Source organism: Corynebacterium sp. CCUG 61414, assembly GCF_024453945.1.
Lineage (GTDB): Bacteria > Actinomycetota > Actinomycetes > Mycobacteriales > Mycobacteriaceae > Corynebacterium > Corynebacterium pseudogenitalium.
Map to the genome: position 1 here is coordinate 1 of NZ_JAGPYU010000006.1, position 56,102 is coordinate 56,102.

The window sequence follows — 56,102 nt, forward strand, 5'->3', positions numbered from 1 at the left end:
CAAAAGTCAATGCAATCAAAAAAATAAAAAGTACATTGGCACACTATCGAGTTCTCAAACAACAACCGCACACCCAACAACCAACCCCAACCAGAGCCAGCGTCAAGCAGCTGAAACAAAGTTACACACCCGTAAACACAAAGTCAAATCCAACCAAACCAGCCAGACTCAAAACCGCCCACAAGCAGCAACTTTATTCACTTTGATCATTCCCTCCAAGCGGCCAGGCCGCTCGTCGGCAACGAGGGATAACTTAACCACGAACCAACAAACAACACAAATCGCCTGCGCAACGCATGTTTTAGTGATATGTAGCGAGTGGTCCATCCGGCCCTTCAATCACATGCACTGGCGTATTGAAGATTTGCGTGAGCAACTCGTCGTTCATAATTTCGCGCGGAGTCCCAAACGCGGCGATCTGGCCATCTTTGGTGGCGCAGATGTAATCGGCGTACTTCGCAGCGAAATTGATGTCGTGCAGCACGATGATGATGGTGCGACCGAAGTCCCTCGCCGCGGAATAGAGGTGCTTCATCATCTCGACAGAGTGCGCGATGTCGAGGTTGTTCAGCGGTTCGTCGAGAAGGACGTAGTCGGTTTCCTGACAGAGCACCATTGCCACATAGGCGCGCTGGCGCTGCCCTCCAGAGAGCTGGTCCAGGTAGCGGTTTTCGAGTTCGTGGAGACCAAGGAAGTCGATGTACTTCGAGATGATCTGCTCGTCCTCGGGAGTGAGACGTCCATGGCTGTACGGGAAGCGCCCGAAGCCGACGAGCTGGCGCACCGTCAGGCGCGTCACAAAGTGGTTCTCCTGACGCAAGATCGAGATGATCTTTGCGAGATCTTTTGATTTAGCGCTGGTGACGTCCATACGGCCGATTTCGACGGTGCCGGAGTCGATAGCTAAGAGACGCCCAATCATCGTGAGGAGCGTCGACTTGCCCGCACCGTTCGGTCCAACGAGCGCGGTGATGCCACCAGCGGGAATCTCGATATTGACGGGTCCGATTTTGACGTCGTCGCCGTAGTCTTTGCGGACTTCTTTCAGCGTGATCATAAGCGTCCCTTCTTCAAGATGACTGCCAAAAAGGTGATGCCACCGACGAGCTCAATGATGATTGACACGACGCCCTGCGCATAAAACACGTGGTTCATGATGAAGTAGGCGCCACTGAGTACGCAGAATCCCAGCAGTACTGCCATTGGGAAGATGTAACGGTGGTCGTAGGTATCGCAGAATTGGTACGCGAGCGTCGCTACGAGGAACCCCAGGAACGTCATCGGCCCGACGAGCGCGGTCGAGACCGCCATCAAGATGGAGACCAGCACCAATGTGAAGATCGAGTGGAATCGGTGGCTAACGCCGAGGTTCACGGTGACATCTCTGCCGAGTGCGAGGACGTTGAGGCGGCGTGAATTGAAGACCAGTAGTGCTGTGGCGCCGACCGCGAGTGGGATAGCGACCGGATAGTACTCAGGATCCGCGTTGTTGACGGAGCCAAACAACCGCGCGGTGAGGACGTCGAACTCGCTTGGTGTGAGGAGGCGCTGCATGAACGTCGACACGCTGCCGAGTCCGCCACCGATCACGATGCCGACCAGCAGCATCGCGTGCATATTTGCGTGCTTTCCGGACAACAGCCACGCGTACAGCACAAGGCTCAGGCCAACCATGAGCACTAGCTGCAGCACGAACATCTGGAGCGTATATCCATTGTTCAGGCCAGCGGCACCGAGGAAGAACACGGTCGAGGTGTGAATCGACACGTAGAGGGCTTCAAAACCCATGATGGACGGCGTAATGATGCGGTTGTTCGTCACCGTTTGGAACGAAACGGTCGCCACCGCCTGGCACAGCGCCACAATCGCCATCGCGATAACCGAGTTCAAACGGCGCTTCGCAATCAGCCAGTATCCGGTGGTGCCGAAGTCCATGGGGTTGCCGTACGCCAACAGACCGGCAGTAAACCCTACGGCGGCGATGATAAGGCACGCAAGAATTATCCAGTAGCGGGTTTTGCTCTTGGTGGATTGGAAGGCTCCGACGAAGCGGGCGTCGATAAGCTGTTTAGGCACGGCGACTCTGCCTCACGATCAAGAAGACGAAAACCACCGCACCGATGATGCCCAAGATGACGGACACCGGGATCTCGAACGGGGCGATGATCGTGCGGGCCAGCAAGTCGCACACCGTGACGATGCCTACGCCGAGGAGGCAGACCCACGGAAGGTTGGAGCGGAGGTCGTCGCCACGCATCATGGAAACAATGTTGGGAACAATGAGCCCAAGAAAAGGAAGATTGCCGACGACCACCGTCACGACGCCCGCTGCGACCGCAACGAGGCTCGTTCCGACCAAGATGATGCGGCCGTAGTTAAGGCCAATGTTCGTGGCGACGTCCTCCCCCAGGCCGGCGGCTGTAAGGCGGTCGGCGTAGAAGAACACGGCAATCACGACCGCGACGACGATCCAGAGTACCTCGTACTGCCCGGAAATCACTGAGGTAAACGAGCCAGCGAACCAAATCCCGAGCGACTGAAGCAGGTCAGTTTGAAGCGCCCAAAACGTGGAGAATGCGCTGACAACGGCGCCGAGCATGATGCCGACGATCGGGACGATCAGGCTCGAGCGCAGCGTCACCCTCCGAAGGAACGCAAAGAAGACCATCGTCCCGATGAATGCGAAGGTGACGGAAATGATCATGCGCTGCAGGATCGTGCCGTCGGGCAAAAATACGTACGACGCCAGCAAGCCCAGGCCAGCCCACTCGGTGGTACCCGTCGTGGTGGGCTCGACGAAGCGGTTCTGCGTGAGCATCTGCATGATCAGACCGCTCATCGCCATCGCGGCGCCAGCAAGCACCAGCGCGATAGTGCGCGGAACGCGGGTGGTTTTGAACATGTCCCAGCCGTCGCTTGATCGAAAAACGTCGTACTGGCCAACCAATAAGGACAGGGCCAGCAGCACGATCACAATGACGAGACCCACCCCAAGCTTCCAGTTAAGAAGTTTGGGGTGGGTGCGCGTACCCGGTTGCGCCATTACTTGGCGGCCTCCAGCTGATCAGCAATGCCGTTCAGGATTTCGGTGTAGGTCAGGATGGACTCGTTGATGTAGGTGTCCTGCGGAGCCACATAGATGTGGTTCTCCTTGACTGCGGTGACATTCTGCAGTGCGGCAGAGTCGCTCAGCACGCTCAGAGCAGCCGGGGACTCCCCTTCCTTCTTAATGGCCGCGTCGCGGTCAAGGGCGAAGATCCAATCTGGGTTGGAGTCGGCGATAGCCTCAACAGAAATATCGTCACCCTTGTGGTCGCTCGAGGCGTTTTCTACCTTCAGCGCCGGAGTGAAACCGATGAGGTCAAAGAGGGGGCCAAAGGTGCGGCCGATGCCCGGCGCAACATATCCGATTTCCCCACCAGAAACGTTGACAGCCATCACGGTCTGCGCTGGGTCGTATGCGTCGCGAGCACGCTGTACTGCCTTGGTGAAGTCTTCGACGGTTTTCTCCGCTTCGGCCTGCTTACCGAAGATTTCGCCGAGCTCGAGGGTCTGACGGATCAACTCACGGTCGAAGGGTTCATCGTCACGTGGTTCGAAGTCGACGAGTACTGCGTTTGGAACAAGTTTCTGAATCTCGTCGTCGTACTTTTCAAAACGCTGGCCCGAGATGATTACGTCCGGGTCAGCTGCAACGATGATCTCCAGATTCGGCTCCTTGTGATTGCCGATGTCCGCAATATCGTCATTGTCTCGCAGGCCCGGAACATCTTTCGAAACCAACTTCTTTGGCGCCGCAACCGGCTTCACACCCCAGGAGTCCAGGAGCTCGAAGGTGCGGTTGTCGAGCGCAACGACGCGCTTCGGCGGAGTCGGCACAGTCTTTTCGCCATAGTTGTCGGTCACGGTCACGGTGCCGTTTTCCGCGGCAGTCGTCGTAGCGGAGGCGCTAGCCTGGGTCTCCGAAGTGGACGCGTTGTTCGACTCTGCTTCAGAGCAGGCGGTCAGCGTCATCGCTGCGGCGGCTGCAACAGCCACGATGGTCTTACGTGAAAAACGAATCATGTTGAAAAGTATCCTTGCTACTCATATCCAAGGGTAGGGTTACCTCACTCACCCTAAGCTACTCATGAGAGTTAGGCAAGGCTTAGAGAAGAAAGTGATTATCGACATCCCCCTCCCCTTACCCCCGTGTCATGCATCTACGCAGCTTAGATCGGATCGAACCAGCCATTGACCGCAGGCCCATCTGGTGCAAGCACCCCTTAGCTGTGACAGAATACTCAGAGCACTGGATCTCACCGCGTCAGTACGACAGGAGGACCTCAAATGTCCACAATCGCAGTCTTGGCATTCTTTCTCGCCTACATCGTTGCCCCTAGCAGTCCCATCGTATGGATCCTGCTTGCGGTCGCGGTTGTCGCCCTCACCTGGGACACAGTCGCGCTCGTGCGAAAGGATGCTTCCCGATGAACTCACCACTCAACAACTCAGCCATCTACATCCTCGGTACTGCCCTTGCATATCTGGCGACCGGCTGGGCCTGGACGATTGCCATAGGCGCTGCCGCAGCTCTTTCAGCATTCTCCCGCCACCTGTACACAGACAAGGCGTAACGTCACTGAGGGGAACGGAAGAGATTCTACCGATCGTCAATAAACGTGAGATCCCCTCCAAGCCAAAAGCCGCCACTCACAGTGACGGCTACAACTAGCTATGTGCTTTACTCTTCGGTGAACGAGTCCCACGGAGCACCAACCATATCGGCAAGTTCAATATCCGCTTCATCTTCCGAAACCAGCTTCATATTCTAGGGCCAATACTCACCACGTATTCGAGCAAATCTTCACCCGTGTTCAACTGGCTCGCTCATCACGCTTTACCTTTCACTTGGGGCTCTGGCCTCTAGATGTCTTTGACGCTGCCTTCGCCGTCAATGAACTCCAGCGGCGACGCTGGGAAATGTGCACGACTGACAACCTCGGTAACGACGTCCGCAACAAGCTCGCGGGAAGTCGTCATGCTGCTGGCACGCTCTGCATCATTGTCCAGCACAGTAATGCCCCCAGCAGGCTCTTCGGTGAGCGCCGCTGGGCCGAGGATGAGGTAGTTGAGGTCCGTCGAATTCAGCTTCTTATCGACGGCCTTCTTCGACTCGACATACGCATACCACGACTCATCCGACGGGTCAGTCGTGTTCTCAGTGGCGCCGACATAGGAGATCATCACGTAAGCCGGTGCTCGCTTCCCCTCCGCAGCCAGTTTCTCTAGCCCAGCGATGGAGGCCAGGGCGGCGTCGCGGTCGACTGCCCACGTCACTTCGGCACCAGCGCGTCCACCGTTGCCGGCGCCCCACACGGCGACGTCATACTGGGCAAGGAGCTCAGCCCAGTCCTCAACGGAGATCTCGGTTAGGTCCCGCAAGACAGGGGTAGCTCCGAGCGCTTCAATATCGGCAGCCTGGTCGGGGTTGCGTATGAGGGAATGGACAGTATGGCCAGCGGCGACGAGCTTTGGCGCTGCCAACAGCCCCACCTTGCCATGGCCACCGATGTACAGAACGTTCTTGCGTGCAGTCGTCGTTTCAGTCATGGGCGCCACTGTACGCGTCATCTGCTTTCTCTAACGGTTGGCTGAAATTTGGGTCATACCCAGACCCTCAACTTGTAGTTACTCTCCTTCACAATCGCCCACAATCGAAAACCAAGTCCATGCAACGTATCCGACATATGCGAGCGGAAGAACCAGCGGTAAGAAAATGCCAGCAACCGCGCACATCGTAAGTGCGCCGATGGCCACCCGTGCGAATGACGGTTCAGAACCTGAAGCAACGAGCCTTACCGTCACTACGGCGGTAACGAAGCAGAGGACAACAGTCAGCTCCCACGGGATCCCGCTTCTGGTGGCCAAGATCACCGTCGCAATACCAACACAAATCCACAGGACCTTTGGAAGACTCACACTAGAACCCGATCCATTCCTTAGGGACAGTCACACTGAAGCGTAACAAGCTCGGTCTACCGAGCACCAGGTATGCAACCTGAAGCCGATGGAATAGCCTCGGCAAGATATGAAGAAAATGACCCTCTACCTGCTTAAACAAGTAGAGGGTCAGTGGAGCCGCCGGGAATTGAACCCGGGTCCTTCACCACCGCGCCAGGGCTTCTCCGTGCGCAGTTCGCGCACTGCCTCTGCTCGGCCCTCCGGATCAGGCAAACATGTCCGGATGACGGGCCCAGTCAGTGAAAAATGTCCCTTCCGAGGCCCCACTGACAAGGCCGGAAGGCAAGCCCCCTAAGTCGACGCCAGGTACCGGGTCGGGGGCATCCCCGGCCTGACGGACACGCAGGTCGCTGAACCTTTCTAATTAGGCAGCGAGGGCGTAGTCACGCTGAGAGTTCTTCTCTGCGTTTATTGGTTGCTACGACGCTTACGGTGGTCTCTAGCCTGCACCGGCACGCTTCCCCTGGCTTAGTCGATGAAGTCGAAACCAGAATCGACCCCTCGTACTACGGGAACCGTAGAAGCACCACCCTAGCCGACGAGTATGCTCCCGCGCAAGGGCCCCGACCTAGGCGGTTGGGGTGATGCGCAGGAATTCGACGACGGCATCCGGGCCGGCGTCGACGGCGAGGCGTGCGGCTTTCGCCACGGACTGTGGCGTCATCTTCGGGCCGTTTGTGTCGCCGTGGAGCATGTCGGTGTCGGTGCGCCCTGGGTGTAGGGAGGTCACACGCACGGAACCGGCTTCCTCTAGGCGAAGGGAGTCGGTGAAACCGCGCAGGCCGAATTTGGAGGCGCAGTAGGCGGAGTTGCCGTCGATACCAAAGAAGCCGGCGCCGGAGTTGATGGTCAGGATGAGGCCGTTGCTGCGTCGCAGTGCGGGCAAGAGCGCTTTCGTGAGCAGCATCGGCGCGATCACGTTGACTTCCATGGTGCGGCGCAGGTCGGCCTCGGAAAGGTCGGTGAGGCGGGCGGGCGTCATGACGCCTGCGGCGAGCACGAGCACGTCGAGCTCTTGAATGTTCGACGCCGCCTCCGCCATCGCAGCCCTGTCGGTGAGGTCAACCTCGAAGGGCTCGGCGTTGGGCAGTGCGCTGACGACCTCGGAGGCGTCGCGGGAGGCGCCGACGTAGACGTGGTGGTCGCGGCCGAGTTCCTCCGCGATCGCACGACCGATACCGCGGGAGGCGCCTGTGACGAGTGCTTGCTTCAACCTGAAATCTCCTTAGGCCTTGATGCCTTTGAACTTCCTGCCAAGGTCACGAGCAATTTCGCGATCTTCGGCGCGGCGTTTGATGGCTTGGCGTTTGTCGTAGTCCTGCTTACCTTGCCCCAGGCCGAGCTCCACTTTCGCGCGGCCGTCCTTGAGGTAGAGCGAGAGCGGGATGAGGGTGCGGTTGCCGTCGCGAAGTTTGCCCTGCAGAGAGTCGATTTCGCGGCGGTGCATGAGTAGCTTGCGGGTCCGGCGTGGAGGGTGGTTCGTCCAGTGCCCTTTCGAGTATTCGGGGATGTGCATGTTGCGCAGCCAGACCTCGCCGTTATCGATGGTGGCGAATGCTTCGACCAGCGACACCTTGCCTTCGCGCAGCGACTTAATCTCGGTACCGACAAGCACGATGCCGGCCTCCCAGGTGTCCAGGATGTTGTAGTCGTGCCGCGCTTTGCGGTTGGTCGCAAGTACCCCGGTGTTGCTCAGCTTCTGTTTCTTCTTCTTGCCCATAGGCGTTCCACCCTACTACTTCCGCACGTAGCTGCGCAGTGCCACCTGAGCTGCAAGGGCACCGATGACGACGGCCCCGAGTCCGACAAGCGGCATCACTGTCATGACGGCGGAGTCCGGAACGCGGGCGACGAGTTGGGAGGCGTAGAGGTCACCGAGGATCGGGTCGACGAGCGAGCGCTTCCCCACCCACGCCAACACGGTGGCAAGTACTGCACCGATCAGCACGGAGAGCACCGCTTCCAGCACGAATGGGGCCTGGGTGAACCAGCGGGATGCACCCACCATGCGCATAATGGCGATCTGCTCGCGGCGGTTGTACGCGGCGAGCTGGACCATGTTCACGATCAGGAACAGCGATGCCAGTGCCTGCGCCGCGGCGACGACGAAGGTCACGTTGCGGAAGGTGTCCATGGTGCCGGCGGCCTCGCGTACGGTGTCGGCCTGGTCGCTGACCATGGCAACCTGCGGCATGTCACGGATTGCGTCGATAGGTGCGATGTCGGACGGGTCCTTGAGGCGCACGTGCAGCGCGGCCGGTAGCGCGTCCGGGGAGGTTTCGCGCACGAGGTCCGGCTCGGAATCCTGGAAGAGCTCCACGAAGCGTTCGTAGGACTGCTCGCGGGAGCGGAAGGTCACCTGTTCGACGCGGTCATCGGCTTGCAGGGTGTCGCGGACCTCGCGGCAGGCCTCGGAAGAGCAGTCATTATCCTCGGCGGAGATGGTCTCGTCGAGCTCCACCATGACTTCGACGCGGTCGAGGTAGAGGTCCTTCGTCGCGCTCGTCGCCTGCGAAATCAGGATGCCTGCGCCGACGAGCACGAGCGAAAGCGCGGTGGTGATGATGAGCGCGATGGTCATGGTGAAATTGCGCCCGAGGCCGCGGAGGCCTTCGCGGAAAATGAAGTTCCAGTTCATGCTTATCCCCTCACGGTTCCGTAGACGCCGTTGGCGTCGTCGCGAACAAGTTTGCCCAGGTGCAGTTCCATGACGCGCTGGCGCATCTCGTTGACGGCGCGTGCGTTGTGGGTGGACATCACAACGGTGGTGCCAAGGCGGTTGATGCGCGCGAGTAGCGCCATGATCTCGTCGGAGGTTCCCGGGTCGAGGTTGCCCGTGGGCTCGTCGGCGAGGACGAGTGGGGGCTTATCGACGAACGCTCGCGCGATCGCGACGCGTTGCTGCTCGCCGCCTGATAGTTCGTGTGGCATGCGGTTCGCTTTCGCATCCAGTCCGACCAGCTCGAGGGCCTCTGGTACCAGTTTTGCGATGCGCTGCTTCTTCTTCCCGATCACCTCGAGCGCGAACGCCACGTTGTCGTAGACGCTCAGCTTGGGCAGCAGCCTGAAGTCCTGGAAGACGTAGCCGATGGACTGACGCAGCAGGTTTACGTTGCTGCCCTTTAATGCGTTGACGTGGAAGTCGTCGAAGTAGATATCCCCCGAGGTCAGGTTTTCCTCACGGATCATCAGCTGAAGCAACGTCGACTTGCCGGACCCGGACGGGCCGATGAGGAAGACGAAGTCGCCGTCGGCAATTTCGAATGAGACATCGTCGAGTGCTGGGCGTGTGGACGTCGGGTAGACCTTCGTCACGTTGGAAAAAGTGATCACCCGCTACACACTACTACTTCTTCTGTTACTCCTGTGACTGAAGTTGCTCCATGCGCCAGCGGATACCGGCCTCCAGGAAGCCGTCGATGTCGCCGTCGAGCACCTTCTGCGGGTCCCCCACCTCGTAGTTCGTGCGCAGGTCCTTCACCATCTGGTACGGGTGCAGCACATAGGAGCGCATCTGGTTGCCCCAGCTGGCGTTGCCACCGGCACCGAGGGCGTCCATCTCAGCCTTTTCTTCCATGCGTTTCTTCTCCAGGAGCTTGGACTGCAGCACGTTGAGCGCGGATGCCTTGTTCTGGATCTGGGATTTCTCGTTCTGGCAGGTCACTACGATGCCGGTCGGGATGTGCGTGATGCGCACCGCCGAGTCCGTGGTGTTCACCGACTGCCCGCCGGGGCCGGAGGAGCGGTAGACGTCCACACGGATATCGGAATCCGGGATGTCGATGTGGTCGGTGTGCTCGACCACCGGCAACACCTCCACCTCAGCGAACGAGGTCTGGCGTCGCGCCTGGTTGTCGAACGGCGAGATACGCACCAGCCGGTGCGCGCCCTGCTCGACGGAGAGCTGGCCGTACATATATTCCCCGTGCACCACGAAGGTCGCCGACTTAATCCCGGCCTCTTCCGCATACGAAATGTCGTACACGTCCACCTTGTGACCATGCTTTTCCGCCCAGCGGATGTACATGCGCATGAGCATCTCGGCCCAGTCGGCAGCATCAACACCACCGGCGCCGGAACGGATGTTGACCACGGCTTCGCGTTCGTCGTACTCGCCGGACAACATCGTCTGCACTTCCAGGGAATCGACGTCCGCTTCGACGGCGTCGAGCTCATCGTCGGCGAGCGAAGGATCGCCCTCCTCTTCGGCGAGTTCGTACATGACGGGGAGGTCGTCGATACGCGAGCGCAAGCTCGTGACTTTCTTCAGGCGAGCCTGGACGCCGGAGAGCTCCGAGGTGACCTGCTGCGCGTGGGCGGGGTCGTCCCAGAGGCTCGGGTCGCCGGCCTGCTGCTCGAGTTCTTTGATGCGCAGGGCCATTTCGTCGAGGTCCATGACTTTTTCGATGGTGGTCAACGTGGCGTCAATACGTTTGATTCGAGCGAGCGTCTCCGGTTGCATACCGTCGAAGTCTAGACGACGCTCCACAAATCGCGCGCACAGCCCCATAATGGGTACATGACTTCTTTTTTCATTGAGCAACATCGCGACTCTGATGACGCAACACTGGCCGCCGCGCTAGTTGAGCATGCTGGCTCGCTTGCGCTGCGGATGCGGGAGGAAGGCCTTTCGACGGATTACAAGACCTCAATTTCTGACGTGGTGACGGAAGCGGACCGTGCCGCGGAACGATTCGTCGCAGAAACGCTCGCCGAGCTGCGCCCACACGACGGCGTCCTCGGCGAAGAGGGTGCTTCCAAACATGGCGATTCCTCACGGACGTGGGTGATTGACCCGGTTGATGGCACGTTTAACTTCACGCAGGGATCGGACTACTTCTGCTCGGCGCTCGCGCTGGTAGAGGGCGACCCCTCGGACCCGGCGCGCATCCTGATTGGCGCGGTGCACCGCCCGGCGATGAATACGACGTGGCTTGCCCACGATGGCGTCGCGACGCGCAACGGCGAGCCATTGCCCGACCTCGAGGCGGCGTCGCTGGCCTCGCAGGGCCTGGTGACGTACCTGCACCCGACGTTCATGCGCGATGACGCCATCCGGAACGCGTGGTTGCGCGCGGTGCGCGACGCGGCGACGATCCGCATGTGGGGCGCCGGTTCCGTGGACCTGTCTAATATCGCTAGTGGCCAGCTGGGCGGCTGGCTGCAGCACTCCGTCGCCGACTGGGATTGGCTGCCGGGCAAGGCGCTCATTGAGGCCGTTGGGGGCGTGGCAAAGAAGGTGCCTGCTGGCGGGGTGACCTGGTGTGTTGCCGGAAATCCACAAATTGTGTCGGACATTGAAGCTAGGCTTACTGAGCATGACGAATCTTTATGACGATGACCTCGCACTTGCACTAGAGCTTGCGGATGCTGCCGACGCGATTACGCTCGACCGCTTCGAAGCGTCCGACCTGAAGGTGAAATCGAAGCCGGATATGACCCCGGTTTCCGACGCCGATGTCGCTGTCGAGGAGGTGTTGCGTGAGCGCCTCGCCGAGGCGCGTCCAGGCGACTCGATCGTTGGCGAAGAGTTCGGCGGAGAGACCGTCTTCGAGGGCCGCCAGTGGGTCATCGACCCGATCGACGGCACGAAGAACTTCGTTCGCGGTGTACCCGTGTGGGCGACGTTGATTTCACTTCTTGTCGACGGCCAACCAGTCCTAGGCGTCGTCTCTGCCCCAGCGCTTGCGCGCCGCTGGTACGCGGCCCAAGGCTCGGGCGCGTGGCGGACGTTTAACAAGGGCAGCCTGAAGCGCCTCGAGGTCTCCCATGTGAGCGAGCTTGCGGATGCCTCCCTGGCGATGTCTTCGCTTGAGGGCTGGAAGGCACGTGGCCTGCAGGAGAACTTCATCGCACTCACTGAGCGCACCTGGCGCCTGCGCGGCTACGGGGATTTCTTCGGCTACTGCCTGGTGGCCGAGGGCGCCGTCGACATCGCGGCAGAACCGGAGGTATCTGTGTGGGACCTCGCTGCCCTGTCTGTCCTGGTCACGGAGGCCGGTGGCACGTTTAGCTCACTCAGCGGTGAGCCTGGACCGCACGGCGGCGACGCGATCGCCACGAACGGGCTGCTGCACGACGCCGCCCGAAAGGTAATCGGCGTCTAAGAAACTTCAAGCGCTTGAAGCCTTAGGGCAGGCGGAAGCCGTTGTCCAGCGTGGACAGCACCGCGTCCATCCGGACCGCGCCCGTCGGCGCGTGAATCACGCCCTGCAGCGGGCTGTGGCACGAGACGTCGAACGGCGATGGGAGCACCCCGCCGTTCAGGATGCCGACGAGGCGGTCGCCCACCACTACGGGTGCGCCCGAATCACCCTGCATGGCGCAGGTGTGGGAGATGTTCATGGACTCCCAGTCGTGCAGCGTCACGCCGCACGTCCTGCCGGAGGCCACGCCCTGCTTGCACACCACGTTGCCGGGTTTGATCGGCTTGCTGCCGAGGTGGTTGATGTGGACGCCGTTGTAGGAGCGTGTGACCTCCGCGTTCGAGCCCAGCTCGATCAGTGCGTAGTCGAGGTCCCGGTTGACCTCCACGATGGTGCCGGAAGGCCCGACTTGCCAGGAGTCGGCGGAGGTGACGGCGTCGCCAACTTCACCGCAGTGCCCGGCGGTCAGCGCGTACTTGTGCCCTTTATCGTCGTGGCCCGCCACGGCGACGGTGCACATTGATTCGGTGCCATTGGTGCGCTTCACGTAAATCGGGGTGCTGGGCCCGTAGAGGGAATTTCCCCGAGTGAGCGCTTGGTTCGAGGCCTCCGGAATCCGCGGGGCGTCGTGGAAGGAACCGGGCACGCGGTGCAGCACGTAGTCGGTCCAAGGTTTTCCGGCGAGGAGTTTCGAAGCGGCGTCGCTACGCCAGACATAGTTTGGGTCGACGTTGCCCTCGTACTCCGAGCGCACCTGCGCTATTGCCGGTGGCGCGAGCCCCACCCCTGCGACCGCGATTCCAACCCCAGCAACGAGCGCACACACTCGGCGAAGCAACATAGGCACCCTTCCACTCCAACCACAGACGTTTCTTGAGTACACAATGCCACCTTTTGCCCTAATTTGCCCCATCGGCACGGCAACCAGCACAAAAGGTGTGGGTGCGGAACTATGCTCAAGCCATGCGCCTAGAAGAAAAGTTCACGCCGTTCCTACAAAGCCTGGAAGCTCACCGCGGTGAGCTAGAGAATTTGTACAAGTGGTTCCACCAGAACCCTGAACTATCCATGCAGGAGTTTGCTACCTCCGCTCGCATTCAGGAGGAGCTGGAGGCGCTCGGCGTCGAGGTGGTGCCCGTCGGCAAAACGGGGCTCGTGGGCGTCGTGCGAAACGGCGACGGCCCAACTGTCGGTTTCCGCGCCGACTTCGACGCCCTCCCAATCAAGGAAGAAACGGGGCTTGAGTACTCGGCTTCCTCGGAGCTGGGCATCATGCACGCCTGCGGCCACGACATGCACACGACCGCACTGTTGGGTGCGGTTCGCCTGCTGCAGGAAAATACCGACGCGTGGAGCGGCACCTTCCTTGCCATCTTCCAGCCTGGTGAGGAGACCGGCGCCGGCGCCCAGGACATGGCCGACGCGGGGCTAGCCACGAAGGTACCTACCCCCGAGGTAGTGCTTGGCCAGCACGTGGGACCGATGCTGCCGAACTACGGCCTCGGCGCACTACCAGGGCCAGTGTTTGCTGCGGCCGAACAGACGAAGGTCACCATTTACGGGCAGGGTGCCCACGGCTCGCAACCACACAACGGCATCGACCCGGTTGTGATCGCGGCGAGCATCATCACCCGGCTGCAAACGATCGTTGCACGCGAAGTGGACCCGCAGGACATGGTCGTAGTCACGGTTGGCGCGGTCCACGCAGGCAACTCCGCGAACACGATCGCCGCGACGGCCGAGATTTCCGTTTCCACGCGCGCGTTTACCTCCGAGCTTTCGGAGAAGCTCAACGCCTCCATCAAGCGGATCGTTCGCGCAGAGTGCGAGGCCGCTGGCACGCCAAAGCCGCCCGCGTTCGAGCGCATCGGTGGTGCACCGGAGTTCCACAACGACGAGGCGACGGCCGACACTGTCATGACCGCGTTCCGGAAGAACTTCGACGAGGTGGGCGACTTCGGCAGGCTTTCCGGCTCCGAGGACTTCCCCACGATTGGCAACGCGTTCGGCGCCCCGTACTTCTACTGGTTCTTGGGCAGTGTCAAAGATATCGACGGCGCCCCTTCGAACCACTCGCCGTACTTCGCCCCTGACCTGCAGCCGGTGCTTGACCGCAGTATCCAGGCCATCTTGGTCTCTACGTCTCCGTGGTTGATGCGAGGGTAGGCCTGCCGTACGCTTTCGTTGCATGCGTACCGTAGAGCAACAGCAACGTACACGGCTCGTCGTCCCGGATATCGCGCGGGGTTTGGCGCTGCTCGGCATCGCCGTAGCCAACGCGATTTCGTACTGGCTCACTCCTTTAAGTACTACCGTGACAGGCGAGCACCCAGGCACGGTGGCTGACCAAGCCGCGACGGTCTTCGCGGCGATGTTCGTGCACGTCCGTGGCCTGCCGATGTTCTCAACGCTCCTCGGCTTCGGCTTCGGTCTGGTCGCGGCGAGTTTGGCCCGCAAAGGGTATCCGGCAGGTGCTGCCCGGCGCGTGCTGGCGAAGCGCTACGGGATGCTCGCGCTCTTTGGCCTGGCACACATGTGGCTGCTGTTTAGCGGCGACATCATGTTGACCTACGGGCTTATTGGTGTGCTGATGGCGCTGTTCCTGCGGGTGCGCTCGGGGGTGCTCTACGTCATTGCTGGCATCATTCTGGGGCTGTCGTGCATTGTGTACGCGCTGGTTGCGGTGTTTTTCTATGGAACACCCCTAGACCTTGCTACGCCGGCGCCGGATGCTAGCTCCTTTGCCACGTACTTTGCTGGGAACCAAGAGTTCGCGATCTACATGTTTTTCTCGCAGCCCCTCGTTGTGATCCAGCTGGGCGCGCTTTCCCTGATTGGTTTTGCGTGGGCGCGTGACGGCGTGCTCACTGACGTGAATGAGCACGCGCGGACGCTGTGGATTTGGGTAGCGGTGGCCGTCGCTGTCATTGTTGCGATCGGCATCCCACTTGGGCTTGCACAGCTGGGTATCCTGCCTGCGTCGACAGCGGCATTTTGGTCAATTTTGAACCAGAGCTTCGGGATGCTCACCGGACCGGGCATCTTGGCTGCGTTCGCGCTGGCAACGCAGCACTGGAACCAGCAGCCACCGCGCTGGACGATGCCGTTGATCGCCCTGGGCAAGCGCTCCATGTCCGGCTACCTTCTGCAGACGTTCGTGTTGCTTCCGACCGCAGTGCTGATCGGCTACTCGTGGCTGCCGGGCCTCGGGGAGCTCCGTCCGATATTGCTCGGGACCGCGGTGTGGCTGCTGTCAGTGGCGCTCGCCGCCCTGCTTGAGCGCATGGGCAAGCAGGGCCCGTTCGAGTCGCTGCACCGCCGCCTCTCGTACGGCCCGACGCGCCGCATCGAACCATACTCAGATCCTGCGAGCGGAAAGGCCCTCCCGCAATGAGCACGCACCGAATCCAAGTAGCACCGCTTTCGGAGCTCACCTCGCTCGAGGCGTTCGAACTATTCAAGCTCCGCGTCGACGTCTTCGTCGCCGAGCAGCACTGCCCTTATCGGGAACTCGACGAGCAGGACGCGCACCCTGACACGCTGCACCTGCTCGCGTGGAACGGTGCGGTGTTGGAGGGCTGCGCCCGCGTCTTTCCCACCGCAACGGGTTCCCAGTTTGGCCGTTTCGTCGTCGCCCCGGCCGCTCGCGGCACAGGCCTGGGCGCGCAGATCGCGCGAACGGGCATCCAGCTCACCGAGCGCTGGCCGGGCGACCTGATCGTCGAGGCACAGTCTGGCCTGGTCCCCTACTACGAGCAGTTCGGCCTTGTCGCCGAGGGCGAGGAGTTCCTTGACACTGGAGTTCCGCATCGTGTGATGCGTCTTCGTCGCTCATAAATATTTTTCTAGCTTTTCCTAAGGTTTCGCGCTAGTCTCATTCTGTCAGATCATTGATTATTTGAAAGGAAGCTCCATGCGCGCAATCTCTGCAGCTCTTGGTTCTGTTCTCGTCGCAGGGCTGGCTCTGACCGGCTGCAGCTCCACGGATGAGCAAACCCCACAGGCACAGTCCGACTCCGCCATCACCATCGATAACTGTGGCACCGAGGTCACCGTTCAGGGACCGGTCCAGCGTGCGACCACGCTCGAGCAAGGTGCAACGGACACGCTGCTGCTGCTCGGCGCCAAGGACCAGATTGCAGGCTACGGCCACCAGAAGGACCTGCCACCAGCTGGCTTCTCCCTCGACGGTCTGAAGGAAGTCAGTCCGTCGGTGCCGAACTCGGAGCAGCTGCGTGACGCTGACACGGACTTCATCTTCTCCCCGTTCGAGCTGAACTGGCGCGCTGACGCCGCAGGTACCCGCGAGGAGTGGGCTCGCCTGGGCGTCGCTACCTTCAACCCGAACAGTGAGTGCCCGTCCTACGGCGACAACAAGGGCAAGGATTCCTTCCAGCTGATCGCGAAGGACCTCGAGGACCTGGGCAAGCTCTTCGGCCGCGAAGAAGAGGCGAAGAAGCTCATCGAGAAGCAGAACTCCGAGCTGGAGAACGCGAAGCAGGCGCCTGAGGGCACCACGTTCATGCTGCTCTACTCCTCTGTTGGCGGTTCCCCGTACGTCGCCGGCGGCCCGTCGATCGTGACCACCATGGGCGAGCGCACCGGCATGACGAACGTATTCGCCAACCTGAATGAGGAGTGGCCACAGGTGTCGTGGGAGGCCGTCGCTGAGGCTGACCCGGACGTGATCATCCTGGCGGACCTGCCTGGCCGCGGCGAGCCTGGCGATAAGTGGGAGGAGAAGGTCGCTGACCTCGAAGCCACCCCTGGCACCAAGGAGATGAAGGCAGTCAAGAACAACATGTACATTGTGGTTCCTGGCGTCGCTACCTCGGCTTCCGCTCGTTCCTACGAAGTTGTGCAGAACATCTCGAAGGCGATTGACGACGGCCTCTTCGACGGAGCAACCAAGTAACTGTGAAGAAGACTGTCACTGTTTCAGCCATCGCGTTAGTACTGCTGGTACTCGCGATGGTTTGTTCTATTCCGATTGGCTCAAGCTCTCTGAGCTTTGCTGAGCTGCGTGGCATTTTCGATCCGGCGTTGCCCGCCCCTTCCCCACTGCGCATGTCCATCCTGACGGAACTTCGTATCCCGCGCATCCTGATGGCTGCGATGGTGGGCGGCATCCTCGCGGTCTCCGGTGTGGCGATGCAGGCCATCACGCATAATGACCTCGCCGAGCCGTACCTGCTGGGTATTTCCTCGGGCGCGTCAACAGGTGCCGTGGTGGCGATCCTGTTTTCCACCTGGCAGTACGGCATCATCGCCGGTGCTGCGGTGGGCGCACTCGTGTCCTTCGGCATGTTGATGCTGCTGCTGCGCAACAGCGCTGCCGACGCCGCGCGTGTCGTGCTCACTGGTGTACTGATCGGGTTCCTGTTCCAGTCGCTGACCTCGCTGATTGTCACCGCGTCCGGTAACGCTGAGTCGACCCGCGGCATCATGTTCTGGCTGCTTGGCGTGCTTAGCGCCGCGCGCTGGTACACCGTGATTGCGGTGTTCATCGTCGGCACCATCGGCACGGTGGCACTGTGGATGATGTCGCGCTACTTGGATGCGCTCTCCCTCGGTGATGCGACCGCGTCCACGATGGGTATCCCGGTTGTGGCGCTGCGCTACGCGGTGTTGGTCGCGGTGTCGCTGATGACGGCGGCTACGGTCGCGTCCGTCGGCGCGATCGGGTTTGTGGGCTTGATTGTTCCGCACGCCGTGCGCATGATTTCCGGGCCGCGGCACGCCAGCTTGATCCCGATTTCCGCGGTGGTCGGCGCGATCACCCTCGTAGTTGCCGACGCCATCGCCCGCGCCCTGTTCGCCCCGCAGGAACTGCCTGTCGGCGTGATCACCGCGCTCATCGGCGTCCCTGCGTTCTTCTTGATCCTGCGGAGGAAGCACTGATGTTAGAAGTCAAGAACCTCGAAACGGGCTTCCCCGGCACGACCATCCTGAGCGGCATTTCGTTTGAGCTCGACGCCCCCTCCGTCATCGGACTCGTGGGCCCGAACGGCTGTGGCAAGTCGACGCTGCTCAAATCCATCGCCGGGGTGCACCCATTCACAGGCGATGTGCTGTTCGACGGCAAGCCGCTGCGCGACTACCCTCGCACCGAGCGCGTCCACGTACTGTCCTACGTTGCGCAGCACTCTGGCGACAAGATTCCACTGACCGTGCGCGAGGTGATCCAGCTGGGCCGCAGCGCCGGCCGCGGACCGTTCGCGCAAGCCCAGCCGGAGGACGAGGAGATTATCCTTCACGCCCTGCGTCACGCGGACCTCGAGGGCATCGTGGACCAGAAGATGTCGGAGCTCTCCGGCGGCCAGATCCAACGCGCCATGGTTGCGCGCGCGATGGCGCAGCGTTCAAAGGTGATGCTGCTGGACGAGCCGACAAACCACCTCGACCTGCATCACCAGTACAAGCTCATGAACATGCTTCGCCACCTGTCCCGTGAGCACAACACGGTCATCGTGCTGGCGATTCATGACCTGGCGCTCGCCGCGCGCTACTGCGACCGCCTCCTGCTGCTGCACGATAAGCAGCTCAAGGGCAACGGTGCGCCAGACGACGTTCTTACTCCAGCAGTCCTTGAGAATGTTTTCGGAGTGAGCGGTAACCTAGACCGAGATAGCCAGGACATCCCGGTGCTGCATATTTCCCATCCGGTGTAGTGAATTTTAGGATTCCAGAAAGGTTTCAGTAGTGGCCCAGTCAGTAGATTTCCCCCATTGGACCGGGATTTTCAAGATCCTTGGGGACCAGACCCGGTTGACGCTGCTTGCTGCGATTCACCACGCCGGCCAGCACAAGCTGACCGTGACCGAGCTCGCGGAGGTCACCGAGCTTCGTATCGCAACCGCGTCCGCCGCGCTGCGCGCGATGGAGAACAACGGCACTGTGTCCTCGAAACGAGACGGCCGCAGCATCTATTACGCCATCGCGGACAATGACATCCACGAGCTGTTGCACTGGATAGGTGCGGGCCATGCCCACGAACATGGACATGGCCCGGATTCGGCCGATAGCAAGTAACTAGTACTGGCGCAGGTCGATCGGCACCTGGCCGCGCGTCTCGGCGCGAACGACGTTCGCCGCAGCCTTGATGATGCGCATCAGGTCCTCCGTCCAGTCAGCAACACCGCGAAGCACAAAGCCAGGAACTTCGGTCTCTGTGACCGAAGCGCTCGCAGTGCCCTTGCCCTCCAGGGAGTTGCGCACTGCATCCCGGACCTTCTCCAGCAGCTCCGGCGTCATGTTCGGGTCGATGCAGATCGCCGTTGCGAAGTGGGTGTGCTGCCCCAGGAAGGACTCCTTCACGTCGTTGAAGAGTTCCTTCGTCGGCTCGATGCGCACGTTGTCCACGACGGCCAGCTTGCCGTCGACACGAACGACGTTACGCAGGTGCGCCTGCTCGTACAGGAACTGGCGACCATCCGGCGACCAGCCCGGCGTGACGATGTCCGACATGAACAGCTGCGACTCCGCGTCCATGTTGACGGTAATTTGCTGGCGGAAGTCCGCCTCCCGGTACAGGATCAGCTGATCCGGGATGTACTCCATCACGGCGTTGCCGTGCAGGGTGAACTCCACGTTCTGTACAACGTAGTCGTCCGGGGTGCGGTACACCTTCGCCGCGGACTGGTCAGTCAAAAGCACGGACGCGTCCGGCTCTACTTCGACTTCCATCCGGTACACGTCCCCACCAACGTATCCCCCACCGGGGTTCGCGATGGTGTAGTAGACCTGCCCGGAATCATCCAGGTAGTGCGGGCGGATGATCTTGAACGCACCCTCGTGGTACTGCCGTTTCGCTACGGACTTAGTACCGCCAATGCCGATACCAAGCTCCAGTACACCAGTTTCCTCATGCGGCGGTTCGTGAGTGAAGACCGCGCTTGACTCGCCCCACATCAAGCTACGCCTTGGTGTCGAGATCTTGCATAAGCACATCTCGACGAATCCACTCGATGACCTGGTCAAGGCCCTCGTCGGTCTTGAGGTTGGTCAGCACGAACGGCTTGTCACCGCGGAACTTCTTCGAGTCGTCGGCCATGACCTGCAGGTCCGCGCCAACGTACGGAGCGAGGTCCGTCTTGTTAATCACGAACAGGTCGGACTTGATCATGCCCTGGCCTGCCTTGCGCGGAATCTTCTCGCCCTGCGCAACGTCGATGATGTAAATCGAGAAGTCGACGAGCTCCGGGGAGAATGTCGCGGACAGGTTGTCGCCGCCGGACTCCATGAACACCAGCTCCAGGTCCGGGTGGCGGTTCAGAAGCTCCTCGTAGGCGGCCTCGTTCATCGAGGTGTCTTCGCGAATAGCGGTGTGCGGGCAGCCACCGGTCTCAACACCAATGATGCGGTCCTCCGGCAGCACGCCGTCGCGAGCCAGGATGCGGGCATCCTCGGTGGTGTAAATGTCGTTGGTAATCGCGGCCATGGAGATCTCTCCCTCCAGGGCGCGCGTAATACGCTCAATGAGCTGCGTCTTGCCGGAGCCGACAGGGCCACCGACGCCAATCTTGATTACTGACATACTTCTATCTTCCTTCCAAGTTTTAAGACATAAACATTCGCGAGTGCAGGAACTCGTGTTCCATCTGCGCAATTTCCATATCCGGCGCCGCCACACCCAAGTCGTGGATCGTGTGCTCCATGGTCACCGCGGCGTAACGCGACACCCAGTCATACACGCCAACCAGCAGACGCTGGCCCGCGTCCTGGCCGAGCGGGATCGCGCGGATCGCGTTCTGCACCATCGAAGTCGCAAGCTGCATGAGGTACGCCTCGACAGCGGTGTACTCCTCCACGCCAGCCGCGCCGAGCACCAGCCCGAACGCAATGCCGGGGTTGCCCTTGTACTCACGGACCGCAAGCCCGCGGTCGTACTCGGTGACGAGCGCATCGTTGGCGTCGACAATCTTGGCAACCTTCGACATGCGCCGACCCATCGACTGCATCGCGGCGCGCAGCTCCTTCGGCGTCTGCGTCGCATGCACCAGGGCATCGAGCTCAGCGAGCTTTTCGACGCGCTCCGCCTCCGACAGGCCAGACTGCTGCAGCTCGATGGCGAACCTGGCCGCCAGGGCGTCATTAAACGTGGCCTGGTACAGGTAGCCGCGCAGCCACGTCGCGAACGTGTCGGCGTCGCGGATGACGTCACGCTGCAGGTACGTTTCCATGCCCGCGGAGTGCGCAAAGCCACCAGTTGGCAGGGCGGAGTCGGTGAGGTGCCAGACGACGAGCTGGCTGCGATTAGTGGGTGTGCTCTGCATGACGGAACGCCTTTGGCATCACGTATTCACCGCGGTGGTAGGACACACCGGTGTGCTGGATATGGTGCTCGACGGTGTGGTCGTACCGCACAACCATAACGTCCTTGTCGAATGCATTCTCGCCTGCGGCGAAGAACTGTGCCTGGAGGTGGCGGTTACCGAGCGCGTGCGCAACCTCGAGCGCCTCGCGGATCGTTGCAGGTTCGATCACCAGGACATCGGAAGCCGCGATTTTCGCGACGATCAGCTTGTCCCCCTCGCGGGCAAGAATGTCACCGTCGACGAACTCGCGGAAGTCGTTGTCGAGACGGATGCCGAGCTCGGTGCCTTGCTCGGTGGTCAGGCGCTGAATGCGCTTGACGCGGGATTCGTTGTCGAACACGACGTAGTCGCAGTTCGACGCATCAATACCCTCGGTTGTATTCACGTTGCCGAGAATCTCAGTAACGATCATGTTGCGATAAGTACCTTTCGTTTATTTTGTGGTCGCAGAAAATAAAAAGCGAGCTGAGGCAGCGTCTGCTGCCCCCGCTCGCTTCTGCTACACGTCCACCTTAGAACAGGAAGTAGCGCTGTGCCATAGCCAGTTCTTCAGCTGGCTCGGAGTGGATTTCCTCACCGTTGACGGTCAGTACGTAGGTCTCCGGATCGACCTTGATGTCAGGCGTCTCGGAGTTGTACTTCATGTCTGCCTTGGAGAGGTTGCGGATGCCCTTCGCCTCAACAAACCTGCGGTTCGTGTTCAGCTGATCCGGCACGCCGGCCTCGAATGCGGCCGTCGGCAGGAAGGTGACGCTGGTGCGACGAACTGCATCGCCGTATGCCGCGTAGGAGTAACGCATCGTACGTGGCTGTGGCGTCGGAATGGATGCGTTGGAGTCACCCATCTCTGCGCGTGCAACGTAGCCGGACTTGAGCACGAGCAGCGGCTTGACGCCGAAGTGTGCCGGCTCCCAGACCACCAGGTCAGCAAGCTTGCCCTCTTCAACGGAACCGACTGCGTGCGCGATACCGTGAGCGATCGCTGGGTTGATGGTGTACTTGGACACGTAACGCTTGATGCGCTCGTTGTCGTTGCCCTCGGAGTCACCCTCGAGCGGACCACGCTGCTGCTTCATACGGTCAGCGACCTGCCAGGTGCGCAGCACGACCTCGCCGACGCGGCCCATTGCCTGGGAGTCAGAGGAGGTGATGGAGAGGATGCCCATGTCGTGCAGGACGTCCTCCGCCGCGATGGTCTCCTTGCGGATACGGGAGTCTGCGAACGCCACGTCCTCCGGAAGATCCGGGTTCAGGTGGTGGCAGACCATGATCATGTCAAGGTGCTCTTCCAGCGTGTTGTGGGTGTACGGCAGCGTCGGGTTGGTCGACGCTGGCAGCACGTTGGAGTGGCCAGCCAGCTCAATGATGTCCGGCGCGTGACCGCCGCCAGCACCCTCGGTGTGGAAGGTGTGGATGACGCGGCCGTCAATTGCCTTGATGGTGTTGTCCACGAAGCCACCCTCGTTGAGGGTGTCGGTGTGGATCGCGATCTGGACGTCCATCTCGTCCGCGACCTTGAGCGCGTTGTCGATGGTGTTCGCGGTTGCGCCCCAGTCCTCGTGAATCTTCAGGCCGATAGCGCCGGCCTTGATCTGCTCACGCAGCGGGTTGAGCGCGGACGCGTGGCCCTTGCCCAGGAATCCAACGTTGACCGGGAAGTCAACCGAAGCCTCGATCATGTGCTTGATGTTGGTCGCACCAGCGGAGACGGTGGTTGCGTTGGTGGAATCAACCGGGCCAACGCCGCCACCGATGAGCGTGGTGGTGCCGTTGTCCAGCGCAGCCAGGACCTGCTCTGGGGAAATGAAGTGAATGTGGGTATCCACTGCACCAGCGGTGACGATCTTGCCCTCGCCGCCGATGACCTCGGTTGCGACGCCGACAACGATGTCGATGCCGTCCTGGATATCTGGGTTACCTGCACGGCCGATCTTGAGGATCTTGCCGTCCTTGATGCCGATGTCAGCAACGTAGATACCGGTGTAGTCAATAATGATCGGGCCGGTAATGACGAGGTCCGGAATCAGTTCTTCACCAGTAACACGGGAGTTCTGACCCATGCCGTCGCGGATAACCTTGCCGCCACCGAAGTTGACTTCTTCGCCTGGCTTCAGCAGGTTCTTCTCGACGCGTGCGATCAGTGAGGTGTCCGCGAGGCGGACGCCGTCACCGGTGTGTGGGCCGTAAAGCTCGGCGTACTGACGCCTATCCATCTCAAATGCCATTTTGTTCCCTTCCTTAAAGGTTTCGTAATCCGTTTACTTGACTGGGCCGTTGACCTTGCCGTTGAAGCCGTGAACTTCGCGCTTGCCGCCGAAGTCGATCAGCTCAACAGTGCGGGAATCGCCTGGCTCGAGACGGGCTGCGGTGCCCGACGGGATGTCGAGGCGCTTGCCCATCGCAGCTTCACGGTCGAACTCGAGGGCGCTGTTTGCCTCTGCGAAGTGGAAGTGGGAACCGACCTGGATCGGGCGGTCGCCGGTGTTCTTCACCTCAAGCGTGATTGGCTCGCTGCCTTCGTTCAGGATGACCTTGCCTTCAGTGATGAAGTACTCGCCTGGAATCATGGATAGTCTCCTTTTATCGGATTGGGTTGTGGACAGTGACAAGCTTGGTGCCGTCAGGGAAGGTTGCCTCAACCTGAACGTCAGAGATCATCTCTGGAACGCCTTCCATGACATCGTCACGGGTAAGCACCTGGATGCCCTCGGACATCAGCTGCGCTACCGTCTTGCCATCGCGGGCGCCTTCCATGAGGTAATCCGTGATGAGGGCTACCGACTCTGGGTAGTTCAGCTTCACGCCGCGTTCCTTGCGGCGACGTGCCACATCAGCAGCAACCACGATGAGCAGCTTTTCCTGTTCGCGTTGGGTCAGCTTCATTTCTTCTCCTTGCTCGTTGACGATTGATATTCGATTATTTGCCGACGCCCCGTCTGTGCCTTTCGGAACAGACGGGGTTCAGTTTTCACTCATTGTGTGAAATTTTTTCGGTTCGCCCCGAACCTACTCCGAATTAGTGGTGATGGTGATGCTTCTTCGGGTTATCCGAGGCTTCTTCCGGTGAGTGTCCGGGCGCTAATCCCTCTCTGACGAGTTGTTCATCGAGCGAATGGTCGGGATTCTCGTGGTCCGGTTTCATCTTCGATTTTGAAAACATTGTGAACATCCCATTTTGATATGCCACTGTACCCAAAATCAGGAAGATACCGATGATCTGCAGTACCGATGGGATCTCGCCGAACAGCGGGGCCGCAATGATAACGGAGGTCACCGGCGAAAGCAGCAGGATACCTGCGGACAGGGTTGGGTCGAGCCAGACCGTGCCGTACTGGACGAAGGTCCACGCCAACGCCTGGCCGAGGATAACCAAGCAGATCAGGTTGAACCAGTTCCATGCAGTCAGTGGGTCGCCGACTGTGGTCTCCGGGTCAACCAATGGGAGCTGACCGTCGATCAAGACGCCATTGACGAAGTCGAAGCCGCCACGCGGGGAGATGAAGAGCGCAACAATGGTAGGCGCAACAGCCTGCGCTGCCATCGTGTACATCATCGGCTGGACGTAGAGGTCCTTACGTGCGGAGGTACCAGCCTTACGGGAGAGGTACAGGTAGAACGAGTAGCACACGCCGGAGGTCAAACCGAAGATGGTGCCCAGCGTCGCGGTCTTGATGCCGTAAATGCTCTCCGGGCCGCCGGATGCTTCCGCCGCCTCAAATACGCCACCGGTCAACAGCACACCGACGGCCATGATCGGAACAAGAATCAGGAACACTGGCGGAATCTTGTACTTATCAAAGATTGCCGTAAGCATCGGCACGATAATGACCTGCAGATTCAGCAGAATCGCGGCAACACCAGCGCCTACGTAGAAAATGGAGTAGTTCCAGCATGTGAAGTCCACGCCCAAGAAGAGACCCGAGGCAATGGAGAGCATGATGCCCTTCTTGCTCAGGGATTCTTTCTTGCGGATTTCCATAACACCGAACGGGATCAACACGAGGCAACCGAGCACAACGCGCAGGAAGGCCTGCGTGGCGGGATCCATGTTTGTGGCCTTTACCCACAACGGGGTACCGGCAAGGAATGCTGTACCAAGGGCAAGGAACAACACTGCCTTGCCGTGGCTCACTGGTTTGATTGGCGGACCCTTGATGTCCGCTGCCGTAGTGGCGCTAGAAGTATTTGACATGCCAAACACAATACATTCCGAAACACATTTCAGAATTCCCTAAGGCACTATTTGCATAACTTTCAAACTATTGCATATATAATCCCCCTCCGAGCGACTTTATAAAAGCCCCATTCATATTTTTATACATTTCGACTACCCCCGCATTGGGGTGTGTTTAAACAGTACAAATGTACTGTCAGCTGCAGATTTCCCAAAAATGTCCCGAAAATTGGGCCAAAAATAGAAACCCTCTACCCCTTTATTGAATATCCGAGATTCGATGGTTCGATTGAATTACATACTGTTGTTTTTTCATTATTTTATAAATCAACATTCAAAAGTTTCCTGGGAGCTTTTAAGGTCCAACTTTCAACCTTTCCCGGTTCGCCTGGTCCCATACCCCTCCCCGACCGCACTGTTAACATATTGCAGGTCAGATATAGGGAGGCGGAAAGCAGACATGCCTTTGTCCGAAATCAATGCTGAACGTAAACGAGAACAGCGGCTCCTCGAACGGTTTATGTGGCTCTCCATCACAGCGTCCGTCATCACCATTGCTTTGAAGATGGCAGCGGCCGGCATTACGGGATCAGTCGGTTTCCTCTCCGACGCCATCGAGTCCGTGATCAACCTGGTTGCTGCCCTCGTCGGCCTGTGGGCACTGAAGCTTTCCGCCAAGCCCGCAGACGAAAACCACAACTTTGGCCACGCGAAGGCCGAGTACTTCTCCGCGCAGGTGGAGGGCTCGCTGATTCTGGTGGCGTCCGTGGCCATTATCTATACGTCCGTGCAGCGCATTATTCACCCGCAGCCGGTTGAGCAGATCGGTATCGGCCTGGCGTTTTCTGTTGCCGCCACGGTACTAAACCTCGCGGTGGGCGTCGCGCTGGTGAAAGCTGGGAAGAAGTACCGCTCCTCAACACTGGACGCCGACGGCCACCACCTCCTCACTGACGTGTGGACCACGGTCGGAGTGATCGTCGGCATCGCGGCGGTCTGGATTACGGACTGGCAGCTGCTCGACCCGATCATCGCGCTGTGCGTCGGCTTCAACGTCCTGTTCACCGGCTACCGCCTGCTCAAAGGCGCCATTCTTGGGCTGCTCTCGGAAGCGCTGCCGCAAGATGAGCTGGAGAAGCTGCACGGCTTCCTTAATAGCTACGCTGCCGAGCACGACGTCGAGTTCACGTCGGTGCGCACGGCTGCGTTTGGCCGCGATCGGCTTATCAGCCTCGTCGTGCAGGTCCCCGGCGGGTGGACTGTGGCGTACTCCCACGAGCACGCCGACGCCATCGAGGATGGCATCACTGCGGTCATCGGTGAGTCGGAAACGATCGTGCATGTGGAGCCTGCCGGGTACCACACCCGCACCGGACCGCTCTGGGCTTAAGAACCGTTTTCAGTCACTGACGCATACTGTTCGCTGAGCTTGTCAGCCTCGGTGACGTAAAACATTGCGCGCTTCCCCATCGACTCGTCGCGCTTGTCGGTGCGGGCCTGTAAATCTTCGATCTCGGACTCGGGCACGCCGATGCCCCGCATCTCGTCTGTCTTTGACCAGATGGTAATGATGGCGTCTTCGAAGGCGGGCTCGTCCATCACGCCTGGATCGGCATCGGGCGCGGTCTCTGCTTCCTGCGAAGCCGGTGCGGCGGGTGTTTGCTCGAATGGGAGGGGCTGGGTGGTGCACGAAGTGGCCGTCGATACGCAGGCGGCGGCGAGTGCTGCGACGAAAAGCTTTGAGTGTTTCATTCTGCTTATTCTAACCACCGAAATTCGCTGGTCATACGATTAAGATACAGAGGTATGGCTGTACAGCATGGAACGATTCCACCACCGGCGCTCCAGCAGCGCGCCCCCTCCCTTTCGAAAAAGCAGTGGGCGGGCCTCATTCTTGGCGCCGTGCTCTTCGCGCTCCCCTTCTTTTTCAACATCCCTGGCCTCGAGGCTCCCGGCCAGCGGATGCTTTCTATTTTCCTGTTAGCGATTGTCTTCTGGATCCTCGAGCCGATCCCGCTGACCGCGACCGCGGTGCTGGTGATCTTCCTCGAGGTCATCCTGCTTTCGAAGGGCGCCATCGTTGACCCGACGGGCGGCGTCGAGGCGCTGAAGGAGACGGTGCTGCCGGCGTCCGACTACTTTGCGGCGCTGGCGAACCCGGTGATCATCCTTTTCTTAGGCGGGTTCATGATTGCGCATGGCGCGGAGAAGTTCGGGCTGGACAAGAACCTGGCGGCGATTATGCTGCGGCCCTTCCCGGATAAGGCGCGGCTGACGGTGCTGGGGCTCATGCTGATTACTGCACTGCTGAGCATGTTTATGTCGAATACGGCGACGACGGCCACGATGTTCGCGGTGGTCATCCCGATTCTGCGCACGCTGCCGCCGGGTAAGGTGCGCGCGGGTGTGGCGCTGTCGATTCCGCTGGCGGCGAATGTGGGCGGCATCGGTACGCCGGTGGGCACGCCGCCGAACGCGATCGCGATTGGTGCGCTGGCGGAGTACGGCATCAAGGTGTCCTTCGCGCAGTGGATGCTGCTTGCCGTCCCGTTCATGCTGGTTGTGCTGGTGTTTGCGTGGCTGTTCCTGTGCATTGCGTTCATCCCTTCGGAGACGCGGATCTCGATTGCAATGGATGCGTCCTGGGATACGTCGTCGAACGCGAAGCTGTTTTACGCGGTGGCGGGGCTGACGATTGCGCTGTGGATGAGCGAGCCACTTCACGGGATCTCCTCGAATATTGTCGGTTTCTTCCCCGTCGTCGCGCTGCTGAGCCTGAAAGTGATGAAGGGCAAGGACGTCCAGGCGTTGGACTGGCCTGTGTTGTGGCTGGTCTCCGGCGGTATTGCGCTGGGCACGGGCGTGGGTGCGACGGGGCTCGATGACTGGTTGGTCGGCTCCGTGAACTGGAAGGTGCTCGGCCCGATGATGATCCTGGCGCTACTGGGCCTGATCGGGTTTGCCATGGCGAACGTCATTTCCCACTCGGCGGCGGCGAACCTGCTGGTGCCACTGGCGGTCTCGCTGGCGATCACGCTGTCCGAGCCGAGCCCGATGCTCATCGCGGTGATTGTGGCGATCGCCTGCTCGCTGGGTATGGCGCTGCCGATCTCCACCCCGCCGAACGCGATTGCGTACGCCACGAAGGAGATCACCATCCCGCAGATGGCGCAGGTCGGCCTGGTGGTGGGCACGATGGCAACGCTGCTGCTGATCTTCGTGATGCCGTCAGTATGGACGCTGTTGGGGTTGCTGTAGATGATTCCCCACTCAACAATCGCAGTCATCGGTGCGTCGGAGGCGTCGCGCACCGTCCAGAGCATCGTGCGCGACGCGTTCGGCGGCACGCATACGGTGCTCACCTACCCGTCGCTGACGGACTTGCCTCGCACGGACGACCTCGCGCTCGTCACCGTCACGGTGCACGAGCACGGGCTCACCGCCGATCACCCGCTGGTCAAATTTCTTGACGACGCCCACTACGAACACACCCGCATCATCGTCCTGACCACGGCACCGACGGTGTCGGGCCTGGACCGGCTCAGCGAGCTGGGCAGGCTGGACATGCTGGTGTACACGCCGGAGATCCACGACGAGGCCCTGGCACGGAACCTGCAGCAGCAGCTCACCCGCTATTGGGCGTCGCGCTACCACGACAACCCCGAGCTGGCGTCGAAGTACGACCAGCCGGCGGCGCCGGCGCTGGACGTGGAGCTCAGCGACGAGGAGATCATCAAGCACATTATTGACGCCGCCGACCGGCACCTCGGGCGCCAGCCGCGCCTGGTCTTCCCTCCCGGGGTGAACCTGACCACGGAGGGCAAAGAGGTCGAGGAAGTCATCTTGACCATCTCGGGCGAGGTGGTGCTGCAGCGCAGCACGGACGCCGGGGATATTACGATGCACCGCGGATCGACGGGCCAGGTAATTGGCCTGTTGGCGCTAGCGGGCACGCGCATCGGGTTCTTCACCGCGCGAACCACGACGGAGGTCACGGCGGTGCAGCTGCCGATGGACCAACTCAACTACCTGCTCGACATCGCACCTGGCCTGGACCGCATGCTCGCCGTGCTGCTGGTGCGTTCCTACGACCGGCGCCTGCGCCGCTCCGAGGACATCCAGGTGCACCAGCACGAGATGACCGCGGAGCTGGAGCAGGAGCGGGCGCGGCTGAGCACCGCGCTTCGCAACCTGGAGGAGGCCCGCCGCGAGTTGATGAGCCAGGCCCGGTTCGCCTCGCTCGGCGAGCTGGCGGCGGGGGTCGCCCACGAGCTGAACAACCCGATGGCCGCGATTGAGCGCACGGCGGCGCATCTCGGAGAGGACGTCGATAAGCTGCTTGCGGCGAGCCCGAACCGGAAGTGGCGCGAGGGCGTGCTCAAGGCGTTTGAGCAGGCGAAACTGGCGCCCTCGGTGAGTACGAAGGAGGCGCGCAGGCTGCGGCGTGAGCTCACCGAGATCATCGGCGACCGCGCGCTTGCGCAGCGCTGGGTGCTCGCCGGGCTGCACGACGCCGCCTTTGCTAAGCAGGTGGCCCGCTCCCGCAGGCTCGACTTCGAAACCATCGAGCGCGCTGCGGCGATCGGCACTGGGGTGCGCAACCTCTCCACCGCGGCGACCCGCATCACGGAACTCGTGGCCTCGCTGCGCTCGTACGCGCGCCCTGACGGCGACCCCGTCACCGATGTCAATGTCCACGAAGGTATTGACGACACGCTGCGCCTCATCTCGCACCGGCTCGACCACGTCGAGGTCATCCGCGATTACGCGGAGCTGCCCAACATCACGTGCATGCCGGGCCAGCTTGCGCAGGTGTGGACGAACCTGCTGACCAACGCCGCCGAGGCGATGCAGGACACGGGCGTTGGCAGCGCAGTCACGATCAGAACCAGCGCACCAGAGCCGGGCTGGATTGAAGTCGACATTATTGATGACGGCCCCGGCATCCCCGGCGAGCGCCTCGAGCGGCTCTTCGAACCGCGTTTCACCACGAAGAACGGCCAGGTGCGCTTCGGGATGGGCATCGGCCTGAGTGTGTGCCGAAGCATCATCAATAAGCACCACGGAACCATCACGCTGGAGTCCTCGCCACGAGGCACCCAAGCCAGCGTTCGCCTACGTATCAACGGACCAAGGAGACACCATGAACCTCACCATTCTGATTCTTGAAGATGAAGCCGAAGTGCGCGCCGCCCTTGAGCGCGACCTCCTCCCCTTCGCGGACACCGTCCGCCTGGAGGTTGCCTCCAACGCCGACGAAGCATGGGAGGTGATCGACGAGCTCAGCGACGACGGCGACCTCCTCGCGCTCGCGCTGTGTGATCACCGCATGCCCGGGACCACCGGCGTGGAGTTCCTTGTGCAGATGATGCAAGACCCACGCACCGCGGCGACCCGGAAGGTGCTGGTAACCGGGCAGGCGCAGCTCAAGGACACCGTGCACGCGGTGAACGAGGCGAACCTGGACTACTACATCGCTAAGCCGTGGGACGTCGAGAACCTGCACAGCGTAGTGCGTGACATGTTGACGGACTACGTGGAGGCGCTAGACATCGACCCGCTGCCCTACTTCGAGGTGCTGGACCAGCAGCGGGCGCTGAAGCTTACCCGCCACCGGGACTAATGGATGGAGGTTGGTGAGTGCTCGGGCGGGATCTTCGGGTGGTCTAACAGGTCGAACCCGAAGAGGATCCGGTCTTTGACTCCCGCCAGAATCGCCTCGACGGAGTAGACGTCGCGGAACGTTTGCTTCGTAAACACTTCGGCGGGTGAGCCTTCGGCATAGATCTTGCCTTCGTAGAGCACGATGATGTGGTCCGCGAAGCGCTCAATCAGGTCGATTTGGTGCAGGCTTACTACCGTTGTGATGTTTCGTTCAACCGTGAGCGCCTTGATTTGGTGCAGGATTCTGTACTGGTTTTCGATGTCGAGTGCGGACGTGGGCTCATCGAAAAGCAGGATGTCTGGCCGTTTGACCATGGCCTGCCCGATGAAGACTTTTTGGCGTTGGCCACCGGACAGGTTGCGGATGGCGACGTCGCGCAAGGGCTGCAACTCAAGCATGTCGAGCACCTCGTTGACGTCGTCGATGTCTTCCTGCGTGGTGCGGATGCCCAGCTTGGCAACTTTGCCGATCATCACCGTTTCAAACACGGTGAACGGTAGGTCGCCTTCCGTGCGCTGGTTCAGGTAAGAAATGTTACCGGTGGTTGTAATCTCGCCGGAGATCTTCTTGCCGCGCCCTTGGTTGTGTGAGCGGACAATCGACGTCATCAGCGTGGTCTTGCCAGCACCGTTGCGCCCCATCAGTACGGTGACCTCGCCGGGTTTGGCTTGGAAGCTGATGTTGTTGATGATCTGGCGCTCGCCATAATCGAACGAGAAGTTCTTGACGCGAATCATGCCGCTACACCGCCCTTTGACGGCGCTGGCTGGTAAGCGCGTAGACCAGGAACGGAATGCCGATGATGGAGCTGATGATGCCGATTGGCACCACAACCCCAGGGACGATCAGCTTCGAGAGTATAGAGGACACCAGCAGGATCATCGCGCCGAGGATCGCGGAGCTTGTCAGGTAGAAACGCTGGTCCTCGGAAACCAGGCGGCGTGCCAAGTGTGGCGCGGCCAGCCCGATGAACCCGATCTTTCCGCAGAAACTTACCGCAAGCGCAGTAAGGATAGAGGCGAGGATCAGGGAAAGGATCTTCACTCGTCCGACGTTGACGCCGAGTGCTTCCGCGCGTGCTTCGCCGAATTTCAGGGCGGTCAGGTTCCAGGCGTTGCGAAGCAGCACCGCGAACACAACGACGAACGTCGAGAGCAGAATCCACGCTTGCGGGTAGGAGGCGCGGGTCAGCCCGCCCATCGTCCAGAAGACGATGTACGACAGGCTCTCCTCGGATGCGCGGTACTGGATCAGAGACAGGAAGGCATCGAAAAGAAAATTCAGCGCGATACCCGCGAGCACCAGTGAGGAGTTACTCATCTCGATATATTTGCCCACCGCGAAGATCACCAGCACAGAGAGCAGTGCGAGCACCAGCGCACCGCCGGTAACAAATACCATCGGCAGCGCCATCACGAACACGATGGCAGCACCAAGGCTTGCCGCCGAGGACACGCCAAGCGTGAACGGGCTGGCAAGCGGGTTATTCAGGATCGTCTGCATCACGGCACCCGCCAACCCCAGACTCATCCCCACCCCAACTGCCATGAGGGCAGCCGGCATGCGCATGCGGAAAAACGCAATGTGCTCAACCGAATCAGGATCTAGCACGGCGGAGAAGTTCGAGAGCTTGATGTTGGCGGGGCCGACGCAAAGATCCACCACGAAAAGGACTACGACCGCCAAAATGGCAAATGCGACCAGTAGTCCTTTCGGGAGGCTTTTTGTTCTTGCCTTACTCATACTTGATGAACCAGGTTCCCTCGTATGGGATCGGCATGTACTTGTCGAAGTACTCCTTGATCAGCGCTTCCGGATCCAGGTCCGCGAACTCCTCCGGGTGGAAAAGCTTGGCAAGCTGCGCGTAGGAGTAGAAGTCCAGCATTTCGCGGGTCATAGGGTGACCAATCGCGTACAGCTCGTTGTTCTGGATTGCCTTAAGCTTGTCCCAGCCCTCGCGCTGGCGGAACGGCTCCATCGAGGCCAGCGCCTCCTCATTGGAGACGGAGAAGCCCATCTTGACCGAGTCCGGCTGGTTCGCCCACAGGGAACCCGAGAGCACGATTTTGTCCGGGTTGCTGACCAAGACCTGTTCGGCGGAGAGCGCCTCGGCGTCGTCCGCAGCCATAAAGTGCGTCGCAATGTTGTCCGCGCCGACGGCGTCCAGGATGGCGCCCCACATGATGCCGGCGCCGTAGGTGTTGCCAAATTCGGTCGGGCCGTTCGAGGTCGTCTCGAAGTAGACCGACGTGGTGCGGTCCAGCTTCGAAGCGCGCTCCTCGATGTCGCCGACGACGTCTTCGTAGAACTTCGTGATCTCGTCGACATTCTTCGTCAGCCCAGTGGCTTCAGCGATGATCTTGGTGGACTGAATATGGTTTTCCAGCTTTTGGCTGTGGTAATCGATGTAGATTACCGGGATGCCAGTCTGTTCAGCGATGACATCCATCTTTGCTTTCTGGCGAACCGGAGCAATGACTCCGTCGACACCCATCGTCAAAAGTTGTTCGGCGGAGATCTGATCCTTCGTCGCATCACCAATCTTCGGGATATCAGCAAGCTCCGGGTTCGCCTCAAGCAAAAGGTCCCACAGGTCCTGTCGGTTGGACTCGAGGCCCTTATCCATCGCAGCGATCTTGGACGTGTAGTTGTCCCGGTCGAGGGCCGCCATCGTCAAAAGCGGCCCGCCTGAACCAGAAAGCTGGATGGCTGCGTGCTCGAGTGGATTCTCCAGTTGAATCGTGTTCCCGGTGATGTCCGTGATGGTCACTGCATGCGAGGCGTCTGCGGCAGTCTGGCTCGTTTCCGAGGCAGGCTCGTTGTCCGCAGGGCTACTGCACCCAGTCACTGTCCACATCATCGCGGCGCAGAGCACTACGGCTGGGAGGGATTTCTTCGCGGAGAAGGCCATATGTATCGACTTTCACTGTGGTTGGGTTGCACCGATTCCGAGCAAGGAACGTGAAGGCGCAAGGGTGGATGGCTCCACCCCACTAGCAAATGTTCAATTAATGAATTGAACAATCAAATTACAGCACATGTGAAAGCGATACGTCAAGCCTGTCAATTTATTGTGAGACCTCGTCTGAAGCCTCCGCAATCGCGGCCGCGAGACGCTCAACCGCCTGTGCGATCTCCTCGTCGCTGATCACCAGCGGCGGCGTCAGGCGGATCACGTCGTCGGCCGGCGCGTTAAGGATCACGCCCTGCTCAAGTCCCAGCCTGACGACGCGCTTCGCCACCGGCTGCTCCAGCACCAGGCCAAGCATGAGCCCACGCCCGCGGACCTCTTTGACGCCTGGGATGGCCGAGGTGGCGTCGTAAAGCACCTGGCCTTTGCGGCGCACCTCCGCGAGGAAGGCGTCGTCGATGGTGGCCAGTACTGCTGTGGCCGCCGCGCAGGAGACGGGGTTGCCGCCGAACGTGGTGCCGTGGCTGCCCGGGGTGAACAGCTTCGCGGCCTCGCCGCGCGCGATCGTGGCGCCGATGGGCAGGCCGCCGCCAAGCCCCTTGGCCATCGTGATCACGTCCGGGAGCACGCCCTCGTGTTGGAAGGCGAAGAAGTCACCGGTGCGGCCGACGCCAGTCTGCACCTCGTCGGCGATGAAGAGGATGCCGTACTTGTTGCACAGCTCGCGCACTTGGGTGAGGAAGCCTTCCGGAGCGGGGATGACGCCGGTCTCGCCCTGGATGGGCTCCAGGATGATGGCCGCGGTATCCGAGGGGTTCTGTTCCACGAGTGCGGTGAGCGCGTCGATGTCGCCGTAGGGGTAGAACTCCACGCCGGCGGGCAGGGGCTCGAACGGCTTTTGCTTGTCCGGCTGGCCAGTCATTGCGAGCGCACCCATGGTGCGGCCGTGGAAGCCGTGCTGCGCTGCAAGAATACGGCGGCGGCCAGTCAGCCGCGCGAGTTTGAAGGCGGCCTCGTTGGCCTCGGCGCCGGAGTTGCCGAAGTAGACACGGGCGGTGTCGTCCGCGACGCGCTCCCGCAGGGCCTCGGCTACCTTGACCACGGGTGCGGAGCCGAACAGGTTCGAGACGTGGCCGAGCGTCGATAGCTGGTTGGTGACCGCCTCGACCACTGCCGGATGCGCATGGCCGAGCGCGTTGACCGCGATGCCGGCCAGCATGTCGATGTACTGCTTGCCATCCGCGTCGGTCACGGTGGAGCCTGCACCTTCGGCGAGCTCGACTGGTGGAACCGGGTAATTATCTAGGAGCGCGCCCGCCCAACGCTGCGTGAAGTCCTTCATGCGTCATCCTTTCTAAAAATGGTGCCGTCCGGGTACTGGGAACGGTCGTAATCATCTGGCAGAACCATGGTGCCCACCCCGCCCATCGTGAGCAGCTCAAGCAGCACGGAGTGCGCGACGCGCCCGTCGATGACGTGGGCGGCTTTCACCCCACCCTGCACCGCCGTGAGGCACGCCTCCATCTTGGGGATCATGCCCGAGTCCAGTGCTGGCAGCATCTGCTCGAGGTCCCCGGCCTCGATCTTCGACAGCAGCGAGTCCCTATTCGGCCAGTCTGCGTAGAGGCCTTCCACGTTGGTCAGCACCACGAGGCGCTCCGCACCGATCGCCGCGGCAAGCGCCCCGGCGGCCTCGTCGGCGTTGATGTTGTACACCTCGCCGTTTTTGCCCGGCGCGATGCCGGAGACCACCGGGATGCGTCCTGCTTCGATGATGTCCATGACGGCGGCGGGGTTGACGTCGGTGATCGTGCCGACGAGGCCGATGTCGCGGGTTTCGCCGTCGACTTCGACGATGCGGCGCTTCGCGGTGAACAGGCCGGCGTCCTCGCCGGAGGTGCCCACCGCGTACGGCCCGTGGGAGTTGATCTTGCCCAGCAGGTCGCGCCCGACTTGGCCGAAGAGCACCATGCGCACCACATCGAGGATTTCGGGGGTGGTGACGCGGAACCCGCCGACGAACTCGCCGCCGTCGAGGCCGAGGCGGGAGAGCATCGCGCTGATCTGCGGGCCGCCGCCGTGTACGACCACGGGTTTCGCGCCGAGGGTGCGTAGGAAGACCATGTCGGCGGCGAATGCTGCTTTGAGGTCTTCGTCGATCATGGCGTTGCCACCATACTTGACCACCACGATTTTGTCGCGGTAGTGCTGCAGCCACGGCAGTGCCTCTGCCAGGACGGTTGCCCGCTGCTCGCTGCTGAGATTCGGTAACACGACTGCCTCCTAGCTGCTGTATGCGGAGTTGATTTCGACGTAGGCGTGTGACAGGTCGGTGGTGCGCACGGTGGCGGTGCCCTGCCCGCCGGTGCCGAGGTTGACGACGACCTCGATGTCCGCACCGCTCAAGTCCACGTCGCGCGCGCCCGGCGCGCCCGCGGACTGCTCGCAGACGGTCTGCCCGTTGAAGGTGACTGAGATGTTCTCGGCGTCCATCTCGGCGTCTGCCATGCCGACGGCGGCGAGCACGCGGCCCCAGTTCGGGTCGGAGCCGAACATTGCGGTTTTGACCAGGTTGTCGCGCCCGATGGCCCGTGCTGCGTTGAGTGCCTGAGCGTCGTCGGTTGCGCCTTCGACGGTGATGGCCACGCGCTTGGTTACGCCTTCGGCGTCGGATTGCATCATGGCGGCGAGCTGCGAGCAGGCGTCTTGCATCGCGGCGTCGAGTTCCTCTTGCGTCGGGGTGACGCCGCTTGCGCCGCTGGCCATGGCGATGACGGTGTCGTTGGTGGAGGTGGAGCCGTCGATATCGAGGGTGTTGAAGGTGGTGGCGACGGCGCGCTCGAGCGCGGCCTGCAGCGCTTGGCTCTCGACGTCTGCGTCCGTGGTGATGCACACGAGCATCGTGGCCAGCGACGGCGCCATCATGCCGGCGCCCTTGCCCATCCCGCCGAGCGTCCACCCGTCACCATTGACGACGACCTCTTTCGCCACAGTATCCGTGGTTTTGATGGCGACGGCGGCGTCCGCGCCATGGTCGCCGAGTTGCTTCACGACGACCCCGATACCGTGCTCAACCTTGTCCATCGGCAGCACGTCGCCGATGATGCCGGTGGAGCACACCGCGATCTGCGAGGCGTCCGCCCCGATGCCTGCGGCGGTCAGCTGCTGCATTGTCTTCGCGTCCTCGACGCCCTGCGTGCCAGTGCAGGCGTTGGCGTTGCCGGAGTTAAACACGACGGCGGAAATAGCGCCGCCCTTGATTACTTCGCGGCTGACCTTGACCGGCGCTGCGAAGACTTTGTTGCGGGTGAATACGGCTGCGGCCGCCTGCTTGGGCCCTTCGTTGACCACGACGGCCATGTCCGGCTTGCCGGATGCCTTGATGCCGGCCGAGGTTGCTGCGGCACTGAATCCTTTGGGGGCGGTAACACCAGTAGTGCTCATGATGAATTGTCCTTTACGGTCCTGTACGAGAAGAAGAAGTAGAGATGGGGTGAGGCTGGCGGTTACGGAGCCACCCCGGCTCGCGAGAGCCCCGCGGTCTCTTCGAGCCCGAGTGCGAGGTTCATGCACTGCACAGCACCGCCGCCGGTGCCTTTGGTGAGGTTATCGATGGCGCTGGTGACCACGAGCTTCTTGGCCGATTCGTCGACTTCTACCTGCACGTGGCACATGTTTGAGCCGACCACGTGCTGCGTCTGTGGCTGCTGCCCTGCCGGGAGCAGAGTGACGAAGGCTTCGCCCGCGTAGGCGGATTCGTAGGCCGCGCGAGCGGCGGCAGCGTCCACGCCCTGGGCAAGGGGTGCGACCACGGTGGTGAGGATGCCGCGCGGCAGCGGCGCGAGCACCGGCGTGAAGCTGATGCCGACCGGAGACTGTGCTACTTCTTGCAGGTTCTGCTGGATTTCCGGGGTGTGCCGGTGGGTGCCGCCAGCGCTGTAGGCCTTCAGCGAGCCCATTGTTTCCGCGCCCAGCATGGCAACGCTCGCCTTCTTGCCTGCGCCGGAAACGCCGGTGACGGAGACGATGGTCAGGTCCGGCTCGACCAGGCCGGATGCGACTGCTGGCCACGCCGCGAGCGTGGCGCCCGTGGGGAAGCACCCTGGCACCGCGATTCGCGTGGCAGCCGCGATCTGCTCGCGGTGGCCGGGCAGCTCCGGCAGGCCGTATGGCCAGGACCCGGCGTGCTCGGAGTCGTAGTAGTGCTGCCAGGCATCGGCGCTGCGCAGGCGGAAGTCCGCAGCACAGTCGATGACCGTGACCTCTGGCGGCAGCGCCGCGCCGATCTTCGCGGAGTGCCCGTGCGGCAAGCCGAGGAAGACGACGTCGTGGCCCGCGAGCACCTCTACCGTGGTGGGTTCGATGACACGGTCGGCGAGCTCGGGCAGGTGCGGCATGAGCTCGCCTACCGAGGCGCCCGCGTTGGAGGCCCCGGTGAGCGCACCGATCTCGAGCTCGCCCGCGAGGTCTGCCGGGTGGCCGAGCAGCAGGCGGAGGATCTCACCGCCGGCGTACCCGGTAGCGCCCGCGACTGCTACTTTCAACACTTTTTGCTCTGACATACACGGGAGTGTAACAGCTATGCGGCCCGGTGTATGTTATTCAGGCAAATTTCTTTCCTCCTACCCCCGGAAACACGTCTGCCCACTACCGAAACGAAATCGGCAGTGGGCAGTGAACGCGTATTTTATGCCATCAACGCATATTCATATATCCCTAGATGACGCCCTGCGCCAGCATCGCGTCAGCGACCTTCTTGAAGCCCGCAATGTTCGCGCCGGCCACGTAGTCGCCCTCCATGTCGTACTCCTTTGCGGTCGAATCGACCGTCTTGAAGATGTTCGACATGATCTCATGCAAACGCTGGTCGGCGTACTCGAAGGACCAGGAGTCGCGCGAGGCGTTCTGCTGCATCTCCAGCGCGGAGGTGGCCACGCCACCTGCGTTGGCGGCCTTGCCCGGCGCGAACGCGATCCCCTTCTGCTGGAAGTAGTGGGCAGCCGCTGGGGTGCACGGCATGTTGGCGCCCTCGGCGACGTAGCGCACACCGTTGTCGACGAGGAGTTTGGCGTCGTCACCGTTGAGCTCGTTCTGGGTGGCGCACGGCAGGGCAACATCCGCCTGGACTTCCCACACGTTGCCGTCCCGGTGGTACTCGACGCCCTCCCCGGCCTCAGCCGCGTAGGTGGAGATGCGCCCGCGGCGCACTTCCTTGACGTCCTTGAGCAGTTCGATGTCCACGCCGTTCGGGGTGGTGACGTAGCCGGAGGAGTCCGACATGGCAACCACCACGCCACCGAGCTGCTGCACCTTCTCAGCAGCGTAGATAGCCACGTTGCCGGAGCCCGAGACGATAACCTTGGAGCCCTCGAAGGACTCGCCGTGCGTCTGCATCATTTCGGAGGCGAGGTAGACCAGGCCGTAGCCGGTTGCCTCGGTGCGCACGAGCGAGCCGCCCCATTTCAGGCCTTTGCCGGTGATCACGCCGGACTCGTGGCTGTTTTCCAGGCGGCGGTACTGGCCAAAGAGGTAGCCGATCTCGCGGGCGCCAACGCCGATGTCACCGGCTGGCACGTCGCGGTATTCGCCGATGTGGGTGTGCAGCTCCGTCATGAAGGACTGGCAGAACCGCATGATCTCGGCGTCGGACTTGCCTTTCGGGTCAAAGTCGGAGCCGCCTTTCGCACCGCCGATTGGCAGACCGGTCAGGGAGTTCTTGAAGATCTGCTCAAAGCCCAGGAACTTGATGATGCCCAGGTTCACACTCGGGTGGAACCGCAGCCCGCCTTTGTATGGGCCGAGCGCGGAGTTGAACTGTACGCGGAAGCCGCGGTTGACCTGGATTTGCCCGTTGTCATCGACCCATGGGACGCGGAACACAAGTTGGCGCTCTGGCTCGCAGAGGCGCTCGATGAGTCCGTAGTCAGCGTAGTGAGGATCCTTGTTGAGGACGATCTTGAGGGAGTCAAGCACTTCCGCGAGTGCCTGGTGGAACTCCGGTTCCCCCGCGTTCCTCTTCTGCAATTTGCCGTAATAGTCTGAGATCTGTTGATCGATAGACATGTGAATCCTTTCTTCGTAGCGCCCCTTCCGTGGCGAGCACTTCATTGGCTGGACCCCTGTTAGTTTTCCCTCATTGCAAAAGCGTCGCAGGAAAAATCTACCGAATTTTTGCGACATAGGTCACATTTTTGGCGCTATTTCGCCAGCATTTCCACAAAGTAGAACAGCCCGATGCCCAGGAAGATGATCCCCGGCAAGTACTGCAGGCCCGGGATGTTGCGCAGCTGCGTCCGCGCCGCCACCCGAATCAGCACCGACATCGCGCTAAACACCATCAGCGTCACCCCCAGCAGCAGCCCCAGCATGCTGAGCTTTTCCGCCAGCCCGTCGTAGTGGCTCATCATCGGCGTGAAGAAGGAGGTGAAGAACACCAGCGCCTTCGGGTTCGAGATGTTGGTGACGTACCCCAGCCGCACCGAGGCGCCCGCCGTGCGCGCAGCCACGCTCGCCACTTCTTGCCCTTCAGTACTTTTCGACGTCCCCTTCGCCGCCTTCACGCTCCCCCACAGACCGAACGCGCCGAGCAGCATCAGCGCCACCGACCCCGCCAGCGGCAACACCACCGACAGCGCAGGCACGACGTGCAGGAGCGCCTCAATCCCGAGCAGCGCGAGTACCGACCACGTTGCCACCCCGAGCATCGCGCCGAGCGCCGTCCAGAACCCCGCCCGCTGCCCGTAGCGCGAAGTCTGCGTGCCGATCGCCACAATGTCCGGCCCCGGAATCGCCATCACCGTTGCCCATGTGAGCACGTCTACGAGCACGGGCGGACCTCCTCCGTATCGGGCCGATGATTTCAGTAGGAGCAAGGATAAGCGATGCCCGTAGTGCCCGGGGGCGATTCTGAACCCGAACATATCTGCGACTATGAGCCTGCTGGCTCGGTGCCATGTCGGACCTCTTCGGTACATTGCAGCAACACCAACAACACCGAAGGAGTCCAATCATGACAACGCCCACAGTGCGGTTCCACGGTTACCCGAAACGCCCCGTCCCCGATATTTTCGGCGGCTCCGACTGGGACGTGCCCATGACCGACCGCGATAGCGACTCTATCTTTTTCCTCGTGGAGTACCTGAAAATCACCGACCCCGAAAACGCGAACGAGCCGGCGGCCTACAAATTACTTCGCGAGCTCAGCGACGAACACCGCGCAATGGAGCAGGGACTATTTCACCGACTGCGCGAGACACCAGGCATCCCGAAGGAGAAGGACCAGGCGTTTTACCGGGTGATGTTCCAGTTCCGCCAGTACCAAGCCGGGCAGCTCGTGGCCAAAGCCCTGGAGGCCACGGACGGGAACCCGTACAAGGTGGTCGGGATGATGCGCTACCACCACCCATCAATCGAACGCGCCGTAGCTGTCGACGCCGTCATGAAAACCACCGTGGAAGAAGCACTGAAAAAGCTCGGGAAGGACCACAGTCCGCAGGCCGTCGAGGAACTCTGGTTGGAGCTCAACCAGGAGGCGGACCTGTTCGCGCAAACGAAGAAGGTACTACGCCTGGCCGGGTGGGCGAAGGACATCGCCGACATCCCGCGCAGCAGCGAGGCGATGAAACAGATCTTCCAACAGGACCAGCGCGAGGCCGCCTGGACCGTGATTGACCAACACCTAACCGAGCCAATCAACGCCTTAATGGACCTGTAAGAAGAGGAAGATCCCTGGGCGGTGGACTGGGACAGCTAGGCCTTGTCCCCCGCTTGCCCGCTGGTCATCTTCGCGTAGTTAGTGAAGGGCATACTCCCTGACGCTGGCGTTCGTTCACAGGTGGCAAATAACGACCCAACGCCTACATGCACCTGGGTGATCCGCTACCGGATACTCACCACGCTGCTATCATTTCAGTCTTCTGAACACCTGCAGCTGCGCTGTCATCGATGTGCATGCCCGCTGGCCAGGCAGCCCAATCCGCTGCTCGTGGCCCGCCCAATCCTTCGGCATCGAGTATGCCGCCACAGATAATGAAAGGCCCCGGTCATTTGTGCATTTTCCTCATGGGAAAGAGGCTTGACCGGGGATCTATCGCAGCCCACCCTACCGGCCCTATTCCAACAAATGCAAAGCTACTGCAGTCGGGGTGTCCGCTTCGAAGCCCCAGTTTAAGCGTGAGAAAAGGGTGGCTGGACGCGGTTAGCTACACACAAAATGTCCCTTAATCCAATTCTTTGCGATTCAAAATCAAGTCGCGTCCCCATTTGATTTGTTATGCAAAAGCCCCCCTCGCATTTGAGCTTGCAACGCATAGGCTTGGAGGGGGTATCTCTTGATTCGGACTATATACAACTCCAAAGCTTTAGAGCAATTTTCTACCCTAGCCATTCTCGGGACGAGGTCATACGAAATCATCCGTCGGCAAAACCGACCTGGCCCGAGCATTACTTAACGTTGCAGCATTCGCGATTCTCCATTCCAGGAGCACACCGACCGTAGTCGTTTGCTTGGCACGACTATGTTCGACAAAGGAAATAGACTACCGCTCGAACAAGGTCGGTTGGACCGTTCGCATTTTTCGATTGCTCCTTCCTCATCCAGTCGCTTATTTGGTCATCTTCGCGTAGTTAGCGAAGAGCAACTCTTGGCGTTGACGCTCGTTCGCAAGTTTGCGAGGTGCCCCAAATGCCTTGTCGACTTCCTTATCCAACGCGTCGTGCGCCTTGAGCAGCGCCGGGTCCATCGCGAGCGGGTTGTAGTGTTCCGCCAGCGAACGCTCCGGGTGCAATTCACGGGCGGCCAGCACTTTCTTGCCCGCGTCGATGATCCGCTGGCGCGTCTTCTCATCCAGCTCGGGGACGGGGAACGTGTTCCAGGTCAGCGTAGAGCCAAAGCTTGGATCAGATTTCATTCGTCCGCCTACGGCACGCTGCCACGTCATAAACATTGATGATGAAATCAAACCGAACAATAGACCAGATGGATCCACCGCTGTGTACACCTTGTCGCCTGCAATGGTTGTCGGCTCTAAATAGTCAACTGTGTAATATTTTCTAGAGTCGGTCACGACACGAGGGATTCCGACGTACCGTACCAATGGGCGATTGGAATTCGGTCGCATCAAATGAGGAATATCCTTCAACTTAAAAGCATCGCTCGATTCCGATCCTCGTTGCCGAAACTGTTTACAAGCTTCCACTCGGTGCTTCAGCAAGGGCGATTTTGCAATATCCGTGGGTTCGAAGTCATCGTCTGCCATCCACAGACACCAACGATCAAGGCCTCGCACCAGTTCTCTTCCCATACGGAAAGGCCGCAAATACTTTGCAGCGATTGGATCAGCCTTGACTTCGTCATACTCATCTACTTCGACTAAAAGATGACCATCGTCAGTTGGTTGGGTTCCCTTTGAAGCTTTCGGCAAAAAATCAGCCAACGGTTTCGACCGTTTCTTGACAAGTACATTAGGACCATCAATCAAATACGCATTGATCCCATGAACAACTGCTTGCTCCACCGCGTCGCCTTTAATGTCTGGATAGTCCCACAGGCGCTGTTTCACGCCACGGTCACGGGTGAACCCGACGATGACACAGTGCACGGCTGCTTTGCCTGGCGCTTCGGAGTCCCATGCGAACGTTCGGTGCGCGAACTTGATCCGCCACCCATCCCGAATCAGCGGTCCGAATAATGCTGGAACGGGCTGTCCTTGGGTGATCGAGTTGGTGGTGACGTATGCGAACTCACCCTGACGCTCTGCGAGCAATGTTTTAGCTTGGGCGTGCCAGCCGGTGACGTAGTCCAGGTAGCCGTCGTAGTCTTTGCCCCACACGCGTTTCATGTCGGCGGTCTGTTCTTTAGTCTTTGTCCACTGCCCGATAAATGGTGGGTTGCCGAACACATATGTTCGCCCTGCGGTTTCCGGTAGGACGTTGCGCCAGTCCACGGCGAGCGCGTTACCGTGCGTGATGTGTGCGGTGATGCTGATCGGCAGACGTTCCGGTGCGAGTCCTACTCGGTCGGCGAGTTCACGGTTCGCCTGGTGGTCTACGAGAAACATTGCGGTCTCGGCGATGCGGGCTGGCCACCAGTTCAGCTCGATGCCGTAGAACTGTCCGATGGAAAGCTTCTGCTCCCACGTGATATCCAGCGACATCGCGGTGTTGCCTTCGCGTTCGCGGATCGCGACGATGACGTCGGTCTCAATCTTGCGCAGCTCACGGTAGGCGACGATGAGGAAGTTTCCGGAGCCACAGGCGGGGTCCATGAATACGTGTGTGGCGAGGCTGTCGCGGAATTCGCGGAGCTTTTTCACACTGGTCGATTTCGAGTTGATGAGACGGTCGGCTTCTTCGCGGAGCTCGTCGAGGAACAGCGGGCCGAGCGTCTTCAAGATGTTCTTCTCGGACGTGTAGTGCTCGCCGTCGTCGCGACGTGCCTCCTTCGACTTCACAAGCTGGAAAAGCGAGCCGAAGATCGCCGGTGAAATGTTGGTCCACTGGAAACGGCAGGCGACCAGGATCGCGTCGCGCATTTCCGGGGTGAAAAACTGGGTGGGCATGATGGTTTCAAACAGCGTGCCGTTCACATACGGGAACGCAGCCATCGAATCGGGGACGCGGCGGCGACGCTCCTCCGGGGTGTTAAGCACCTCGAATAAACCGGCAAGCTGCGTGCCGAGGTTCTCGCTGTTGGTGTGCTCAAGAATGAAACGGTAAAACAGGTCCTGCTCCCACAACCCGGCATCATCGCCGAACAGCAGGAACAGCAGGCGCGTGAGGAACATGGATGTTTCCTGCACCGCGAGCTCCTCGTCCTGCATGTAGGTGGGGGCTGCGTCGCCTACTTCTTCGTCCACCTCGTCGCCGACCATGGCGGTAAACAGGTTCGCCATAATCTTTGATGCTGCGATCGAGGCCTGTGTCTGCTCAACGTGCGTGAGCTTGTCCTCGTAGCCCGCCAGGAATTTGAGTTCGTCGACGTGGTCCGTGATTTCCTCGAGCGGGAACTCGATGTTGAACCGGGTTTCTGCATCGCCGAGGCGCATGAGTCGGATGCGGTAGAAGTCGGTGGCGATGATGTAGCGGGGTTGTTCGGCGTCGTTGACGGTGCCGCCGAGGAGGTAGTCGCGGGCTTGGTCGATTGCTACTTGCAGGTCAACGCCTGGCTTCTTGGCTTCGCCGATGACGACTCCGGGCCAGAAGAGGTCGATGTAGCCGCGTTGTCCGCTTGACGCGCGCTTCGCGTCCTGTTCAAAGAGGTCCATGCGCGAGGCTGTAATGCCGAAGCATGCGAGGAGTTCTGCCCAGTACGACTGCGCGTATTTGCGTTCGAGTGCGCCTTCGTCGAGTGAGCGCCACCCGTCGAGGCGTTCGTTCCAACGGTGTTTGAAGCCGTCGAGGTTGCGGCGCATGGTGGCGCGATCAAGGCGCGGAGCAGTTGTCACAGAACTCATACAGGTAGCTTAACGGAGGCGTCCGACATGCGAGCGGGCGATCGTCGATAAGCTGAGGGCCTCAATCCCAGAGAACTTCTGTCATGGGAAGTCGACGCCTGCTACCGCAGCGAGTTCACCCAACGCGCTTCAACGCCAGTGGTTTCAGGTGTCCCCTTGCAACGGTGATGACCGCACGTTTTTGTTTCATGGCGACCCCCCCTATTCCCGCTCTTCGCTGGAGTAGTGCTCAATGATGCGCCCAAGGAAACTGATGATGACTGCGGTAATTAAATACCCGCTGACCGCATAATTAAACATGCCGTTGCACATCGCATCGCTGAGCACGTCGTACATCAGAAAAACAGGTGCTAGTAAAACCATCACCACTAGGAAACGGTATGGAGAAAGCACTTTTCGCTTCACCGATAAGTGGACTAGGAACCCAATTACCACGATGCATAAGGAGATGAACAGCGCGAGCGCTGCGCCTAAAACCACAAAGATCATGCCCTAGACTCCTCCGAGCGCGACCGCTCCTCCGCAAGTCGCCGTTCGGCTTTCACGCTGGACGTATAGAGTGCCTCCGTAAAGGCGAGATCCCCGCCTTCCATAATCTCTCGTGCGGACTCGGCGACAATGAGCATCGAGCCGTTCTTCGTCCGGACCCCGAGGCCAAACGAGAGGTAGAGGGCTGGCTTGTCCACAATCATGGGAACGAAATCCCACACACCATCAACCTGGTCGATATACCAACAACCCAGCAGGTAGGTCACTGCTTTCTGACGCTCCTCTTCGCTGAGGCTCGAATCGCGGATCCGCTCCACTGAGCTCCGCGGGAAAGCGGTCCCACGGAGATTCGTGACATCCATATCCGGCGAGACGAAAGGCGGCTGCAAAGTCTGGTACTCGGCAAGCAGGGCACGCGACTCTTCGTCAATCTTCTTCAGGCGCGGCGCGTAGGAATCAGCAAGGAAATAGCTGGAGTGTACGTCGGTGCTCATGAGGCTGCTCCTTTAGGTCTAGCGCCGATACTGACACCACTTTAATCACGCACCCATATTCGACTCGACCCATACGCAAAACCCAGCAAATCGCTCCACGTAGCAGGAACGAAATGTTTCGTAGCAACTCTCATCCAAGTGATACGTTCCGGATCCTCGAAACTGAGTGTTTGAAGAAACAAATCGCCAGCAATTTCGTATGCCCATAAATCATGGACATTCTCATACTCAACCGAGTTTTTGTGAAACGTTCCTTCGGGCTGAAAGAGAGTTTCAAACCCCACGAAGGTGGTCCCGCTCGACGTTTCTACTTCCAAAACGAGATATAAAAACGTATCAATCCAAGCGGCAGCCCCATGAAACTTCGGCGAAGATACGGCACCTTCAACCCTAGAATTGCTTTCACTCAAAGCATCCTTATTGAGGATTTCCGCCAAATAGTTTGCAGCGGCCTTTAAATCGAATTGATGCTCTGGGGCTTTTGCCATTTCCATAAATCCAAAGTGGGAACTTCTGTAGGGTTTACACCCGCCCGTCGCCAGATGCTAACACGTGCGTTATCGAATACGCGCCACCCAGCATGCGCCCAGCACGGTGGCTGAAAGAATTGATACCGGCATCGACAGTCAGTGGAACCCCAGCTTAAGCGTGAGAAATGGGTGGTTCGGCTGCGACTTTTACACACAACATGTTCCTTAAGGCCAACGAACGCGCTGGGTGCAGTCCACGCGCGGCTGGCAATATCTTTTTGCGTGTCTCCTCGTTCGACTTGGCGACTGGAAAACTCGAGCAAACGGCTGGAGCCCATTCCGGTCGAGGTGTTTAAAGCGTGCGACGCTGGTCGTCGAAAATCAGCCGGGCTGGACGAAAATGCGCGACCTGCATCGCACTCCTTTAACACCTCGACACGAGCAAAGCCTTGCAGATCAATCGCGCTACAGCGCCTTTTGACCACAAGCCCGAATCAGAACGACCAGTGAAATATCGCTGCCAACCGATATGTACAAGATGTACATTTACGGCATGGAAATAAAATCAGTGGCATCCAGCGAGTTCCGCAATTCGCAGAGCCAGCTATTAGAGGAAGCGCAGCGCACACCTGTCGTTATCACCAGTCGGGGCAGCCGTGCTCGCGCAGTTGTCGTCTCTCCTACATTCTTTGCGCGCGCTGTCGAAGCTCTCGAGGACCTGGAAGACATCCGCGCCGCCGAATTTGCTCGGCAAGAGAGCGAGGAAATCTCGTTTGAGGACCTCAAAAAGGAACTCGGCTTCGCGTAAAGCTCCGCTATGTCAAACGCCCCTTATCGCATCACCTTCAAATCTTCTGCTGCGAAGGAACTACGCAAACTCGATAAGCAAACCCAGAAGCGTATGCGCGTCAAGCATCACCGCGTTGTATACGAGATCGCAGACGCTCAATGCTCAGCCTCAGTGCAACCCAGCCCGTTCGGCCAGCACCTGCGCTGTCACCGAACGTGAATCCGGGTCCACGCCCTGCTGGGCGACTTTCGCCGGCGTCCCGGTGGCCAAGATCTGGCCGCCCTCGTCTCCGGCGCCGGGGCCGACGTCGATAATGTGGTCGGCTTGCGCGACCACCCGCAGATCGTGCTCGACGACGACCACTGTGGCGCCGTCGTCGACAAGGTGGCGCAGCTGGGCGAGCAACAGATCAACATCCGCCGGGTGCAGCCCCGTCGTCGGCTCGTCCAGGAGGTACAGGCTGTGCTTGCGGCTAGAGCCGCGCTGCATCTCGGAGGCCAGCTTGATGCGCTGCGCCTCCCCGCCCGAAAGCTCCGGGGACCCCTGCCCCAGCCGCAGGTAGCCCAGGCCGAGCGCGTGCAGGAACTCGACAGAGCGCAGCACCTTCGGCTCCTCGGCGAAGACCTCCAGTGCCTCGTCCACGGTCAGCGCCAAAATGTCCGCGATGCTGCGGCCGTTCCACTGCACCTCAAGGATCTCCGGCTTGTAGCGCTTGCCGTGGCAGGCCGGGCAGGTGGTGTACGTGCCCGGCAGGAACACCAGCTCGACCTCGATGCTGCCCGCACCATCGCACTCCGGGCAGCGGCCCTTCGTCGTGTTATAGGAAAAGTCCGACACCGACATGCCTCGCTGCTTAGCCTCGGGGGTCGCGGCGAAGAGCCTGCGGACGTGATCGAAAAGCCCCGTGTAGGTCGCCACGGTGGAACGCACCGTGCGCCCAATCGGCTTCTGAGTGATGTGCACCAACCGGCGGATCTTATCGACGCCCTCTACGTTGTCCACCCTGAAATCCTCAGAGGGATCGGATCCTGCCGTGAGCTCAGCATCCGCATCCCTGTCCGATGCCTCCTCGGCGCCGACCACCTGCTTTGCAGAGCGGGACACCACGTCCGCCAGCACCCCGATGACCAGGGTGGATTTGCCGGAACCGGATACTCCCGTGACTGCGGTGAGTGCTCCCAGCGGGAAGTCCACGTCGGCGCCGTCGAAGGCGCGTGCGTGCACACCGCGCAGGCTAATCGATGCACCGGTGTCGGCCGGAGTGTCCGTCAACTCGGGGAAGTCCGCATTCAGGGCGATCGCCGTGGGCGAGCCCAGCTCATCGGCGTTCGCGCGGAACTGGCTAGTCGGGCCGGAGAACACCAGCTCCCCGCCGCGCTCCCCTGCGCGGGGGCCGATGTCCACAATCCAATCGCACCCGGCCACTAGGGACATGTCGTGCTCCACCAGCAGCACCGAATTACCGGCGTCGATGAAGCGCTGCAGCAACTCAGAGACAGCCTTGCGCTCCACCACGTGCAAGCCCGCCGAGGGTTCATCCAGCACATAGGTTGTGCCGAACAGGCTCGAGTTCAACTGGGAGGCCAGCCGCAGGCGCTGGTGCTCGCCCGCGGACAAGGTCCGTGCCGGGCGGGACAGGCTTAAGTGTCCCAGACCCAGCTCATTCGCCGCCCGTACCGTGGGCAGCACCTGATCCAGCAGCAGCTCTTCGGCCTCGTCGTGTTCGTTCCACTGCTGCTCCGTGATGCCGCCCAGGCGCTGGAGGCGCTTCTCCAACACAGCCAGCACGTCCTTCAACGCCAAGTCGTTGAACTCGTCGATGGCGTAACCAGCGTAGGTGACCTGCAGGGTATCCGGCTGGAAACCACGGCCCTGGCACGTCGGGCACGTCGACGAATGCATAAACGAGAGCACCCGACGACGGTTCTTGTCCGACTCCGTCTCCGCCAAGGTGTCAGTGAGGTAGGTGGCAACCGAGCGCCACTTGCCTTTATACGAACCATGCACCGCGTTTTCGTCCCGCACCGGGTGGACGGTGACCACCGGCTGCTCGTCCGTGAACAGGATCCAGTCGCGGTCCTTTTGCGGAAGATCCCGCCACGGGACGTCCAGCGGGTAGCCGAGGGTGCCCAGGATGTCCCGGAAGTTCTTCCCCAACCACGCCCCCGGCCATGCGGCGATCGCGCCGTCCCAGATAGACAGGCTGGGATCCGGCACCATCGACGCTTCCGTCGGCTGGTGCACGGTGCCGGTGCCCTGGCACTCGGGGCACATGCCGGCCGTGGTGTTGGGTGAGAAAGCGTCGGAGTCGAGCCTGCCGTATTCCAGCCGCTCGCGCATACCTTCCGGGTAGCTGCCGGAGCGGGAAAAGAGCAGCCGAATGCTATTCGACATATTCGAGATCGTGCCCACGGAAGAGCGCGCTCCACCCAGGGTGGTGGACTGCTGCAGCGCCACTGTCGGCGGCAGACCCGCGACCGAGCCGACGCGCGGATTGACCGCGCCACCGATCAGACGACGCGCAAACGGCGAAACGGACTCCAGGTAGCGGCGCTGCGCTTCCCCATGAATAGTGCCGAACGCCAGGCTGGACTTTCCCGAGCCCGACACACCGGTGACCGCCACGAGGGTATCCCGAGGCAGATCAACGTCGATGTGCTTCAGGTTGTGCAGGTGCGCATCACGCACCCGGATCATTGGATCGTGACCCGCGCGCTCTGTCGAGTGCGCAGCCGGGGACTCGGACGTGGCGTGATTCATGGTGGCCACCATACCTTGCGAGCTGCTCCCCTCTCGGAGGGGGTGTCCTCGGTGCGTAGCACGACGCCCTAAGCCTATGTGTCCTCCGCAACCACTTCTCCCCGGGCCAGGACCTGCCGGACCACAAGGCCGCCCACCCCATCACCGTGCAGTGCCTGAGCGGCACGCTCGACTTCACCTGCGCGAGCACGTCATTCATGCGGTGGAATGCCCGGCCGACGCACAAGAGGCTGCTGCTGACGATGCTCACCGGCAAGCGTCACCAGCAGGACTAGCGGCCCGCCCCCTCTGCCGCGCGGTCGGGGACATACGCACACGTCGGGTCAGAGGCCAACGCATTGCCCGTTAAGGCGTAGGCCGTCGATCGCGAACCACCGCACACGTCGGCGAACTCGCACACCGAGCACTTTCCATCCCACCGGGAGGGATCGCGCAACGCGTGAAACACCGGCGAATGCGAGTAGATCGCCGCCAACTCCTCGTCTTTGACATTTCCGCAGCGCAAAGGGAGGAAACCGTTGGGGTAGACGTCGCCGACGTGGTCGATGAACACGAACCCGCTGCCGGCGTTGACCGCCATGGGCGGGCGCGGAGTGCGCGGGTGCTCATTCGGGCCAAGCAACTCGGCGGTGCGCGCGGTCAATTCCCGGTACAATTCACCACCTTCATAGGTCACGCCCTGCCGGCGCTGCAGGGCCACCCGCCGATACTGCGGCGCCTCCGTCGTCTTGATCGCCACCCGGTCGGCGACCTCCGCCAGCCACCACAACGCGTCCTCCCGCTGCTGCACGCTCAGGCCACGCAGGCTGCTGCCGCGCCCGGTGGGCACGAGGAAGAACACGCTCCACAGCTTGGCGCCCATCTCCAGCACGCGGGCCAGCATGTCCGGGGCTTCCCGGACGTTGTCGGCGGTGAGCGTGGAGTTGACCTGCAGCCGGTAGCCCAAATCCGTGACGTCGCGGGCGATCTCCAGAGTGCGGTCGAAGGTGCCGCCGAAACCGCGGAAACTGTCATGGGTCTCGGCGCAGGCCCCATCGAGGGACAGCGACAGCGCCGATCCCCCGGCGGCACGCAGCCCGGCCAGGCGCTCTCGCGTCAGGCGTGGGGTCACCGACGGCGACAAGGAGACGTTCAGGCCGAGCGCGGTACCGTAAGCCGTCAGCTCCTCCAGGTCACCCCGCTCAAATGGGTCACCACCAGTGAGCACCACCAGCGGGCGCGGTGTGTCGTACCCGGCCAAGGACCCCAGCAACCGCTTACCCTGCTCGGTGCTCAACTGCCCCGGGGCGGGCTCGTGCTGGGCATCGGCGCGGCAGTGCTGACAGACCAGCTGGCAAGCGCGGGTGACCTCCCAGATGGCGATGAAAGGCTTGCTGGCGATGTCGTGGCGCACGGTGCGCACCGCGCGGGAGCGCCGAGGCGAGGAGACGGTCATGGGTTCCACCTTTTGTCGGTCATGAATCAAACTATTGGTTGATAAAACGACTATAGTCGAACTAAACGTGTCGGTTAAGTGGTCGATGTGATGACAGGGCAATTTATTGGGTGCTGTTGCAAACTTCAGGCGGAGAGCCGTGACGACCCAGTCTTCATCCTCTGATGCTCGCTGCGGGTCGGCGTTCTCAGGCAGCCTCGAACACCCGGCTGACGATCACCACATCCGGGTTCGGTTACTCGTAGGCAAACATCGCGCCCTGGCCTTTCCGTAATGAGTGCATCGCTTCCATCCCTTTCAACGTCCGGTACGCCGAGGTCCGGTTTTTGAACGCCCCCTTCGGTCCGAGGATCCGTTTCAGCCGCCCATGATCTCCTTCAATGACGTTATTGAGGTATTTCACCTGCCGGTGTTCCACGGTCTGCGGGCAGATTCCCTCTGACTTCAACTCGGCGATTGCCCTGGCCAGGGAGGGTGCTTTATCGGTGTTGATCACCCGCGGGAACCCGGTTATCGTGTTCGACCTCAGGGTCTTGGCCAGGAAACGCTTCGCTGCGGCGACATTACGCTTTGGGGACAGGTAAAAATCCAGGGTATGCCCACCCGCGGTGATGGCCCGATAGAGGTAGCACCACTTTCCCCGACCCGGATATAGGTCTCGTCCACCCGCCAGGACCGGGCCTGCCAATCCGGGACTTGTCGGTACCACCGGGTCTGCTTGTCCAGCTCAGGAGCATATTTCTGGACCCAGCGGTAGATGGTGCTGTGATCGACCGGTACGCCGCGTTCGGTCATCATTTCTTCCAGATCGCGGTAGCTGAGCCCGTAGCGGCAGTACCACCGGACCGCCCACAGGATGATTTCACGGGGAAATGACGACCGGAGAAGATGCCCATGGCTGTGATTATTTCACGCAGGTCTTCCTGTCGCCCGAACTTTACAACAGCACCAGCGGAAACGGGGTTCTCGCGGGCCACGGTCGCACGTCACGTCGCCGCCCTTAAAGGGGCGGGTGAATGGCCCGAGCTGTAGGGGTCTCACACCGTAAGCAATATACGGTTCCCTGCCCCCGGGCAGTGAGGAATGAGAGAACCCGGGTGAAGCAAGGTTCTCAGATAGCGGAAGACCCCGGGGAGCAGGGGGGATTGCTCGACCCAGGGCCTTCGGACGCCTGCGGAGCAGGAACCCACCCCAGCGTCATCACGAAACTATCATTTGTACAAGCAGTGTGCAGGTCCCTTCCATGAGTCTGCCGGCTGTCGCTGAGACTCGTTTGCCTTGCTTTGCCCTCTTGGCGGCTCGTTTGTCTTCGATGTTGCAGATCATCAACCACAGCGTCTTCATCGCTGATTCATCGTTGGTGAACTGCACCCTGTTGCGGGTAGCTTTACGCAGTTCATTGTTGAATGATTCAATCGAATTCGTCGTATAGATTACTTTTCTCGCTGCCGGTGGGAACTGGAGAAACGGTATGAAACGCGCCCAAGCATCACGCCAGACCTTGACTGAGCGTGGATACTTTTCTCCCAATTCAGAGGCTTCAAATTCGTCTAAAGCAGCACGGGCTGTGGACTCGTCTGCGGCGGTGTAAATCTTTTTCAACGCCGCCGATACACCCCGTCGATCGCCGTAGGCTACCCACCGGTTAGCGGCACGAATCAGGTGCACGATACAGGTTTGCACCATAGAGTTCGGCCACGTTGCCTCAACTGCTTCTGGCAGGCCTTTAAGCCCGTCACAGCAGACAATAAAGACGTCTTTGACCCCACGATTGGAAAGATTGGCGCATACCTGCGCCCAAAATGAAGCGCCTTCTTCTTTGGCAATCCACAATCCCAAAATGTGCTTGATACCGTCGAGATCCACACCGATTGCCATGTACGCGGACTTGTTGACCACTCGGCCGCCGTCGCGGACTTTAATGCGCAACGCGTCCAGGAAAATAACTGGGTAGAACTCATCTAACTGGCGGTTTTGCCAGACCATGACCTCATCGAGGACGGCGTCAGTAACCGCAGAAATCGTCTCATGGGAAATATCAACACGCATCGCCGTTGCCATATGGTGCTGAATGTCCCTAATTGTCATCCCACCGGCGTACAAGCTGACGATCATGTCATCGACATCAGTCAAGCGCCTAGAACCTTTAGGGACCATAGTCGGCAAGAATGTTCCAGCCCGATCTCTTGGCACATCAACGGTGACTGGCCCGTAGTTAGAATCCACGGTCTTTGGATACGACCCGTTGCGGTGATTGTCTGTCCCAGCAGCAGCTTTAGCGCTCCTGTCGCCAGGCTCGTAGCCCAGGTGGGCATCCATTTCAGCGTTGAGGCCTCTGGTAATCGAGGCCTGTAACATGCCGCGAACCAGGTCATTGGCATCCGTTGTGGACGTGCCTAGGTCGTCAATCAGTTTCGCGATTTCAGGGTTAGCAAGAAGCTTCTTTTCAATCGCATCAATCTTGGCCTTATCAGCCGGATCTCGTCGTGCCACAGTAGTCATTCTGGTCCATCTCCTCATGCAGGTTAGGTACCCACACACAAACCATCAGACACTCTCCAAGGCGTTGATCATAGCCAATGTCATCGACGCCGACACCGCCACTCCGGCAGGCAAGGAGATTGCAGCCTAAAGACTAACCACACCCAGGCCCGTGCCGGACCCGATCCCTGTTAACAGATCACCGACGATTCAACGTGTCGAAGTGGCGAACCACAAAATCGAGGCGGCTTGGGCAGCGAGGATGAATCCCACGATGCCAATGATCCAAGCAGTAGTGCTCTGCGCGTTCCTCATGAGCCAGTTGTTTAGGCGAATCAACGGTTTTTCGATCGCGGAGCGGGCCACTATTCGGATGCAAGTGAGTAAGAGGGCCGGAAGGATCATTACGAAGCAATAGCCCAGCAAGAGCAGCAAATTGCTGGGGAATCCGGGACCCTCGGCCGTGATGATGCCGATGCCCGCGAGGTAGGGCAGCATGGTTGCGGCTTCGAAGAATACGGCGACGAGGGCCAATCCGATGAGCGAGCCGGTGGTGCTCGAAGAGGATTTTCCGCTCATGACCTGCGAACGCCACCTCAATATTCGGTTATCCCCACGTGCTGCTCGCTCCGCAGCGCGTGCTCGAGCTTTCTCGGTGTCCATGAAATGGCTTATTACCAGCAATGCAATCCCTGTGATGAGCTGCACATACCGAAAGCTCGCGGACTCGAACAGATGACTATAAGAGCCAAGTAGCGACGTAGCCCCAAACAGCAATGCCACGCCCAGTGCGAAATAAGAGCCTGCCACAACACTCAGAAAGAGCAGGAGCCTACCGATCCGCAAGCGTCCAGGTGCCGTTAACAAGCCGAGAGGGATCAGGAGGGTGCCGAAGCTGGTCGAATCGATGAGGGCTAGGACGACGAGGCTGCCGATGGTCGCGATCATCACGGGCCTTTCTGAGTAGCACGACTGTGTTAGATGAGACTTTAACACAGTCGTGCTAAAGTTTTTTTGTGGCGCCAAGACTCGACATCGAAGAAAGAAAAAAGCAGCTCGCTGAGGCCGTATGGCAGATCATTCTGGAGCGCGGCATTTCGGCCGTCTCTGTAAGGAACGTGGCTGAGCAGGCGGGAATCGTTGTTGGCTCACTGCGGCATGTGTTTCCCACCCGCGCCGAGTTGATGAAGTTCTCGGCTGAGCTAATGGTGCAGCGCGCAACAGAACGGGTGCTTTCCGTTCCCCCCAGTGATGAGCCGCAGCAGTATGCGCTTGAGATTGTGAGGCAGCTGTTGCCATTAGAGGCGGACTCGCGCGCTGAATTTGAGGTCAACCTCGCACTCGCAACCGAAGTGCCAGCGCTTCCAGAGCTGGCCTCTATTCGGGACGAAGCCCACCAGAAACTCCATGGAGTGGCACTGCGCTTAGTCGAATTGGTGTCTGGTCATTCTCGCGGGTCGGAAGAAGTTGAGGTGAGTGCGCAACGGTTGCATGCGCTGATCGACGGTCTTGCA

At 60.6% G+C, this 56,102-nt stretch carries 56 protein-coding genes, 1 other RNA gene and 2 pseudogenes (1 of these 59 running past the window's edge); 20 read left to right on the top strand and 39 right to left on the bottom strand.

The window, feature by feature from the left end:
• Window positions 1-206 (top strand): hypothetical protein (locus KBX14_RS06005; RefSeq protein ID WP_256008639.1); only part of this gene is annotated, 206 nt, incomplete at its 5' end.
• Window positions 207-301: 95 nt separating this feature from the next.
• On the opposite strand, the gene KBX14_RS06010 is transcribed toward KBX14_RS06005, so the two are convergent.
• The 4 genes from KBX14_RS06010 to KBX14_RS06025 are packed head-to-tail and all read right to left on the bottom strand — an operon-like array spanning window position 302 to window position 4,065.
• Window positions 302-1,057, bottom strand: a complete 756-nt coding sequence (locus tag KBX14_RS06010; RefSeq protein ID WP_070362871.1) for an ABC transporter ATP-binding protein — start codon at window positions 1,055-1,057, stop codon at window positions 302-304.
• The gene (locus KBX14_RS06015) at window positions 1,054-2,076 is read right to left on the bottom strand and encodes an iron chelate uptake ABC transporter family permease subunit (RefSeq protein ID WP_256042078.1); all 1,023 of its coding nucleotides are present in this window, start codon (window positions 2,074-2,076) and stop codon (window positions 1,054-1,056) included. Before KBX14_RS06015 ends, KBX14_RS06010 begins: the two co-directional genes overlap by 4 nt.
• Window positions 2,069-3,043 (bottom strand): ABC transporter permease, encoded by a 975-nt coding sequence (locus KBX14_RS06020; protein WP_070476993.1) that lies wholly within the window; start codon window positions 3,041-3,043, stop codon window positions 2,069-2,071. Before KBX14_RS06020 ends, KBX14_RS06015 begins: the two co-directional genes overlap by 8 nt.
• Window positions 3,043-4,065, bottom strand: coding sequence for a siderophore ABC transporter substrate-binding protein (locus tag KBX14_RS06025; protein WP_070362874.1), 1,023 nt, complete (start codon window positions 4,063-4,065; stop codon window positions 3,043-3,045). The genes KBX14_RS06020 and KBX14_RS06025 overlap by 1 nt, the downstream gene beginning before the upstream one ends.
• 264 nt (window positions 4,066-4,329) lie before the next feature.
• Between KBX14_RS06025 and KBX14_RS06030 the strand changes: the two genes are divergently transcribed.
• Complete coding sequence (locus tag KBX14_RS06030) at window positions 4,330-4,473, top strand: hypothetical protein (RefSeq protein WP_168156195.1); 144 nt, start codon at window positions 4,330-4,332, stop codon at window positions 4,471-4,473.
• Complete coding sequence (locus KBX14_RS06035) at window positions 4,470-4,616, top strand: hypothetical protein (RefSeq protein WP_168156196.1); 147 nt, start codon at window positions 4,470-4,472, stop codon at window positions 4,614-4,616. The genes KBX14_RS06030 and KBX14_RS06035 overlap by 4 nt, the downstream gene beginning before the upstream one ends.
• Before the next feature lie 289 nt (window positions 4,617-4,905).
• Here the strand turns inward: KBX14_RS06035 and KBX14_RS06040 are convergent, their stop codons facing one another.
• The 7 genes from KBX14_RS06040 to prfB form a co-directional block, all read right to left on the bottom strand.
• Window positions 4,906-5,592: an NAD(P)H-binding protein gene (locus KBX14_RS06040; protein ID WP_256008539.1), complete on the bottom strand. Its 687-nt coding sequence runs from the start codon at window positions 5,590-5,592 to the stop codon at window positions 4,906-4,908.
• Window positions 5,593-6,112: 520 nt separating this feature from the next.
• Window positions 6,113-6,504: a transfer-messenger RNA gene (ssrA, locus tag KBX14_RS06045) on the bottom strand.
• A 67-nt stretch (window positions 6,505-6,571) separates the two neighbouring features.
• Window positions 6,572-7,216, bottom strand: a complete 645-nt coding sequence (locus tag KBX14_RS06050) for an SDR family oxidoreductase (RefSeq protein WP_256042079.1) — start codon at window positions 7,214-7,216, stop codon at window positions 6,572-6,574.
• A gap of 12 nt (window positions 7,217-7,228) precedes the next feature.
• The gene (smpB, locus tag KBX14_RS06055; protein ID WP_070976007.1) at window positions 7,229-7,723 is read right to left on the bottom strand and encodes an SsrA-binding protein SmpB; all 495 of its coding nucleotides are present in this window, start codon (window positions 7,721-7,723) and stop codon (window positions 7,229-7,231) included.
• Between the two features lie 15 nt (window positions 7,724-7,738).
• Window positions 7,739-8,641 (bottom strand): permease-like cell division protein FtsX, encoded by a 903-nt coding sequence (gene ftsX, locus KBX14_RS06060; protein ID WP_256000959.1) that lies wholly within the window; start codon window positions 8,639-8,641, stop codon window positions 7,739-7,741.
• 2 nt (window positions 8,642-8,643) lie between these two features.
• Complete coding sequence (gene ftsE / locus KBX14_RS06065) at window positions 8,644-9,336, bottom strand: cell division ATP-binding protein FtsE (protein ID WP_256000960.1); 693 nt, start codon at window positions 9,334-9,336, stop codon at window positions 8,644-8,646.
• Between the two features lie 25 nt (window positions 9,337-9,361).
• Window positions 9,362-10,465 (bottom strand): peptide chain release factor 2, encoded by a 1,104-nt coding sequence (prfB, locus tag KBX14_RS06070; RefSeq protein WP_256042080.1) that lies wholly within the window; start codon window positions 10,463-10,465, stop codon window positions 9,362-9,364.
• A gap of 57 nt (window positions 10,466-10,522) precedes the next feature.
• On the opposite strand from prfB, the gene KBX14_RS06075 reads away from it, so the two are divergent.
• Entirely contained in the window at window positions 10,523-11,338 is an 816-nt protein-coding gene (locus tag KBX14_RS06075) for an inositol monophosphatase family protein (RefSeq protein WP_256042081.1), read from the top strand.
• On the top strand, window positions 11,322-12,110 hold the full coding sequence (hisN, locus tag KBX14_RS06080; RefSeq protein WP_256042082.1) for a histidinol-phosphatase: 789 nt from the start codon (window positions 11,322-11,324) through the stop codon (window positions 12,108-12,110). Before KBX14_RS06075 ends, hisN begins: the two co-directional genes overlap by 17 nt.
• A gap of 22 nt (window positions 12,111-12,132) precedes the next feature.
• Here the strand turns inward: hisN and KBX14_RS06085 are convergent, their stop codons facing one another.
• Window positions 12,133-12,990 carry a S1 family peptidase gene (locus KBX14_RS06085; protein ID WP_256042083.1) on the bottom strand — a complete coding sequence of 286 codons (858 nt, stop codon included), beginning with the start codon at window positions 12,988-12,990 and terminating at the stop codon, window positions 12,133-12,135.
• A 122-nt stretch (window positions 12,991-13,112) separates the two neighbouring features.
• Between KBX14_RS06085 and KBX14_RS06090 the strand changes: the two genes are divergently transcribed.
• The 7 genes from KBX14_RS06090 to KBX14_RS06120 all read left to right on the top strand — a co-directional run bounded on the left by KBX14_RS06090 (window position 13,113) and on the right by KBX14_RS06120 (window position 19,181).
• Window positions 13,113-14,315: an amidohydrolase gene (locus tag KBX14_RS06090; RefSeq protein ID WP_256042084.1), complete on the top strand. Its 1,203-nt coding sequence runs from the start codon at window positions 13,113-13,115 to the stop codon at window positions 14,313-14,315.
• 22 nt (window positions 14,316-14,337) lie between these two features.
• Entirely contained in the window at window positions 14,338-15,543 is a 1,206-nt protein-coding gene (locus KBX14_RS06095; RefSeq protein WP_252931483.1) for a DUF418 domain-containing protein, read from the top strand.
• The gene (locus KBX14_RS06100; RefSeq protein ID WP_070362884.1) at window positions 15,540-15,986 is read left to right on the top strand and encodes a GNAT family N-acetyltransferase; all 447 of its coding nucleotides are present in this window, start codon (window positions 15,540-15,542) and stop codon (window positions 15,984-15,986) included. The genes KBX14_RS06095 and KBX14_RS06100 overlap by 4 nt, the downstream gene beginning before the upstream one ends.
• Window positions 15,987-16,062: 76 nt before the next feature.
• Window positions 16,063-17,064: an ABC transporter substrate-binding protein gene (locus tag KBX14_RS06105; protein ID WP_256042085.1), complete on the top strand. Its 1,002-nt coding sequence runs from the start codon at window positions 16,063-16,065 to the stop codon at window positions 17,062-17,064.
• Window positions 17,065-17,066: 2 nt separating this feature from the next.
• Window positions 17,067-18,050, top strand: a complete 984-nt coding sequence (locus KBX14_RS06110; protein ID WP_256008546.1) for an iron ABC transporter permease — start codon at window positions 17,067-17,069, stop codon at window positions 18,048-18,050.
• Window positions 18,050-18,820 (top strand): ABC transporter ATP-binding protein, encoded by a 771-nt coding sequence (locus tag KBX14_RS06115; RefSeq protein ID WP_070362887.1) that lies wholly within the window; start codon window positions 18,050-18,052, stop codon window positions 18,818-18,820. The genes KBX14_RS06110 and KBX14_RS06115 overlap by 1 nt, the downstream gene beginning before the upstream one ends.
• 31 nt (window positions 18,821-18,851) lie before the next feature.
• Window positions 18,852-19,181 (top strand): helix-turn-helix transcriptional regulator, encoded by a 330-nt coding sequence (locus tag KBX14_RS06120; protein ID WP_070362888.1) that lies wholly within the window; start codon window positions 18,852-18,854, stop codon window positions 19,179-19,181.
• Here the strand turns inward: KBX14_RS06120 and KBX14_RS06125 are convergent, their stop codons facing one another.
• From KBX14_RS06125 to KBX14_RS06160, 8 genes are all read right to left on the bottom strand, one after another.
• Entirely contained in the window at window positions 19,182-20,060 is an 879-nt protein-coding gene (locus KBX14_RS06125; protein ID WP_256042086.1) for an urease accessory protein UreD, read from the bottom strand.
• A 4-nt stretch (window positions 20,061-20,064) separates the two neighbouring features.
• Window positions 20,065-20,685: an urease accessory protein UreG gene (gene ureG / locus KBX14_RS06130; RefSeq protein WP_070362890.1), complete on the bottom strand. Its 621-nt coding sequence runs from the start codon at window positions 20,683-20,685 to the stop codon at window positions 20,065-20,067.
• Window positions 20,686-20,707: 22 nt separating this feature from the next.
• Window positions 20,708-21,424, bottom strand: coding sequence for an urease accessory protein UreF (locus KBX14_RS06135; RefSeq protein ID WP_070362891.1), 717 nt, complete (start codon window positions 21,422-21,424; stop codon window positions 20,708-20,710).
• Window positions 21,405-21,878 carry an urease accessory protein UreE gene (locus KBX14_RS06140; RefSeq protein ID WP_070362892.1) on the bottom strand — a complete coding sequence of 158 codons (474 nt, stop codon included), beginning with the start codon at window positions 21,876-21,878 and terminating at the stop codon, window positions 21,405-21,407. Before KBX14_RS06140 ends, KBX14_RS06135 begins: the two co-directional genes overlap by 20 nt.
• Before the next feature lie 100 nt (window positions 21,879-21,978).
• A complete protein-coding gene (gene ureC, locus KBX14_RS06145; RefSeq protein WP_070362893.1) occupies window positions 21,979-23,691 on the bottom strand; it encodes an urease subunit alpha in 1,713 nt (570 codons plus the stop codon).
• Window positions 23,692-23,724: 33 nt separating this feature from the next.
• Window positions 23,725-24,033, bottom strand: a complete 309-nt coding sequence (locus KBX14_RS06150) for an urease subunit beta (protein WP_252931478.1) — start codon at window positions 24,031-24,033, stop codon at window positions 23,725-23,727.
• 13 nt (window positions 24,034-24,046) lie between these two features.
• Window positions 24,047-24,349 (bottom strand): urease subunit gamma, encoded by a 303-nt coding sequence (locus KBX14_RS06155; protein WP_070362895.1) that lies wholly within the window; start codon window positions 24,347-24,349, stop codon window positions 24,047-24,049.
• A 133-nt stretch (window positions 24,350-24,482) separates the two neighbouring features.
• Window positions 24,483-25,658, bottom strand: coding sequence for a DMT family transporter (locus KBX14_RS06160; RefSeq protein WP_070362896.1), 1,176 nt, complete (start codon window positions 25,656-25,658; stop codon window positions 24,483-24,485).
• 442 nt (window positions 25,659-26,100) lie between these two features.
• Here KBX14_RS06160 and KBX14_RS06165 point away from each other — a divergent pair, with 442 nt between their 5' ends.
• On the top strand, window positions 26,101-27,030 hold the full coding sequence (locus KBX14_RS06165; protein ID WP_070362897.1) for a cation diffusion facilitator family transporter: 930 nt from the start codon (window positions 26,101-26,103) through the stop codon (window positions 27,028-27,030).
• Here KBX14_RS06165 and KBX14_RS06170 read toward each other — a convergent pair.
• A complete protein-coding gene (locus KBX14_RS06170; RefSeq protein ID WP_070362898.1) occupies window positions 27,027-27,392 on the bottom strand; it encodes a hypothetical protein in 366 nt (121 codons plus the stop codon). The genes KBX14_RS06165 and KBX14_RS06170 overlap by 4 nt on opposite strands.
• A gap of 54 nt (window positions 27,393-27,446) precedes the next feature.
• On the opposite strand from KBX14_RS06170, the gene KBX14_RS06175 reads away from it, so the two are divergent.
• The 3 genes from KBX14_RS06175 to KBX14_RS06185 are packed head-to-tail and all read left to right on the top strand — an operon-like array spanning window position 27,447 to window position 31,263.
• On the top strand, window positions 27,447-28,898 hold the full coding sequence (locus tag KBX14_RS06175) for a DASS family sodium-coupled anion symporter (RefSeq protein ID WP_256008552.1): 1,452 nt from the start codon (window positions 27,447-27,449) through the stop codon (window positions 28,896-28,898).
• Window positions 28,899-30,809, top strand: a complete 1,911-nt coding sequence (locus KBX14_RS06180; RefSeq protein WP_256042087.1) for an ATP-binding protein — start codon at window positions 28,899-28,901, stop codon at window positions 30,807-30,809.
• Window positions 30,784-31,263, top strand: a complete 480-nt coding sequence (locus KBX14_RS06185; RefSeq protein ID WP_070476953.1) for a response regulator — start codon at window positions 30,784-30,786, stop codon at window positions 31,261-31,263. The genes KBX14_RS06180 and KBX14_RS06185 overlap by 26 nt, the downstream gene beginning before the upstream one ends.
• On the opposite strand, the gene KBX14_RS06190 is transcribed toward KBX14_RS06185, so the two are convergent.
• From KBX14_RS06190 to KBX14_RS06230, 9 genes are all read right to left on the bottom strand, one after another.
• Window positions 31,260-32,042 carry an ABC transporter ATP-binding protein gene (locus tag KBX14_RS06190; protein WP_256042088.1) on the bottom strand — a complete coding sequence of 261 codons (783 nt, stop codon included), beginning with the start codon at window positions 32,040-32,042 and terminating at the stop codon, window positions 31,260-31,262. The genes KBX14_RS06185 and KBX14_RS06190 overlap by 4 nt on opposite strands.
• 4 nt (window positions 32,043-32,046) lie before the next feature.
• Window positions 32,047-32,991 (bottom strand): iron ABC transporter permease, encoded by a 945-nt coding sequence (locus KBX14_RS06195; RefSeq protein ID WP_256042089.1) that lies wholly within the window; start codon window positions 32,989-32,991, stop codon window positions 32,047-32,049.
• Between the two features lie 49 nt (window positions 32,992-33,040).
• Entirely contained in the window at window positions 33,041-34,216 is a 1,176-nt protein-coding gene (locus KBX14_RS06200; RefSeq protein ID WP_256042090.1) for an ABC transporter substrate-binding protein, read from the bottom strand.
• Between the two features lie 157 nt (window positions 34,217-34,373).
• Window positions 34,374-35,558 carry an acetylornithine transaminase gene (locus KBX14_RS06205; RefSeq protein ID WP_256042091.1) on the bottom strand — a complete coding sequence of 395 codons (1,185 nt, stop codon included), beginning with the start codon at window positions 35,556-35,558 and terminating at the stop codon, window positions 34,374-34,376.
• Entirely contained in the window at window positions 35,555-36,490 is a 936-nt protein-coding gene (gene argB / locus KBX14_RS06210) for an acetylglutamate kinase (RefSeq protein ID WP_256042092.1), read from the bottom strand. The genes KBX14_RS06205 and argB overlap by 4 nt, the downstream gene beginning before the upstream one ends.
• A gap of 9 nt (window positions 36,491-36,499) precedes the next feature.
• Window positions 36,500-37,660, bottom strand: coding sequence for a bifunctional glutamate N-acetyltransferase/amino-acid acetyltransferase ArgJ (gene argJ, locus KBX14_RS06215; protein WP_256042093.1), 1,161 nt, complete (start codon window positions 37,658-37,660; stop codon window positions 36,500-36,502).
• A gap of 62 nt (window positions 37,661-37,722) precedes the next feature.
• A complete protein-coding gene (argC, locus tag KBX14_RS06220) occupies window positions 37,723-38,778 on the bottom strand; it encodes an N-acetyl-gamma-glutamyl-phosphate reductase (RefSeq protein WP_256042094.1) in 1,056 nt (351 codons plus the stop codon).
• Window positions 38,779-38,932: 154 nt separating this feature from the next.
• Complete coding sequence (gdhA, locus tag KBX14_RS06225) at window positions 38,933-40,279, bottom strand: NADP-specific glutamate dehydrogenase (protein ID WP_256042095.1); 1,347 nt, start codon at window positions 40,277-40,279, stop codon at window positions 38,933-38,935.
• A gap of 134 nt (window positions 40,280-40,413) precedes the next feature.
• Window positions 40,414-41,043, bottom strand: coding sequence for a LysE family translocator (locus KBX14_RS06230; protein ID WP_256042096.1), 630 nt, complete (start codon window positions 41,041-41,043; stop codon window positions 40,414-40,416).
• Window positions 41,044-41,225: 182 nt separating this feature from the next.
• Between KBX14_RS06230 and KBX14_RS06235 the strand changes: the two genes are divergently transcribed.
• The gene (locus tag KBX14_RS06235; RefSeq protein WP_256042097.1) at window positions 41,226-41,930 is read left to right on the top strand and encodes a hypothetical protein; all 705 of its coding nucleotides are present in this window, start codon (window positions 41,226-41,228) and stop codon (window positions 41,928-41,930) included.
• Between the two features lie 889 nt (window positions 41,931-42,819).
• On the opposite strand, the gene KBX14_RS06240 is transcribed toward KBX14_RS06235, so the two are convergent.
• The 4 genes from KBX14_RS06240 to KBX14_RS06255 all read right to left on the bottom strand — a co-directional run bounded on the left by KBX14_RS06240 (window position 42,820) and on the right by KBX14_RS06255 (window position 47,140).
• The gene (locus KBX14_RS06240) at window positions 42,820-45,669 is read right to left on the bottom strand and encodes a DNA methyltransferase (protein WP_256042098.1); all 2,850 of its coding nucleotides are present in this window, start codon (window positions 45,667-45,669) and stop codon (window positions 42,820-42,822) included.
• Between the two features lie 201 nt (window positions 45,670-45,870).
• Complete coding sequence (locus KBX14_RS06245; protein WP_256042099.1) at window positions 45,871-46,158, bottom strand: hypothetical protein; 288 nt, start codon at window positions 46,156-46,158, stop codon at window positions 45,871-45,873.
• Entirely contained in the window at window positions 46,155-46,652 is a 498-nt protein-coding gene (locus KBX14_RS06250) for a hypothetical protein (protein WP_256042100.1), read from the bottom strand. Before KBX14_RS06250 ends, KBX14_RS06245 begins: the two co-directional genes overlap by 4 nt.
• Window positions 46,653-46,693: 41 nt before the next feature.
• Window positions 46,694-47,140, bottom strand: coding sequence for a hypothetical protein (locus tag KBX14_RS06255; protein WP_256042101.1), 447 nt, complete (start codon window positions 47,138-47,140; stop codon window positions 46,694-46,696).
• A gap of 535 nt (window positions 47,141-47,675) precedes the next feature.
• On the opposite strand from KBX14_RS06255, the gene KBX14_RS06260 reads away from it, so the two are divergent.
• Window positions 47,676-47,930: a type II toxin-antitoxin system prevent-host-death family antitoxin gene (locus KBX14_RS06260; protein WP_256042102.1), complete on the top strand. Its 255-nt coding sequence runs from the start codon at window positions 47,676-47,678 to the stop codon at window positions 47,928-47,930.
• A 150-nt stretch (window positions 47,931-48,080) separates the two neighbouring features.
• Here KBX14_RS06260 and KBX14_RS06265 read toward each other — a convergent pair whose 3' ends face one another.
• Window positions 48,081-50,672, bottom strand: coding sequence for an excinuclease ABC subunit UvrA (locus tag KBX14_RS06265; protein ID WP_256042103.1), 2,592 nt, complete (start codon window positions 50,670-50,672; stop codon window positions 48,081-48,083).
• Between the two features lie 95 nt (window positions 50,673-50,767).
• On the opposite strand from KBX14_RS06265, the pseudogene KBX14_RS11315 reads away from it, so the two are divergent.
• Window positions 50,768-50,854 (top strand): annotated as a pseudogene (locus KBX14_RS11315) (LuxR family transcriptional regulator); the annotation flags it as partial.
• Between the two features lie 89 nt (window positions 50,855-50,943).
• Here KBX14_RS11315 and KBX14_RS06270 read toward each other — a convergent pair.
• The 4 genes and pseudogenes from KBX14_RS06270 to KBX14_RS06285 form a co-directional block, all read right to left on the bottom strand.
• Complete coding sequence (locus KBX14_RS06270; protein WP_256042104.1) at window positions 50,944-52,107, bottom strand: TIGR04053 family radical SAM/SPASM domain-containing protein; 1,164 nt, start codon at window positions 52,105-52,107, stop codon at window positions 50,944-50,946.
• 235 nt (window positions 52,108-52,342) lie between these two features.
• Window positions 52,343-53,003 (bottom strand): annotated as a pseudogene (locus tag KBX14_RS06275) (IS6 family transposase).
• 304 nt (window positions 53,004-53,307) lie between these two features.
• Window positions 53,308-54,609 (bottom strand): IS256 family transposase, encoded by a 1,302-nt coding sequence (locus KBX14_RS06280; RefSeq protein WP_256042105.1) that lies wholly within the window; start codon window positions 54,607-54,609, stop codon window positions 53,308-53,310.
• Between the two features lie 189 nt (window positions 54,610-54,798).
• The gene (locus tag KBX14_RS06285) at window positions 54,799-55,536 is read right to left on the bottom strand and encodes a GAP family protein (RefSeq protein ID WP_256042106.1); all 738 of its coding nucleotides are present in this window, start codon (window positions 55,534-55,536) and stop codon (window positions 54,799-54,801) included.
• 68 nt (window positions 55,537-55,604) lie between these two features.
• On the opposite strand from KBX14_RS06285, the gene KBX14_RS06290 reads away from it, so the two are divergent.
• Window positions 55,605-56,102, top strand: partial view of a TetR/AcrR family transcriptional regulator gene (locus KBX14_RS06290; RefSeq protein ID WP_256042107.1) — the 5' portion only. It continues 126 nt past the right edge of the window; 498 of the gene's 624 nt are visible here — the first part of the coding sequence; the start codon lies at window positions 55,605-55,607; its stop codon lies beyond the right edge, outside the window.

Excerpts from the sequence above, each read along its gene's own strand:
- KBX14_RS06020 (WP_070476993.1), bottom strand. The coding sequence starts at position 3,043 with ATGGCGCAACCGGGTACGCGCACCCACCCCAAACTTCTTAACTGGAAG.
- KBX14_RS06245 (WP_256042099.1), bottom strand. The coding sequence starts at position 46,158 with ATGATCTTTGTGGTTTTAGGCGCAGCGCTCGCGCTGTTCATCTCCTTA.
- argJ (WP_256042093.1), bottom strand. The coding sequence starts at position 37,660 with ATGAGCACTACTGGTGTTACCGCCCCCAAAGGATTCAGTGCCGCAGCA.
- KBX14_RS06185 (WP_070476953.1), top strand. The coding sequence starts at position 30,784 with ATGAACCTCACCATTCTGATTCTTGAAGATGAAGCCGAAGTGCGCGCC.
- KBX14_RS06140 (WP_070362892.1), bottom strand. The coding sequence starts at position 21,878 with ATGATCGTTACTGAGATTCTCGGCAACGTGAATACAACCGAGGGTATT.
- gdhA (WP_256042095.1), bottom strand. The coding sequence starts at position 40,279 with ATGTCTATCGATCAACAGATCTCAGACTATTACGGCAAATTGCAGAAG.
- KBX14_RS06170 (WP_070362898.1), bottom strand. The coding sequence starts at position 27,392 with ATGAAACACTCAAAGCTTTTCGTCGCAGCACTCGCCGCCGCCTGCGTA.
- KBX14_RS06085 (WP_256042083.1), bottom strand. The coding sequence starts at position 12,990 with ATGTTGCTTCGCCGAGTGTGTGCGCTCGTTGCTGGGGTTGGAATCGCG.
- KBX14_RS06090 (WP_256042084.1), top strand. The coding sequence starts at position 13,113 with ATGCGCCTAGAAGAAAAGTTCACGCCGTTCCTACAAAGCCTGGAAGCT.
- KBX14_RS06155 (WP_070362895.1), bottom strand. The coding sequence starts at position 24,349 with ATGAAGCTGACCCAACGCGAACAGGAAAAGCTGCTCATCGTGGTTGCT.
- KBX14_RS06095 (WP_252931483.1), top strand. The coding sequence starts at position 14,338 with ATGCGTACCGTAGAGCAACAGCAACGTACACGGCTCGTCGTCCCGGAT.
- KBX14_RS06160 (WP_070362896.1), bottom strand. The coding sequence starts at position 25,658 with ATGTCAAATACTTCTAGCGCCACTACGGCAGCGGACATCAAGGGTCCG.
- KBX14_RS06285 (WP_256042106.1), bottom strand. The coding sequence starts at position 55,536 with ATGATCGCGACCATCGGCAGCCTCGTCGTCCTAGCCCTCATCGATTCG.
- KBX14_RS06255 (WP_256042101.1), bottom strand. The coding sequence starts at position 47,140 with ATGGCAAAAGCCCCAGAGCATCAATTCGATTTAAAGGCCGCTGCAAAC.
- KBX14_RS06200 (WP_256042090.1), bottom strand. The coding sequence starts at position 34,216 with ATGGCCTTCTCCGCGAAGAAATCCCTCCCAGCCGTAGTGCTCTGCGCC.
- KBX14_RS06025 (WP_070362874.1), bottom strand. The coding sequence starts at position 4,065 with ATGATTCGTTTTTCACGTAAGACCATCGTGGCTGTTGCAGCCGCCGCA.
- KBX14_RS06240 (WP_256042098.1), bottom strand. The coding sequence starts at position 45,669 with ATGAGTTCTGTGACAACTGCTCCGCGCCTTGATCGCGCCACCATGCGC.
- KBX14_RS06270 (WP_256042104.1), bottom strand. The coding sequence starts at position 52,107 with ATGACCGTCTCCTCGCCTCGGCGCTCCCGCGCGGTGCGCACCGTGCGC.
- KBX14_RS06265 (WP_256042103.1), bottom strand. The coding sequence starts at position 50,672 with ATGAATCACGCCACGTCCGAGTCCCCGGCTGCGCACTCGACAGAGCGC.
- smpB (WP_070976007.1), bottom strand. The coding sequence starts at position 7,723 with ATGGGCAAGAAGAAGAAACAGAAGCTGAGCAACACCGGGGTACTTGCG.
- KBX14_RS06035 (WP_168156196.1), top strand. The coding sequence starts at position 4,470 with ATGAACTCACCACTCAACAACTCAGCCATCTACATCCTCGGTACTGCC.
- KBX14_RS06260 (WP_256042102.1), top strand. The coding sequence starts at position 47,676 with ATGGAAATAAAATCAGTGGCATCCAGCGAGTTCCGCAATTCGCAGAGC.
- KBX14_RS06205 (WP_256042091.1), bottom strand. The coding sequence starts at position 35,558 with ATGAAGGACTTCACGCAGCGTTGGGCGGGCGCGCTCCTAGATAATTAC.
- KBX14_RS06115 (WP_070362887.1), top strand. The coding sequence starts at position 18,050 with ATGTTAGAAGTCAAGAACCTCGAAACGGGCTTCCCCGGCACGACCATC.
- ftsX (WP_256000959.1), bottom strand. The coding sequence starts at position 8,641 with ATGAACTGGAACTTCATTTTCCGCGAAGGCCTCCGCGGCCTCGGGCGC.
- KBX14_RS06190 (WP_256042088.1), bottom strand. The coding sequence starts at position 32,042 with ATGATTCGCGTCAAGAACTTCTCGTTCGATTATGGCGAGCGCCAGATC.
- KBX14_RS06165 (WP_070362897.1), top strand. The coding sequence starts at position 26,101 with ATGCCTTTGTCCGAAATCAATGCTGAACGTAAACGAGAACAGCGGCTC.
- ureG (WP_070362890.1), bottom strand. The coding sequence starts at position 20,685 with ATGTCAGTAATCAAGATTGGCGTCGGTGGCCCTGTCGGCTCCGGCAAG.
- KBX14_RS06100 (WP_070362884.1), top strand. The coding sequence starts at position 15,540 with ATGAGCACGCACCGAATCCAAGTAGCACCGCTTTCGGAGCTCACCTCG.
- KBX14_RS06250 (WP_256042100.1), bottom strand. The coding sequence starts at position 46,652 with ATGAGCACCGACGTACACTCCAGCTATTTCCTTGCTGATTCCTACGCG.
- KBX14_RS06175 (WP_256008552.1), top strand. The coding sequence starts at position 27,447 with ATGGCTGTACAGCATGGAACGATTCCACCACCGGCGCTCCAGCAGCGC.
- KBX14_RS06235 (WP_256042097.1), top strand. The coding sequence starts at position 41,226 with ATGACAACGCCCACAGTGCGGTTCCACGGTTACCCGAAACGCCCCGTC.
- KBX14_RS06040 (WP_256008539.1), bottom strand. The coding sequence starts at position 5,592 with ATGACTGAAACGACGACTGCACGCAAGAACGTTCTGTACATCGGTGGC.
- KBX14_RS06010 (WP_070362871.1), bottom strand. The coding sequence starts at position 1,057 with ATGATCACGCTGAAAGAAGTCCGCAAAGACTACGGCGACGACGTCAAA.
- KBX14_RS06105 (WP_256042085.1), top strand. The coding sequence starts at position 16,063 with ATGCGCGCAATCTCTGCAGCTCTTGGTTCTGTTCTCGTCGCAGGGCTG.
- hisN (WP_256042082.1), top strand. The coding sequence starts at position 11,322 with ATGACGAATCTTTATGACGATGACCTCGCACTTGCACTAGAGCTTGCG.
- KBX14_RS06125 (WP_256042086.1), bottom strand. The coding sequence starts at position 20,060 with ATGTGGGGCGAGTCAAGCGCGGTCTTCACTCACGAACCGCCGCATGAG.
- KBX14_RS06135 (WP_070362891.1), bottom strand. The coding sequence starts at position 21,424 with ATGCAGAGCACACCCACTAATCGCAGCCAGCTCGTCGTCTGGCACCTC.
- KBX14_RS06280 (WP_256042105.1), bottom strand. The coding sequence starts at position 54,609 with ATGACTACTGTGGCACGACGAGATCCGGCTGATAAGGCCAAGATTGAT.
- KBX14_RS06150 (WP_252931478.1), bottom strand. The coding sequence starts at position 24,033 with ATGATTCCAGGCGAGTACTTCATCACTGAAGGCAAGGTCATCCTGAAC.
- argC (WP_256042094.1), bottom strand. The coding sequence starts at position 38,778 with ATGTCAGAGCAAAAAGTGTTGAAAGTAGCAGTCGCGGGCGCTACCGGG.
- KBX14_RS06075 (WP_256042081.1), top strand. The coding sequence starts at position 10,523 with ATGACTTCTTTTTTCATTGAGCAACATCGCGACTCTGATGACGCAACA.
- ureC (WP_070362893.1), bottom strand. The coding sequence starts at position 23,691 with ATGGCATTTGAGATGGATAGGCGTCAGTACGCCGAGCTTTACGGCCCA.
- prfB (WP_256042080.1), bottom strand. The coding sequence starts at position 10,465 with ATGCAACCGGAGACGCTCGCTCGAATCAAACGTATTGACGCCACGTTG.
- KBX14_RS06030 (WP_168156195.1), top strand. The coding sequence starts at position 4,330 with ATGTCCACAATCGCAGTCTTGGCATTCTTTCTCGCCTACATCGTTGCC.
- KBX14_RS06180 (WP_256042087.1), top strand. The coding sequence starts at position 28,899 with ATGATTCCCCACTCAACAATCGCAGTCATCGGTGCGTCGGAGGCGTCG.